47 protein-coding genes (2 of these 47 only partly in view) are annotated in these 56,854 nt (G+C 69.1%); 28 read left to right on the top strand and 19 right to left on the bottom strand.

All coding sequences use genetic code 11. The features are described 5' to 3' along the window. The 3 genes from LPA45_RS18340 to LPA45_RS18330 all read left to right on the top strand — a co-directional run. Window positions 1-1,553 carry the 3' portion of a GMC family oxidoreductase gene (locus tag LPA45_RS18340; protein WP_317921613.1) on the top strand. 124 nt of this gene lie to the left of the window's left edge, so the window shows 1,553 of its 1,677 coding nt (coding positions 125-1,677); the start codon falls outside the window, past its left edge; its stop codon occupies window positions 1,551-1,553. Window positions 1,554-1,623: 70 nt separating this feature from the next. Next, window positions 1,624-2,526, top strand: coding sequence for a TauD/TfdA family dioxygenase (locus LPA45_RS18335; protein WP_116321430.1), 903 nt, complete (start codon window positions 1,624-1,626; stop codon window positions 2,524-2,526). A gap of 35 nt (window positions 2,527-2,561) precedes the next feature. Continuing rightward, entirely contained in the window at window positions 2,562-3,983 is a 1,422-nt protein-coding gene (locus tag LPA45_RS18330) for an aldehyde dehydrogenase family protein (RefSeq protein ID WP_317921654.1), read from the top strand. An 89-nt stretch (window positions 3,984-4,072) separates the two neighbouring features. Here the strand turns inward: LPA45_RS18330 and LPA45_RS18325 are convergent, their stop codons facing one another. Further along, entirely contained in the window at window positions 4,073-4,861 is a 789-nt protein-coding gene (locus LPA45_RS18325) for a GntR family transcriptional regulator (RefSeq protein ID WP_317921614.1), read from the bottom strand. A 357-nt stretch (window positions 4,862-5,218) separates the two neighbouring features. Here LPA45_RS18325 and LPA45_RS18320 point away from each other — a divergent pair, with 357 nt between their 5' ends. The 4 genes from LPA45_RS18320 (at window position 5,219) to gabD (ending at window position 8,773) form a co-directional block, all read left to right on the top strand. Beyond that, the gene (locus LPA45_RS18320; protein ID WP_116321431.1) at window positions 5,219-6,478 is read left to right on the top strand and encodes an AI-2E family transporter; all 1,260 of its coding nucleotides are present in this window, start codon (window positions 5,219-5,221) and stop codon (window positions 6,476-6,478) included. Window positions 6,479-6,597: 119 nt separating this feature from the next. After that, the gene (locus LPA45_RS18315) at window positions 6,598-6,813 is read left to right on the top strand and encodes a hypothetical protein (RefSeq protein WP_116321432.1); all 216 of its coding nucleotides are present in this window, start codon (window positions 6,598-6,600) and stop codon (window positions 6,811-6,813) included. A gap of 128 nt (window positions 6,814-6,941) precedes the next feature. Next, the gene (locus LPA45_RS18310; RefSeq protein ID WP_116321433.1) at window positions 6,942-7,151 is read left to right on the top strand and encodes a DUF3079 domain-containing protein; all 210 of its coding nucleotides are present in this window, start codon (window positions 6,942-6,944) and stop codon (window positions 7,149-7,151) included. Between the two features lie 173 nt (window positions 7,152-7,324). Further along, window positions 7,325-8,773, top strand: a complete 1,449-nt coding sequence (gabD, locus tag LPA45_RS18305; protein WP_317921616.1) for an NADP-dependent succinate-semialdehyde dehydrogenase — start codon at window positions 7,325-7,327, stop codon at window positions 8,771-8,773. 113 nt (window positions 8,774-8,886) lie between these two features. On the opposite strand, the gene LPA45_RS18300 is transcribed toward gabD, so the two are convergent. The 3 genes from LPA45_RS18300 to LPA45_RS18290 all read right to left on the bottom strand — a co-directional run bounded on the left by LPA45_RS18300 (window position 8,887) and on the right by LPA45_RS18290 (window position 10,944). Further along, window positions 8,887-9,678: a hypothetical protein gene (locus LPA45_RS18300; protein ID WP_317921617.1), complete on the bottom strand. Its 792-nt coding sequence runs from the start codon at window positions 9,676-9,678 to the stop codon at window positions 8,887-8,889. 88 nt (window positions 9,679-9,766) lie between these two features. Continuing rightward, window positions 9,767-10,159 (bottom strand): flagellar transcriptional regulator FlhD, encoded by a 393-nt coding sequence (gene flhD / locus LPA45_RS18295; RefSeq protein WP_317921618.1) that lies wholly within the window; start codon window positions 10,157-10,159, stop codon window positions 9,767-9,769. Next, window positions 10,156-10,944: a helix-turn-helix domain-containing protein gene (locus LPA45_RS18290; protein WP_317921619.1), complete on the bottom strand. Its 789-nt coding sequence runs from the start codon at window positions 10,942-10,944 to the stop codon at window positions 10,156-10,158. The genes flhD and LPA45_RS18290 overlap by 4 nt, the downstream gene beginning before the upstream one ends. Window positions 10,945-11,184: 240 nt before the next feature. On the opposite strand from LPA45_RS18290, the gene LPA45_RS18285 reads away from it, so the two are divergent. Beyond that, window positions 11,185-13,152, top strand: coding sequence for a PAS domain-containing sensor histidine kinase (locus tag LPA45_RS18285; protein ID WP_317921620.1), 1,968 nt, complete (start codon window positions 11,185-11,187; stop codon window positions 13,150-13,152). Between the two features lie 134 nt (window positions 13,153-13,286). Then, on the top strand, window positions 13,287-14,267 hold the full coding sequence (locus tag LPA45_RS18280) for a tripartite tricarboxylate transporter substrate binding protein (RefSeq protein WP_116321437.1): 981 nt from the start codon (window positions 13,287-13,289) through the stop codon (window positions 14,265-14,267). A 9-nt stretch (window positions 14,268-14,276) separates the two neighbouring features. Here LPA45_RS18280 and LPA45_RS18275 read toward each other — a convergent pair whose 3' ends face one another. Both LPA45_RS18275 and LPA45_RS18270 read right to left on the bottom strand, forming a co-directional pair. Next, window positions 14,277-15,137, bottom strand: a complete 861-nt coding sequence (locus LPA45_RS18275; RefSeq protein WP_317921621.1) for an IclR family transcriptional regulator — start codon at window positions 15,135-15,137, stop codon at window positions 14,277-14,279. Then, entirely contained in the window at window positions 15,134-16,003 is an 870-nt protein-coding gene (locus tag LPA45_RS18270) for an IclR family transcriptional regulator (protein ID WP_317921622.1), read from the bottom strand. Before LPA45_RS18270 ends, LPA45_RS18275 begins: the two co-directional genes overlap by 4 nt. Before the next feature lie 331 nt (window positions 16,004-16,334). On the opposite strand from LPA45_RS18270, the gene LPA45_RS18265 reads away from it, so the two are divergent. The 4 genes from LPA45_RS18265 to LPA45_RS18250 all read left to right on the top strand — a co-directional run bounded on the left by LPA45_RS18265 (window position 16,335) and on the right by LPA45_RS18250 (window position 20,912). Beyond that, on the top strand, window positions 16,335-17,294 hold the full coding sequence (locus LPA45_RS18265; protein ID WP_317921624.1) for an MBL fold metallo-hydrolase: 960 nt from the start codon (window positions 16,335-16,337) through the stop codon (window positions 17,292-17,294). 56 nt (window positions 17,295-17,350) lie between these two features. Then, window positions 17,351-19,069 carry an FAD-dependent oxidoreductase gene (locus LPA45_RS18260; RefSeq protein WP_317921625.1) on the top strand — a complete coding sequence of 573 codons (1,719 nt, stop codon included), beginning with the start codon at window positions 17,351-17,353 and terminating at the stop codon, window positions 19,067-19,069. Between the two features lie 36 nt (window positions 19,070-19,105). Continuing rightward, window positions 19,106-19,336, top strand: a complete 231-nt coding sequence (locus tag LPA45_RS18255; RefSeq protein WP_116321442.1) for a DUF2783 domain-containing protein — start codon at window positions 19,106-19,108, stop codon at window positions 19,334-19,336. Between the two features lie 172 nt (window positions 19,337-19,508). Further along, on the top strand, window positions 19,509-20,912 hold the full coding sequence (locus tag LPA45_RS18250) for an MFS transporter (protein ID WP_317921626.1): 1,404 nt from the start codon (window positions 19,509-19,511) through the stop codon (window positions 20,910-20,912). A 65-nt stretch (window positions 20,913-20,977) separates the two neighbouring features. On the opposite strand, the gene LPA45_RS18245 is transcribed toward LPA45_RS18250, so the two are convergent. Beyond that, window positions 20,978-21,286 carry a hypothetical protein gene (locus LPA45_RS18245; protein WP_116321444.1) on the bottom strand — a complete coding sequence of 103 codons (309 nt, stop codon included), beginning with the start codon at window positions 21,284-21,286 and terminating at the stop codon, window positions 20,978-20,980. A 197-nt stretch (window positions 21,287-21,483) separates the two neighbouring features. Here LPA45_RS18245 and LPA45_RS18240 point away from each other — a divergent pair, with 197 nt between their 5' ends. Next, window positions 21,484-21,705, top strand: coding sequence for a DUF2188 domain-containing protein (locus LPA45_RS18240; protein ID WP_116321445.1), 222 nt, complete (start codon window positions 21,484-21,486; stop codon window positions 21,703-21,705). A gap of 63 nt (window positions 21,706-21,768) precedes the next feature. Here the strand turns inward: LPA45_RS18240 and LPA45_RS18235 are convergent, their stop codons facing one another. The 4 genes from LPA45_RS18235 to LPA45_RS18220 form a co-directional block, all read right to left on the bottom strand. Then, window positions 21,769-22,086: a hypothetical protein gene (locus LPA45_RS18235; protein ID WP_317921627.1), complete on the bottom strand. Its 318-nt coding sequence runs from the start codon at window positions 22,084-22,086 to the stop codon at window positions 21,769-21,771. Between the two features lie 95 nt (window positions 22,087-22,181). Further along, the gene (locus LPA45_RS18230; RefSeq protein ID WP_317921628.1) at window positions 22,182-22,460 is read right to left on the bottom strand and encodes a BON domain-containing protein; all 279 of its coding nucleotides are present in this window, start codon (window positions 22,458-22,460) and stop codon (window positions 22,182-22,184) included. A 16-nt stretch (window positions 22,461-22,476) separates the two neighbouring features. After that, window positions 22,477-23,040, bottom strand: coding sequence for a BON domain-containing protein (locus LPA45_RS18225; RefSeq protein WP_116321499.1), 564 nt, complete (start codon window positions 23,038-23,040; stop codon window positions 22,477-22,479). Between the two features lie 68 nt (window positions 23,041-23,108). Further along, window positions 23,109-24,251 (bottom strand): flavodoxin family protein, encoded by a 1,143-nt coding sequence (locus LPA45_RS18220; RefSeq protein WP_317921631.1) that lies wholly within the window; start codon window positions 24,249-24,251, stop codon window positions 23,109-23,111. A 250-nt stretch (window positions 24,252-24,501) separates the two neighbouring features. Here LPA45_RS18220 and LPA45_RS18215 point away from each other — a divergent pair, with 250 nt between their 5' ends. The 3 genes from LPA45_RS18215 to LPA45_RS18205 all read left to right on the top strand — a co-directional run bounded on the left by LPA45_RS18215 (window position 24,502) and on the right by LPA45_RS18205 (window position 26,105). Further along, entirely contained in the window at window positions 24,502-25,107 is a 606-nt protein-coding gene (locus LPA45_RS18215) for a DUF421 domain-containing protein (protein WP_116321449.1), read from the top strand. After that, window positions 25,104-25,682 carry a CinA family protein gene (locus LPA45_RS18210; protein ID WP_317921633.1) on the top strand — a complete coding sequence of 193 codons (579 nt, stop codon included), beginning with the start codon at window positions 25,104-25,106 and terminating at the stop codon, window positions 25,680-25,682. Before LPA45_RS18215 ends, LPA45_RS18210 begins: the two co-directional genes overlap by 4 nt. A gap of 81 nt (window positions 25,683-25,763) precedes the next feature. Further along, complete coding sequence (locus LPA45_RS18205; RefSeq protein ID WP_116321451.1) at window positions 25,764-26,105, top strand: hypothetical protein; 342 nt, start codon at window positions 25,764-25,766, stop codon at window positions 26,103-26,105. 52 nt (window positions 26,106-26,157) lie between these two features. Here LPA45_RS18205 and LPA45_RS18200 read toward each other — a convergent pair whose 3' ends face one another. From LPA45_RS18200 to LPA45_RS18190, 3 genes are read right to left on the bottom strand one after another with little or no spacing between them, the layout of a single operon-like run. After that, window positions 26,158-26,784: a diguanylate cyclase gene (locus LPA45_RS18200; protein WP_317921635.1), complete on the bottom strand. Its 627-nt coding sequence runs from the start codon at window positions 26,782-26,784 to the stop codon at window positions 26,158-26,160. Between the two features lie 30 nt (window positions 26,785-26,814). After that, on the bottom strand, window positions 26,815-27,261 hold the full coding sequence (locus LPA45_RS18195) for a PA2169 family four-helix-bundle protein (protein WP_317921636.1): 447 nt from the start codon (window positions 27,259-27,261) through the stop codon (window positions 26,815-26,817). 36 nt (window positions 27,262-27,297) lie between these two features. Further along, complete coding sequence (locus tag LPA45_RS18190; RefSeq protein ID WP_317921637.1) at window positions 27,298-27,681, bottom strand: hypothetical protein; 384 nt, start codon at window positions 27,679-27,681, stop codon at window positions 27,298-27,300. Window positions 27,682-28,024: 343 nt separating this feature from the next. Between LPA45_RS18190 and LPA45_RS18185 the strand changes: the two genes are divergently transcribed. The 8 genes from LPA45_RS18185 (at window position 28,025) to treY (ending at window position 49,156) form a co-directional block, all read left to right on the top strand. Beyond that, window positions 28,025-31,417 (top strand): maltotransferase domain-containing protein, encoded by a 3,393-nt coding sequence (locus LPA45_RS18185; RefSeq protein WP_317921638.1) that lies wholly within the window; start codon window positions 28,025-28,027, stop codon window positions 31,415-31,417. A 21-nt stretch (window positions 31,418-31,438) separates the two neighbouring features. Further along, window positions 31,439-34,801, top strand: coding sequence for a maltose alpha-D-glucosyltransferase (gene treS / locus LPA45_RS18180; RefSeq protein WP_317921639.1), 3,363 nt, complete (start codon window positions 31,439-31,441; stop codon window positions 34,799-34,801). 41 nt (window positions 34,802-34,842) lie between these two features. Next, the gene (gene glgB / locus LPA45_RS18175) at window positions 34,843-37,089 is read left to right on the top strand and encodes a 1,4-alpha-glucan branching protein GlgB (protein ID WP_116321457.1); all 2,247 of its coding nucleotides are present in this window, start codon (window positions 34,843-34,845) and stop codon (window positions 37,087-37,089) included. Further along, on the top strand, window positions 37,086-39,326 hold the full coding sequence (gene glgX / locus LPA45_RS18170) for a glycogen debranching protein GlgX (protein ID WP_317921641.1): 2,241 nt from the start codon (window positions 37,086-37,088) through the stop codon (window positions 39,324-39,326). Before glgB ends, glgX begins: the two co-directional genes overlap by 4 nt. Continuing rightward, window positions 39,323-41,593: a 4-alpha-glucanotransferase gene (gene malQ / locus LPA45_RS18165; protein ID WP_317921643.1), complete on the top strand. Its 2,271-nt coding sequence runs from the start codon at window positions 39,323-39,325 to the stop codon at window positions 41,591-41,593. The genes glgX and malQ overlap by 4 nt, the downstream gene beginning before the upstream one ends. 114 nt (window positions 41,594-41,707) lie before the next feature. After that, on the top strand, window positions 41,708-44,251 hold the full coding sequence (locus LPA45_RS18160) for a glycogen/starch/alpha-glucan phosphorylase (protein ID WP_317921644.1): 2,544 nt from the start codon (window positions 41,708-41,710) through the stop codon (window positions 44,249-44,251). Window positions 44,252-44,507: 256 nt separating this feature from the next. Next, entirely contained in the window at window positions 44,508-46,493 is a 1,986-nt protein-coding gene (gene treZ, locus LPA45_RS18155) for a malto-oligosyltrehalose trehalohydrolase (protein ID WP_317921645.1), read from the top strand. Beyond that, window positions 46,493-49,156, top strand: coding sequence for a malto-oligosyltrehalose synthase (treY, locus tag LPA45_RS18150; RefSeq protein ID WP_317921655.1), 2,664 nt, complete (start codon window positions 46,493-46,495; stop codon window positions 49,154-49,156). The genes treZ and treY overlap by 1 nt, the downstream gene beginning before the upstream one ends. A gap of 21 nt (window positions 49,157-49,177) precedes the next feature. Here the strand turns inward: treY and LPA45_RS18145 are convergent, their stop codons facing one another. Beyond that, the gene (locus LPA45_RS18145) at window positions 49,178-49,867 is read right to left on the bottom strand and encodes a malto-oligosyltrehalose synthase (protein ID WP_317921646.1); all 690 of its coding nucleotides are present in this window, start codon (window positions 49,865-49,867) and stop codon (window positions 49,178-49,180) included. Between the two features lie 507 nt (window positions 49,868-50,374). On the opposite strand from LPA45_RS18145, the gene LPA45_RS18140 reads away from it, so the two are divergent. Genes LPA45_RS18140 through LPA45_RS18130 form a run of 3 tightly spaced genes read left to right on the top strand, consistent with a single transcriptional unit; the run spans window position 50,375 to window position 51,456 of the window. Continuing rightward, window positions 50,375-50,746 carry a BON domain-containing protein gene (locus tag LPA45_RS18140; protein WP_317921647.1) on the top strand — a complete coding sequence of 124 codons (372 nt, stop codon included), beginning with the start codon at window positions 50,375-50,377 and terminating at the stop codon, window positions 50,744-50,746. Between the two features lie 42 nt (window positions 50,747-50,788). Beyond that, on the top strand, window positions 50,789-51,022 hold the full coding sequence (locus tag LPA45_RS18135) for a hypothetical protein (RefSeq protein WP_116321464.1): 234 nt from the start codon (window positions 50,789-50,791) through the stop codon (window positions 51,020-51,022). Between the two features lie 47 nt (window positions 51,023-51,069). Then, window positions 51,070-51,456 carry a hypothetical protein gene (locus tag LPA45_RS18130; protein WP_116321465.1) on the top strand — a complete coding sequence of 129 codons (387 nt, stop codon included), beginning with the start codon at window positions 51,070-51,072 and terminating at the stop codon, window positions 51,454-51,456. 75 nt (window positions 51,457-51,531) lie between these two features. Here LPA45_RS18130 and LPA45_RS18125 read toward each other — a convergent pair whose 3' ends face one another. The 4 genes from LPA45_RS18125 to uvrA all read right to left on the bottom strand — a co-directional run. Beyond that, window positions 51,532-52,299, bottom strand: coding sequence for a BON domain-containing protein (locus tag LPA45_RS18125; RefSeq protein ID WP_317921648.1), 768 nt, complete (start codon window positions 52,297-52,299; stop codon window positions 51,532-51,534). Between the two features lie 20 nt (window positions 52,300-52,319). After that, window positions 52,320-53,189, bottom strand: coding sequence for an endonuclease/exonuclease/phosphatase family protein (locus tag LPA45_RS18120; protein ID WP_367395085.1), 870 nt, complete (start codon window positions 53,187-53,189; stop codon window positions 52,320-52,322). Between the two features lie 105 nt (window positions 53,190-53,294). Then, the gene (locus LPA45_RS18115; protein WP_116321467.1) at window positions 53,295-53,651 is read right to left on the bottom strand and encodes an endonuclease; all 357 of its coding nucleotides are present in this window, start codon (window positions 53,649-53,651) and stop codon (window positions 53,295-53,297) included. A 107-nt stretch (window positions 53,652-53,758) separates the two neighbouring features. Then, window positions 53,759-56,854 carry the 3' portion of an excinuclease ABC subunit UvrA gene (gene uvrA / locus LPA45_RS18110; protein ID WP_367395084.1) on the bottom strand. Its footprint extends 2,793 nt past the window's final position, so 3,096 of the gene's 5,889 nt are visible here — the last part of the coding sequence; its start codon lies off the right edge, out of view; its stop codon occupies window positions 53,759-53,761.

Raw genomic sequence — 56,854 nt, 5'->3', positions numbered from 1 at the left:
TGGCGCTGCTCGAAGCGGGCCCGCACGACCACCACTTTTCGGTCTGGGCGCCCATCGGCTTTGCCAACACGGTGCCCAAGGCCGGGCCGCGCAACTACGCGTACTACACCGAGCCGCAGGCGGGCCTGAACGGCCGCCGTTCCTACCAGCCGCGGGGGCGCGGGCTGGGCGGCAGTTCGTCGATCAATGGCATGCTGTATGTGCGCGGCCATCGCGACGACTACGACCAATGGGCGGCACTGGGTTGCAAGGGCTGGGGCTTTGACGACGTACTGCCCTACTTCCGCCGCAGCGAGCACAACGCCAGGCTGGCCAACGATCCCCTGCACGGCAGCGACGGTCCGCTGCATGTCAGCGACCTGCGCTCGCCCAATCCGTTCTCGCAGCGCTTCGTCGAAGCGTCGCTGCAGGCAGGCATGGCGCCCAATGCCGATTTCAACGGGCAGACACAGGAAGGTGCCGGCCTGTACCAGGTGACGCAGCGCAATGGCGAACGCTGGAACACGGCGCGCGCCTACCTGCATCGCGGCGATGCCGCGGACAAGGCCTTCAACGGCGGCCGCAGCGGCCTGTCGGTGCTGACCGACGCGCAGGCGCTGCGCATACTGTTCGAAGGCAGGCGCGCGACCGGCGTGGAAATCGTGCGAAACGGCGAGAAACAGGTGTTGCGCGCGCGGCGCGAGATCGTGCTCAGCACGGGCGCCTTCAACTCGCCGCAGTTGCTGATGGCTTCCGGCGTCGGCCCGGCGGCGCAACTGCGCAGCCTTGGCATCGACGTGGTCCACGACCTGCCCGGCGTGGGCGAAAACCTGCAGGACCACCTCGACATCATCGTCAACAAGCAACTGCACTCGACCGACCTGTTCGGGCAGACCGCAGGCGGGCTGCTGCGCATGGCGGGCGAGGTCATGCGCTACCGGCGCCACCGCACGGGCATGGTCACCTCCAACTTCGCCGAGGCCGGCGCGTTTATCCGCAGCCGTCCAGAGCTGTCCATCCCTGACGTGCAACTGGTATTCGTGGTGGCGCTGGTTGGCAACCGCAACATGGAGAAGCGCAGCAAGCTCGGCCACGGCTATTCGTGCCATGCCTGCGTGCTGCGTCCCAGGAGCCGCGGCCACGTGCGCCTGCGTAGTGCCGACATGCGTGAGGCGCCGCTGATCGATCCGCGCTTCCTGTCGGCCGAAGAGGACATGGCCGGCATGGTAGCCGGCGTGCGCGCCATCCGCCGCATCTTCGCCCAGCCGGCGCTGGCGAAACACGGTGGCCGCGAACTGCTCACCGACGATTTCGGGCCGGACAACAGCAACGAAGACGCGATCCGCCATTTCATCCGCACGCATGCGGACACCGTCTACCACCCGGTCGGCACCTGCAAGATGGGCATCGACGACATGTCGGTGGTCGATGCCGAGCTGCGCGTGCATGGAATCGACGGGCTGCGCGTCGCCGACGCCTCGGTGATGCCGACACTGGTCGGCGGCAACACCAACGCGCCGGCGATCATGATCGGAGAGAAGGCCGCGGACCTGATCAGGGCCTCGGCCCGCTGAAAACCGTCGCCGCCCGGCTCGTCCGGGCGGCAAACTGCATCCGCAATAGCCACCACAGAGGAGACAACGCATGCAAGCCACCACCCTGAGCCCGGAGGCGTTCCGCGCGCAAGACCCGGCCTCCTGGCCGTTCACCGTGCGCCGTTGCACGCCCACCATCGGCGCCGAAGTCGAAGGCATCGATTTCCGCGAAGCCCTGGATGACGCCACCTACCTGGCGCTGCGCGCCGCGCTGCTCACGCACAAGGTGCTGTTCTTCCGCAAGCAGGCAATCACACCGGCCCAGCATGTGGCCGTGGCGCGCCGCTTCGGTGAGCTCGAAGTGCATCCCATGCTCGGCAACCATCCCGAACATCCGGAACTGGTTGTATTCGGCCGTGACGGCAACCAGCGCGGACGCGAGAATCTCTACCACTCCGACGTCAGCTGGCGCGAGGTGCCGTCGATGGGTTCGATGCTGCGCTGTGTGTCGTGCCCCGAGGTCGGCGGCGACACCATCTGGATCAACATGGCCGCCGCCTATGAAAAGCTGCCCGAGGACGTGAAGGCGCGCATTGCCAACCTGAAGGCGGTGCATGACGCGATGCCTACCTTCGGCGCCGCGATGTCCGAGGAAAGGTATGAGGAGATGCGCGCCAAGTACCCGCCGATGGTGCATCCGGTGGTGCGCACCCATCCGGAAACCGGCGAAAAGATCCTCTTCGTCAACGAGGGTTTCACCACGCATTTCGCCAACTTCGTCAAGGAGCAGCCTTACCGCATCGGCTCGGACTTTCGTCCGGCCGAGCTGGACCTGCTGCAATACCTGTACCGCCAGGCGGCGGCGCCTGAATACCAGGTGCGTCTGCGCTGGCAGCCGGACACCATCGCCCTGTGGGACAACCGCTCCACGCAGCACTACGCGGTGCAGGACTACTTCCCCGCCGTGCGCCACATGAACCGCGCCACCATCATCGGCGACCGCCCGGTATGAGCGGCCCTTTCCCAACGATCCGCGAGACCAACCCGATGAAACTCGTCGACAAGTTCTATATCAATGGCCAGTGGGTGCAACCCGCGCCAGGCGTGACCCAGGCCGACCTGATTGATCCGGCCACCGAGTCGCTGGCGGGCAAGGTTGCCATGGGCACCGCCGCCGACGTGGACCAGGCGGTCGCCGCTGCACGCGCCGCCTTCCCCGCGTGGTCCGCCTCCACCCGCGAGGAACGCATCGCCCTGCTCGAGCGCATCATGGCCGCCTACCAGGCGCGCCTGGGCGACCTGGCGCAGGCGGTGCGGCAGGAGATCGGCGCGCCCATCAGCGTCGCCACCAACCTGCAGGCCGCCATCGGCCTCGCCCAACTGCAGGCCACGGTGCAGGCGCTGCGCGAATTCGAGTTCGAAAGCGAGCGCGGCAAGAGCTACATCCTGCGCGAGGCCATCGGTGTGGCTGCGCTGATCACGCCCTGGAACTGGCCGCTGAACCAGATCGCCGCCAAGGTGGCGCCGGCGCTGGCGGCGGGTTGCACGGTGGTGCTCAAGCCGTCGGAAATCGCGCCACTCGACGCGCAGATCTTCGCCGAGATCATGGATGCCGCCGGCACCCCGCCGGGCGTGTTCAACATGGTCTTTGGCGAGGGCCGCGTGGTCGGCACGGCGCTGTCGGCGCACCGCGATGTCGACATGGTCTCGATCACCGGCTCGACCCGCGCCGGCGTCGAGGTGGCGGTCAGCGCCGCGCCCACGGTCAAGCGCGTGACGCAGGAACTCGGCGGCAAGTCGCCGCTGGTGATCCTGGACGACGCCGACCTGCAGGCCGCCGTGACCAGCGGCGTTGCGCACGTGATGCTGAATTCCGGGCAGACCTGCATCGCGCCGACGCGCATGCTGGTGCCGCGCGCACAGTATGAGCAGGCGGTGCAGATCGCCGCCGCGGTGGCCAACGCGGTCACGGTCGGCGATCCCGCCGATGCGCAGACCAGGATGGGGCCGATCTCGAACCGCGCGCAGTACGAGAAGGTGCAGCGGCTGATCGGCATCGGCATCGAGGAAGGGGCGCGCGTGGCCGCCGGCGGTCCGGGCCGTCCCGACGGGCTCGCGCAAGGCTTCTATGCCCGCCCGACCATCTTTGCCGACGTGCGCAACGACATGACCATCGCGCGCGAGGAGATCTTCGGACCGGTGCTGTGCATGCTCCCTTACGACACGGAAGAAGAAGCCGTGGCCATCGCCAACGATACGGAGTTCGGCCTGGCGGCGTACATCGCGTCGTCCAACCCCGAGCGTACCCGCAAGCTGGCCGCGCGCCTGCGCGCCGGCAGCGTGCGCATCAACGGCGCGACGATGGACATCTCGGTGCCGTTCGGCGGCTACAAGACCTCGGGCAACGGCCGCGAGTTCGGTCCGGAAGGCATTGCCGAGTATCTCGAAACCAAGACCGTCACCGCCTGACCACGCAAAGCGGGGCCCGATCGGTCATGGCCACGCCGCCAAACGAGAGACTGAGGCCTCGGCCGCCAGAAGCGTCACCATGGCGGGCTTCAGCGCACGGCGCAGGTGATGTCGCGCGGGATCCAGGTGCGCGCGTTGTCGGCGCCCGCGCGCGCGAGCACCATGCGGTGGTCGTAGTAGTGCGGCCGGTAGAGGCCGCGCAGCCACTGCACCGGCCGGCCGTCGTTGTCGCGCACCACGCGCAGCACCGATAGCAGCGCGGCGCCCATCGGCTCGTCGAGCAGCGGCGCCACGTGCGCATCGGCCAGGCAGCTGGAAATGCTCTGGTCGGCCTGGCTGATGCGCACGCCGCCGCGCTCCAGCAGCGCCAGCCCCGAGGTCTCCGTGATTGCCTGCGGGCTGAACAGAGGCGCCATCTCAGGCGGGATGTACATGGTCACGCACGACACCGGCCGACCCGCCAGGCTGCGCACGCGCACGATACGCAGCACCGCCTGCAACGGCGGTACGCCGAGCAGCTCGGCGACTTCCGGCGGGCACGGCAGCATGCCGTAGTCGATCAGCCGGATCATGGTTTCGCCGTGATCCTCCAGCAGCCCGTCGGCCAGCCGCCACGCGCGCGCCACCCCTGGCGAACGGCTGGCGTGGTCCTTGTTGACAAAGGTGCCATGCCCGGCGCGCCGGTACACCAGGCCTTCCTTCACCAGTTCGGACAGCGCCCGCCGCATGGTTACCCGCGCTACCTGGTATTGCTCGACCAGCCTTAATTCGGGGGGCAAGCCGGATTGGTCGAAAATGCCGCTGGCAATTTGCTGGCGCAGTATGAGGTAGATCTGGTGATAACGCGGCACAGGTGAATTGGATTTCGCCATGGTCATCGGGAGGTAGCCGGCAAGCCCTTGAAATATTGGGCTTGTCAGGGGGCAATGCGGCTCTTTCAGCCGGTTGCGAACGATATCAAAGGATTTATTGGCACCTCAATGGGACATTGGATGGAACATTTTCACGAGCTTCTGAAATACAACATGGAGACACCACAATTGCGGTTATTTCGGGCGCCCGGGCGATATTCATCAGGTGCTTCACGTGCAAATGTGGGGCCCATGCGGGCGGCCCCCCGGCGCCGCCCTGCCGTGCTTGTCTGACACCAGTAGCCGGCAGCGTCCGACAGCCGCGCGCCACCAGACAGCTATCTTTCAAGGACGGTGCCACGCCTTTTGCCGAAGCGCCCGGCTATGTCGACCATTCCCGACCCCGCTCCCTCCCCATTGCCGCATGCCGCGCCGCCCGCCCCTGCCTCGGGCGAAGGGAGCGTGCGCGTGCCGGACACCGCCGCGCCCGAGGACAGTGCCCCCACGGAAGCGGCCGGATCGGAGGCCCCGGCCGACGGACCGATGGTCACGGTCGCGTCTGCCACGGTGTCGGCGGCGCTGCAGCGTGCCAGCACGGCGCTGGTCGTACTGGCGGTGCTGTTCTCGCTCTACGCCGTGCATATCGCCCGCGATTTCCTCGTGCCGGTCGTGATCGCCATCGTGCTCGCCTACCTGCTCGACCCGCCGGTATGCGCGCTGCAGCGGCTGGGCATGCCCCGCGTGGCGGCCGGCACGCTGGTGCTGCTGGCAGTGCTGTGCGCGCTGCTCAGCGGCGCCTATCTGCTGCAAGGCCAGGTGGAGTCCATCGTCAACAGCCTGCCCGAGGTCGCCAGCAAGCTGTCCCGCTCGGTCGGCGCCCTGCTGAGTGGCGACGATTCGATGTGGCAGAAAGTCCGGCGCGCCGCCACCGTGCTCAGCGGCACCGGGCAGCCGCCGCCGGTGCGCGTGCCGCACGTGGTGGTGGAACACTCGCCCGACCAGATCAACAACATGCTGCTGGCCGGTTCCGTGAGCGTCTTCACCATGGCCGGCCAGGCAGTCGTGGTGGTGTTCCTGCTGTATTTCCTGCTGCTGGCGGGTGACACCTTCAAGCGCAAGTTCGTCAAGATGGTCGGAAATACCATCTCGGAAAAGAAAATCAGCGTGCACATGCTGGACGAGGTCAACCGCTCGATCCAGCGCTACATGGGCATGCTGCTGGTGACCAATGCGGCCCTGGGCGTCTGTACCTGGCTGCTGCTGAAATGGCTGGGGGTCAATAACGCGGGGAGCTGGTCGATTGCCGCGGCGGCGCTGCACCTGGTGCCCTACTTCGGCGCGATGGCGATCGCGGTGTGCCTGGGCATGGTGACGTTCATGCAGTTCGGCACGCTGGGCATGGCTGCGGCAGCCGCGGGCGGGTCGCTGCTGATCGCCACGCTGATCGGCTCGGTCATTACCACCTGGATGACCGGGCGCATGGCCAGGATGAATGCGGTCGCGGTATTCGTCGCGCTGCTGCTGTTCACCTGGCTGTGGGGCGTATGGGGCATGCTCCTCGCCATCCCGCTGATCACCATTGCCAAGGTGGTGGCCGACCATATCGAAGGGCTGGAAGTGGTGGCCGAGTTCCTTGGCGAATAGTCCGTTCGCTTCCCCACCATCCCGTGCCACACCGGCGCAAGTCCCCGCACCTATACTCAACCCACGGATGCTGCACCACAGCATTTTCCTGCTGTGGAATTCGTGCTGGAGGAACCAACATGCCTTTGTGCGAGCTTTGCCTGTCGCAACTGGACCGGCCGGGCCATTTCCCGCCTCACTCGAGCTTGCTGAAGTCGGCGCGTCTGCGCACCACCAGCGGCCAGAATGCCTTCGTGTACCGCTGCGGCGATTGCGGCGAAAGCCTGCTGCTGGCCTCCGCCGACGGCGAGGCGCCGGACCGGTGGACCCGGCTGGACGCCGAGGGCTGGCGCTGAAGCTGCGCCCGGCGCAATCGGCAAGCCAACGCTGTGCTTCGGCCCGCCTTGATCTTGGGCAAATCTGCATTGGATGGGCGGCCGGATAATTTGGCTCAGACGGGCCCTTTCCGCCCGCCCCTCACGCCATGGCCAAGAAATTTCCCCTCCACCCGAGCCATCCCGAGCGCGTCTGCTGGGGTTGCGACAAATATTGCCCCACGGACGCCATGGGATGCGGCAACGGCTCCAGCCGGACGCAGCATCCCATCGAGCTGCTCGGTGACGACTGGCTCGACTACGGCGACTGGGGCATTGACGTCCCTGACACCACTGCGCGCGGACCCGCACCGGTTTAACCGGCCGCGCAACTCCACAAACTGATGATGGCGTCGCGCGGATGCCCGATCACGGGATCGGGCAGTGTCGCACGCGGTGGCGGCAAGAACCACAACGCGGGCGGGATTACAATCGCCTTCAGGCTACCCAGCCCTTCCGCCCACAGCCCCTACCGCTTCCCACCGGAACCATCATGCTGAACCTCCAGGATTCTTCGCTGCTGCGGCAGCAGTGCTATATCGACGGCCGCTGGATCGATGGCGAGCGCCGTATCGACGTGACCAACCCCGCCACCGGCGAACGCGTCGGCCAGGTGCCGCAGCTGGGCGCCGATGAAACCCGCCAGGCCATCGAAGCCGCCAACCGCGCCCTGCCGGCCTGGCGCGCGCGCACGGCCAAGGAACGTTCGGCGCTGCTGCGCAAGTGGTTCGAGCTGATCCTGGCCAGCCAGGAAGACCTGGCGCGCATCATGACCGCCGAACAGGGCAAGCCGATCGCCGAGGCGCGCGGCGAAATCGCCTATGCAGCCTCGTTCATCGAATGGTTTGCCGAGGAAGGCAAGCGGGTCTATGGCGACACCATTCCGGCACCCGCCACCAACCAGCGCATCGTCGTCACCAAGGAGCCGGTGGGCGTATGCGCGGCGATCACCCCATGGAACTTCCCGGCAGCGATGATCACGCGCAAGGCCGGCCCGGCCCTGGCGGTCGGCTGCACCATGGTGCTCAAGCCCGCCTCACAGACGCCGCTGACCGCGCTGGCGCTGGTGGCGCTGGCCGAGCGTGCCGGCATTCCGGCCGGCGTGCTGTCAGTGGTGACTGGCTCGGCGAGTGCGATCGGCGGCGAGATGAGCAGCAACCCGCTGGTGCGCAAGCTGACCTTTACCGGCTCGACCGAAGTGGGCCGCGTGCTGATGGCGCAGACCGCGTCGACCATCAAGAAGGTTTCGATGGAACTGGGTGGCAACGCGCCCTTCATCGTGTTCGACGATGCCGACCTCGACGCCGCGGTGGAAGGCGCGATCGTGTCCAAGTACCGCAACGCAGGCCAGACCTGCGTCTGTGCCAACCGCATCTATGTGCAAGCGGGCGTGTACGAGGCCTTTGCGCAGAAGCTGGTGGCAGCCGTGGCGGCGCTCAAGGTCGGCAACGGCATGGAAGACGGCGTGCGCATCGGGCCGCTGATCGATGACAAGGCCGTGACAAAGGTGGAAGAGCATATCGCCGACGCCGTCGGCAAGGGTGCGCGCGTGCTGCACGGCGGCCAGCGCCACGCGCTCGGCCATTCGTTCTTCCAGCCGACCGTGCTGGCCGATGTCGCGCCCGGCATGCTGGTCGCGCGCGAGGAAACCTTCGGGCCGCTGGCGCCGCTGTTCCGCTTCGAGACCGAGGATGAAGTCGTGGCGATGGCCAACGACACCGAATTCGGCCTGGCCAGCTACTTCTATGCGCGCGACCTGGGCCGCGTCTGGCGCGTGTCGGAACGGCTGGAGTACGGCATGGTCGGCGTCAACACGGGGCTGATCTCGAACGAGGTGGCGCCGTTCGGCGGCGTCAAGCAGTCGGGCGTCGGCCGCGAGGGTTCGCACTACGGCATCGAGGATTACCTGGTCATCAAGTACACCTGCATGGCCGGGATCTGAAGCCGCGGCGGCGCGCCGCTCAGCGCGCGCCGCCGCGCTTGCGCCCGCCCTGCGCCCGCCCTGCACCCGCCCTGCCCCCTTGCCGCGCTGATCTCGCAGCGGGGCCCACGGGGCTATTCCGGCGAGCAGGCCGAGCGGAAGCGCTCGATCTGGTCGTGGAAGCGCTGCATCTGCTCGAACTGGTAGCGGGCATGGTCCGCGCTGTATGGCCTGCCTAACTCATGCAGCGCGCCGTCGGCGGCCCGCGACAGCCCTTCCAGCACCTGTGCCAGGGCCCTCCCTTCCACGCTGCGATGCCGGCGCAGGCGCCACGACAGCGCTTCCTGGCCCTGGCCGAACAGGCTCTGGTCGAGATGGCCGAGCCGCTCGGCGGCGGCCTGCGCTTCGTGCAGCGCCGCCAAATAGGCGCACACCGCCGACAGCCGCTGGTTCATCTCGCCGCCGCGGCACAGCAGTTCGCTGGCACACCTGCGCAAGCGCTCCGCCGCGCCGTGCTCGCCCGCCGGCGGGCCGTCGGGCACATACGTGCCGAGCGGCCGCACCGACAGCGCCAGCCCCGGTGGCAGCACACTGGTGCAATGACTGGCCAACTGGCGCTGCAGCGCGCCGTCGAGTTCGCAGCAGGCCGCCACGTCGGCCTCGACATAGAAGTCCAGTGATGCCTGCCGGCCGTGCTCGCTGGAAACCACCGTGCGCACCGGCTGGTGCCCCGCCTGTGCGAGGACGCGGAGCGCGGCTTCGATGGAGCGCTGCGCGTTGCCGTCCCCCGGCAGCGCGCCGACCAGGGCCGGCACGTGCGGCATGCCGGTGATTTCGGTGCGGGTCCGCAAGAAGGCGCCCGGCCGGCTCGCGGTGCCGGTCAGGCGCAGGCTGGTCTCGACGTAGTTCAGGGCCGTACCCGTCATCAATGCCTCCGTGGTTGGTTGCGGTGCCCGTGTCGGGCGGTGGCGCGGCGCGCGCCGGGGATGGGCGTGGACTGGCCGGGGATGGCCATCAGGGCGCCCCGTCGGCAGACTGCGAAGCCATCACGATCGCCGCATGCAGGGCCTGCAGCGGGTGCCGCGCCTCGGGCGCCGTCAGCGATGCCAGCAGCTTGCAGTCGTCCAGCCGGAAGCGGCACAGCAGCAGGCTCGAACGCGCCAGCGACATCATCTGTGCGGGGGTCAGCGCGGCGAGCGCGTGCCCCAGTTCCTGCCGCATGCCAAGCCGGAACAGCGCCTCGGCTTCGTGCTGGCGCAGCAGGCGCTGCGCCAGCAGCAGGTATGACAGGTTCAACTGCTGGATATCGCGCAGGATGTCGGTGCCGGCAACGCCGCGGCTCATCCCGTCTGGCGTCGTGCCTGCGATCGCGTCCGCGGCGTCCGGGTGCGCAGGCTTGCGCGTCATTGGACGGGTGCCGCGCTATCGGCAGCGGTGTCCGTGGCGGTGTACGCCGAGATCGTAGGGCGTTCGGCGATGGCGCGCAGCGCGGGCTTGTCCAGCAGCTCGACGCAACGGTGCCGTACGCGGATCAGCCCGATCTCGGCCAGCCGCGAAAACTGGCGGCTGACTGTCTCCAGTGTCAGGCCGACATAGCTGCCGATCTCTTCGCGGCTCATGCGCAGGATGAATGCCGATGACGAAAAGCCGCGCGCCGCAAAGCCGTCGGCCATCCACAGCAGGAATGTCACCAGCCGCTCCTCGGCGGTCATCAGCGCCAGCATGGTCTGCATGGCCCGCGCGCGCTGCGCCTGGCAGTCGAGCGCCAGGAACAGCAGGCCGGCCAGCGCGGGCGCGGCGGCTGTGGCGACGCCCCGCAGGTCGACCGCGATCATGCACAGCATGGTGTCTTCCAGCGCCGTGGCATACGACACGTAGCGCGTGCGCGCCAGGCTGTCGAGCCCGACCAGTTCGCCGGGAAAATGGAAGCCGACCACCTGCGTGCGTCCGTCTTCGGTACTGACATGCGTCTTGACCGTGCCGACGCGGACCGCATAGAGCGCGGTGACCGGATCGCCGATCAGGTACAGCGGCTGCCCCTTGCGCAGACGGACGCTGCGCTGCGGCCCGCCCGCGGGATGCGCGTGCTGCACCAGGCTGGCCGCATGGCAGCCCCGCGCCTGGGGGCAACTGTGGCAGCACGGCTGGGCGTCGGGCGGCGCGGACCGCTCGCTGGTAGGTGGCAATTGCATCGTCTCGTGACAAAGATTGACGGCGTAAAGAACTTGTGACCCATTCTATGAATCGCACATCGCGTAACAATCTGTATATTCCGAATCATCATCGCGAAGCTTCCGACCGCGCCGGCGCGGCGGTCGCCTGCTTCGGCGCGGAGCGCGGTATCCTTATGTGACGCGCAGCGCCGTGCCGCGAGCGCGCATATCCGGACCACGCCGGCGGCATGCCGGCATGCATGCGAACCTGAATTCGCCATGAAAAAAGCCCCCGCCGGCCCTGATGGCCCGGCCGCAGGCGCGTCGCCCGGCGAGCAGCGGGCCGAGGCGTCCCCCGACGCACCCTACCGGACCCTGGTCGAGGCCGTGCAGGACTACGCCATCTTCACGCTCGACGTGAACGGGTATGTGTCGAGTTGGAACAAGGGCGCGGCACGCATCAAGGGCTATACGCGCAAAGAGATTCTGGGCAAGCACTTCTCTACTTTCTACACGCCCGATGCGGTGGCACGACACTGGCCAGATGCCGAACTCAAGGCCGCCGCCGAGCTCGGACGCTTCGAGGACGAAGGCTGGCGCCTGCGCAAGGACGGCAGCCGCTTCTGGGCCAATGTGGTGATCACGGCGCTCAGGGACGCCGACGGCAAGCTGATCGGCTTCGGCAAGGTGACGCGCGACATGACCGCGCAGCGCCGCACCGCCGAAGCGCTGCGCCAGAGCGAGGAAACGCTGCGGCTGCTGGTGGAAGGCGTGAAGGACTACGCGGTGTTCATGCTCGATCCCGCCGGCAATATCGTCAGCTGGAATTCCGGCGCCTCATACATCAAGGGCTACCGCCGCGACGAGATCCTGGGCCGGCATTTCTCGGTGTTCTACCCGCCCGACGACGTTGCCGCCGGCAAGCCGGCGCGGTTGCTCGAACAGGCCCGGCGCGGCGGCCGCGTCGAGGACGAAGGCTGGCGCGTGCGCAAGGACGGCTCGCTGTTCTGGGCCAACGTCACGCTGACCGCCGTCTACGACGAATCGCGCGCGCTGCGAGGCTTTGCCAAGGTCACCCGCGACATGAGCGAGCGCCGCCGCCACGAGGAACTGGAGCGCTCCAGCCAGCGCATGAGCGAATTCCTGGCCACGCTGTCGCATGAGCTGCGCAATCCGCTGGCACCGGTACACAGCGCGCTGGCGGCGATGCGCCTGGCACCCGGCGACGCGGCGCTGGCAGACAGGGGCCTGAGCCTGATCGAGCGCCAGGTCACGCACCTGAGCCGGCTGGTCGACGACTTGCTCGACATCGGCCGCATCACCTCGGGGCGCATCGAGCTGCGCACCGGAACGCTGGAATTCAACGAAGTGATCGCGCTCGCCATCGAGGCGGCACGGCCGTCGCTCGATGCCAAGTCGCAGCGCGTCGCGGTGCAGACCCATGCCGCGTCGATCCGGATGCACGCCGACAAGACCAGGCTGGTGCAGGTGATGCAGAACCTGATCCTGAACGCGTCGAAGTTCTCGCTGGCGCAGACGACCATCAGCATCGTCACCGCCGTACAAAACCGTACCCTTCTGGTACAGGTGATCGACCAGGGCCGCGGCATCGCGCCGCAATCGATGGAAGACATCTTCAACATGTTCGTGCAGGAAAGCCGCCCCGGCACCGATACGCAGGGCGGGCTGGGCATCGGCCTGTCGCTGTGCCGCGCGCTGGTGGAGCTGCATGGCGGCACCATTGCCGCCGCCAGCGCCGGTCCTGGCATGGGCAGCACCTTCACGCTGCGCCTGCCGCTGCCGGTGGTGCATGAAGCCGCCACGCCGCAACCTCCGGGACGTGCCGCAGCCGGCAGCCCGGCCAGCGCCGCGCTGCAGACACAGCGCATCCTGCTGGTCGACGACAACCGCGATGCCGCCGACAGCCTTGCGATGCTGCTGGAAATGTGCGGCCACGACGTGACCATTGCCTACGATGGCGCCGAAGCGCTGCACGTGGCGCCGCGCTGCCGCCCGCATATCGCGCTGATCGACCTGGCCATGCCGGGCATGGACGGCTTCGAGGTGGTGCGCGCCATGCGCGGCGTGGCCGGCACCGAACACACCCGCTACGTCGCGCTGACCGGCTTCGGCCAGCCCGCCGACCGGCAGCAGAGCGAGCGCGCGGGGTTCGATGCGCACCTGGTCAAGCCGGTGGAGCTGGAAACGCTGTTCGGCACCATCGCCCGGCTGCAGCGGCCCGAATAAGCTGCACCGCGACCGCCCGCTGCACGCGTGCAGGCGGCGGAAGGCCACCTTCGCCAAAGCCAAACCCGCGCCTGCGCGCACTGCGACACACTGAGGCCCGTTCCATCGCCAATAAACAGATGAAGGAGACAGCGATGCAGGGTTGGATCAGGCGCGCAGCCAGCGGGCTGCTGTTCGCATTCGCCGCCACCGCGGCAGGCACGGTACTGGCGGATTACCCGGACAAGCCGGTCCGGCTGGTGGTGCCCTTTCCGCCCGGCGGCGCGACCGACCTGCTGGCGCGCGAAATCGGCAATGCCCTGTCGGCGCGGCTGCACCAGCCGGTGGTGATCGACAACCGGCCCGGCGCCGGCGGCAACCTGGCGGCTATCGCCGTGGCGCGCGCCCCGGCCGACGGCTACACGCTGCTGTTTGGCACCTTTGGCTCGCTCGCGGTCAACAAGAGCCTGTATGACAAGCCGGGCTACGACCCGCTCAAGGATTTTGCTCCGGTAGCCTCCGTGGCCTACCTGCCCAACGTGCTGGTGGTACACCCCTCGGTGCCGGCGCGCAACGTGCAGGAACTGCTGGCGCTGGCGCGCAAGGAGCCGGGCAAGCTGACCTACGGCTCGTTCGGCAACGGCTCGTCTTCGCACCTGGCAGGCGAGCTGTTTACCCACCTCGCCGGTGTCAATATCGCGCATATTCCGTACAAGGGCAGCGCCGCGTCGATGACCGACCTGATCGGCGGCCGCATCACCATGATGTTCGACAGCGTCTCCACCGCGCTGCCGTATATCCGCGACAACCGCGTGCGCGCGCTGGCGGTGACCACGCAGAAGCCCTCGGACCAGTTGCCGGGCGTGCCGACGCTGGCCGCCGCGGGCGTGCCCAACTATGAACTGACCGCGTGGTTCGGCGTGGCCGCGCCGGCCGGCACGCCCAAGCCCGTGATCGACCGGCTCAACGGCGAGATCGTTGCCGCGCTGAAGCAGCCGGAGCTGTCGGCAAAGCTGGCCAGCCAGGGCACGGTGCCGTTCCCGGCCACGCCCGCGCAGTTCGGCAGCTATATCCGCGCGCAGTACGAGAAGTGGGACGGCCTGATCAAATCCGCCAATATCCGGCTGGACCAGTAACCGGCTGAGTCAGCCTGCCGCGCCGCGCAGCGCGCCGAAGCGCCACGACAGCCGCCGTGCCGCCTGGCTTACCAGCGCGGCGGGCGCGCCTTCCGTGCCGCTGTCGAAGCTGCCGGTCGACCCCATCACCGCGATCACCAGTGCCAGGCTGCCGGTATGGTCGAACACCGGCGCGGCCAGCGTATCGATGCCCGGCACCGGGTGGCTCAGCGCGTTGTCGATCTGCGCCGCGCGCACCCGTGCCAGCCGGGCGGCGTAATCGGGCGCCAGCCTGCCGTCCTCGGCCAGCACCTGCTCGGCGGCAGCACCGGCCATGCGCAAATGGTCGGTCCGCAGCAGGCCGGCGAGCACGTTGTCGGGCAAGTGCGCCGCCACGGTGCGGCCGATCGCGGTATGGACCAGCGACAGCACCGTGCCGACGCGCAGGCTGACATGCTGCGGCCGCGCCGATTCCTCCAGCCTGACCACGGTCGGACCCATCGGGCCCAGCACGGCCATGGCCACGCTCAGGCCGGTGGTGCCCGCGAGTTCGATCACTTCGGGCTCGGCCTCGCGCGTCGGCGATAGCCGCTGCAGCGCGACCAGCCCGAGCTCCAGTCCCAGCGCGCCACACAGGTAATTGCCGGCGGCATCGCGCGCAAGCAGCCCGGTCTTCTGCAGGCTGACCAGGTGCGGGAATGCCTTGGCCGCGGGCATGCCGGCGGCCAGCGCGAGGTCGCGCAAGGCCAGCGGGCGCCCAGCGGCCACCAGCGCGCCGAGCAGTTGGCCGGTGCTGTCCAGGGACTGGATGCCCCGCTGCGTCTTGCCGCCTTCGGCGTCGGTATCCGGACTGGCGATGCCGGCCGGATCGGGTATGCGGCTCGGGCTCATGCAGGGCTTTCCTCTTCCTTTCCTTCCGCACCTTCGTCGCGCAAGGCCGCGGCGATATCCGCCGCCGCTGCCAGCAGCGCCCGTGCGGCGGTGCCGCCCCAGGCGACGTCGATGGCGCCGGTCGAACCGACCAGCGTCAGCACCAGCCGCAACGCCCCGGCAGCGTCCAGCACCGGCACGCTGAGGCTGCTGATCGCGGGACTGGGCGTGTCGATGCTGCGCTCGATACCGCGCTCGCGGATTGCCTGCAGTGCGGCGCTGAAGTCCGCCTGCTGTGCGTCGGTCGCGTCCGGCTGCTGCGCGCGCCACAGCGGCTGCCACTGCGCCGGCGGCCCGAACGCGCAGTAGACGCGGCCGGTGGCCGTGGCCGCCAGTGCCATCACCGTGCCAACGTGCAGGTTCACGTGCAGCGGCGCGCTGGCGGGTACGTAGCGCACGATGGTGGGCCCTTGCGGCCCGGCGATGCTGATGGCCACGCTGAAGCCCGACGACTGCGCCAGCGCGTCGACGCGCGGCAGCGCGGCGCGGTAGGCCGGATCCTGCTCCAGACGCAGCATGCCAAGCTGCAGCGACAACGGCCCGGGCTCGTAGCGGCCGGACACGTGGTCGCGCTTGAGCAGGCCCAGGCGCGTCAGGCTGACCAGGTAGGCGTGCGCCTGCGCTGGCGCCAGCTGCGCGGCCTCGGCCAGCGCTGCCAGCGGCATCGGAACGCGCGCCGCCGCCAGCGCAGCCAGCAGCCGGCCGCCGACCTCCACACTCTGGATGCCGCGCTGGGCCTTGTCTGCCTTATCTGCCGTGCCTGCTTGTTCCGGCTTGCCTTCCCTTTCAGCCTTGCCGGCCGCGCCGGTTGCCTTGCCCCTGGCCATCGCCACCCTGTGTGATCGGAAAACCCGGATATTAATCGAACGCCATCCGCGCGCCCTCGGATCAGGGTTAACCCGCGGCAAATTACAGCGAGAACCCGTTCCCTCGGCGGCCTTCTATAAATTTGTTATAGACGAACGAATTAGCTATTGATTAATCTGGCGGCGTTTCCTAAGATTGCACTACCCCGTCGCAACACGCAGGCACCACCGCGTGGAAGACCCATAGAAACGGGGGCGAGACAGCCCGTGCCGCCGTCCAGTCCTGCGGCACATGCAAGCGCAAATACGAGCGCACGTGCCGTCTTGCCTCCCCCACACCAAGGAAGACGCCATGTCCAAGGCATTCGCATCCCAGGCCGACCTCGAAGCCAAGCAAGTCACGTTTACCCAGCTGTCCGAGAACGCCTGGGCCTACACCGCGGAGGGCGACCCCAATTCCGGCGTCGTGATCGGCGACGACGGCGTGCTGATCGTCGACACCACCGCCACGCCGGCGATGGCGCAGGACCTGATCGCGCGCATCCGCACCATCACCGACAAGCCCATCAAGTACGTGGTGCTGTCGCACTATCACGCGGTGCGCGTGCTGGGCGCCTCCGCCTACTTCGCCGAGGGCGCGCAGCAGGTCATCGCCAGCCGCGGTACGTGGGAAATGATCGTGGAGCGTGGCGAGGCGGACATGAAGTCCGAAATCGAGCGCTTCCCGCGCCTGTTCGCCGGTGTCGAAACCGTGCCCGGCCTGACCTGGCCGACGCTGGTGTTCGAGAAGGAAATCACGCTGTTCCTCGGCAAGCTGGAAGTCCGCATCGCCCACCTGGGCTCGGGCCACACCAAGGGCGACACCGTGGTCTGGCTGCCGCAGCAGAAGGTGCTGTTCTCCGGCGACCTGGTCGAGTACGACGCCGCCTGCTACTGCGGCGACGCCCAGCTGGAAGAATGGCCCGCCACGCTCGACGCGCTTCAGGCGCTCAACCCCGAGAAGCTGGTCCCCGGCCGCGGCCCCGCGCTGACCACGCCGGAAGAGGTAAGGAAAGGCCTCGCCTACACCAAGGACTTTGTCACCACGCTGTTCCAGTCGGGCAAGGAAGCCGTAGCCGAGAAGCTCGACCTGAAGGCCGCGATGGCGCATGCGCGCTGCGCCATGGATCCCAAGTTCGGCCAGGTCTTTATCTACGAGCACTGCCTGCCGTTCGACGTCTCGCGCGCCTATGACGAAGCCAGCGGTATCCGCCACCCGCGCATCTGGACCGCGCAGCGCGACAAGGAAATGTGGGCCGCGCTGCAGGACTGAGCAACCGAAGACCCATAACAAGTCGGGCAACACAGAGTTGGATGGAGAGACAGGCAATGAGCAGCATCGACTACCAGCGGATGTCGTTTGAGTACCAGCCGTGCGCGGAACAAGGCGCCGGGCAGGCGGATAGCACGGTCCATCCTGTCGTGGTGGTGGGCGCTGGCCCGATCGGGCTGGCCACCGCCATCGACCTGGCGCAGCGCGGCGTGCGCGTGGTGCTGGTCGACGACGACTGCACGCTGTCCACCGGCTCGCGCGCCATCTGCTTCGCCAAGCGCACGCTGGATATCTTCGACCGGCTGGGCTGCGGCGAGCGCATGGTGGAAAAAGGCGTGAGCTGGAACGTCGGCAAGGTGTTCCTGCGCGACCAGCAGGTCTACAGCTTCGACCTGCTGCCGGAAAGCGGCCACCGCCGCCCGGCCTTTATCAACCTGCAGCAGTACTACGTCGAAGGCTACCTGCTGGAGCGCGCGCAGGCTCTGCCCAATATCGAGATCCGCTGGCACAACAAGGTGGTCGGGCTTGAGCAGCGCGCGGACGGCGCGGTGCTGACCATCGAGACGCCAGAAGGCTGCTACCCGTTGGGCGCGCGCTACGTGGTGGCGGCCGATGGCTCGCGCAGCCCGATGCGCAAGCTGCTGGGCCTGGACAGCAAGGGCCGCACCTTCCGCGACCGCTTCCTGATTGCCGACGTGAAGATGGAAGCGGATTTTCCCAGCGAGCGCTGGTTCTGGTTCGACCCGCCCTTCCACCCCAACCAGTCTGTGCTGTTGCACCGCCAGCCGGACAATGTCTGGCGCATCGACTTCCAGCTCGGCTGGGACGCCGACCCGGTGCTGGAGAAAACGCCCGAGCGCGTGATCCCGCGCGTGCAGGCGCTGCTCGGCAACGACGTGAAGTTCGAGCTGGAATGGGTCAGCGTGTACACGTTCTCGTGCCTGCGCATGGACAGCTTCCGCCACGGCAATATCCTGTTCGCCGGCGATTCCGCGCATGGCGTGTCGCCGTTCGGGGCGCGCGGCGCCAACAGCGGCGTGCAGGATGCGGAGAACCTGGCGTGGAAGCTGGCCTACGTGCTGCAGGGCCATGCAGCCGACAGCCTGCTCGATACGTACGCCAGCGAGCGCGAATACGCCGCTGACGAGAACCTCCTGAACTCGACCCGCGCCACCGACTTCATCACGCCAAAAAGCGCCGTCAGCCGCGTGTTCCGCGACGCGGTGCTGACACTGTCGAAGCGGCACGCCTTTGCCCGCGGCCTGGTCAACAGCGGTCGCCTGTCGGTGCCCGCGGTGCTGCACGGCTCGCCGCTGAACACCGGCGACGCCGATGACGGCTATGCCGGCAACATGGTGCCGGGCGCGGTCTGTGCCGATGCGCCGGTGTCCGGGCCGCAGGGTGCCGGCTGGCTGCTGTCGCACCTGGGGCAGGATTTCACCGTGCTGCTGTTCGGCAATCCCGATGCCATCGATGCCGCCACGCTGGCAGACCTGTCCGCGCTCAGGCAAGGCAACGTACCGCTGCGGCTGGTCTACGTCACGGATGCGGAGCAGCCGGCGATGACCTGTACCAACGCCATCGTGCTGCGCGACGACCAGGGCCTGGCCACGGCCCGCTACGGCGCCAGGCCCGGCACCTGCTACCTGGTGCGGCCCGACCAGCATGTGTGCGCACGCTGGCGCCGCGCGGACCCTGCCGCGATCCGCGCCGCGCTGGCGCGCGCCACCGGCGCCGGCCTGGCCGCACCGGCCCCGGACCGGATCGCCGCCTGAGGCACGCCGGACAGCACGAGAACAGGAGACGACAACATGCCCGCCACCCTCAATACGCAACCCAACCTGGCCCGGCCCGACGATTTCTATGAAGCGCTGATCGAGATGCACCGCGGCCTCGACGACGCCCAGAGCCAGGCCGCCAACGCGCAGCTGATCCTGCTGCTGGCCAACCATATCGGCGACCACGACGTGCTGCTGGCCGCGCTGCAGGCAGCGCGCGAAGGCGTGGCCGACATGCCGTCCGCGGTAGCGCCGGCAGCCTGACCCGGCACGGGCGCGGCCAGGCCGCGTCCCATTCCGCTCTTTCCCCGCGCTTTTCCCCCGGCTGACCCCGGGCCGCCAACGAGCGCGCAACAGACGCGCCCGGCGGCGCCATCCCTGGCTGCAACCATCCCGACGCAACGCCCGCAGCCACCACCGTACGGAGACAAACAGCATGAGCCATCCGGTCTCAGGGGACCTTGCGTCCCTGCATCTGACGCCCGCGACCCCCACCACCCTTCCCGGACTGCCAGCGCTGGCGGCGCGCGAGGAAGACGCGCTCTACCGCAAGGTGTGGCTGCGCATCATCCCGTTCCTGTTTATTTGCTACGTGGTCTCGTTCCTGGACCGCATCAACATCGGCTTCGCCCAGTTGCAGATGAAGCAGGACCTTGGCTTCAGCGATGCCATGTACGGCCTGGGCGCCGCGATCTTCTACGTCGGCTACGTGCTGTGCGAAGTACCGAGCAACATGCTGCTGGCGCGCTTCGGCGCGCGCCGCACCTTCACCCGCATCATGGTGCTGTGGGGCCTGGCCTCGGTGGGCATGATGGCCGTGTCGACGCCGGCGCAGTTCTACACGCTGCGCTTCCTGCTGGGTGTGTTCGAGGCGGGCTTCTTTCCCGGCATCGTGCTCTACCTGACCTACTGGTTCCCGGCACGGCGCCGCGCCGCGGTGATGGCGATCTTCTTTGCCGGCGTGGCGGTGGCGGGTGTGCTCGGCGGCCTGGTCTCCGGCTGGATCATGCGCGACATGGCCGGCGTGCTCGGCCTGCAGGGCTGGAAGTGGATGTTCGCGATCGAAGGCGCGCCCGCGGTCTTGCTGGGACTGATCGCCGCGCGCTGCCTGGTGGACGGCCCGGAACAGGCCCGCTGGCTCAGCGCCGACGAGCGCGCTTACCTGACACGCGCCGCGGCGGGCGAGGCGGGCAACGCGGCCGAAGCGAGAAAAGGCGGCCATTCGCTGCAGGCGCTACGCACGGTGCTGCGCAACCCGCGCGTGTACCTGTTCGCCTTTATCTACTTTTCGCTGACGTGCGGCTCGCTCGCGCTGAGCTTCTGGATGCCGCTGATCATCCGCGACTTCGGCATCAGCGACGTGATGTCGGTCAGCCTGTATTCCGTGGTGCCCAATGCCGTCGGCGCGGTGGGGCTGATCCTGATCGCGCGCCATTCGGACCGCAGCGGCGAGCGCCACCGCCATTTCCTGCTGTGCACCGCCGGCGGCGCGCTGGCGCTGGCCGCGCTCACGCTGCACCCGACCAGCCTGGCGGCAATGCTGGCGATCCTGTCGGTTGCCGCGGTGCTGATCTTTGCCGCGCTGCCGGTGTTCTGGTCGCTGCCGCCCAGCTACCTGCCGGGTGCGAGCGCAGCGGCCGGCATCGCCATGATCAGCAGCGTCGGCATTACCAGCGGCATCGTCAGTCCGTGGGTGATCGGGCAGATCAAGACCCGCACCGGCAGCCTCGACCATGCGCTGTTGCTGCTGGCGGCGCTGCTGCTCGCCAGCGGGCTTGCGATGTGGCTGGGCGTGCCACGCCAGCCCGCGCAAGGATCCCGCCAGGCCGACCAGGAGTAATCAGAAGGCAGGCCTGCCACGGGTTTCGTCAAACCGGAATGTCCGCACCCGAGCGGGTGCGGCGCTTAGTGGGACCGGCCGCAGGGGATGACCTGCGCGATCTCCTCGCGCACCACCTCGACCACATCGTCGATCTCCAGCCCTTCAGCCGTCACCAGCACATCCTGTCCGCGGCCGATCGCGTAGACCACGCCGCGCCAGCGGCCGGGCTCGACCGCTTCGTTCAGGCGGATATTGAATTCGGTGTCCTGGTCCTGGCTGTACACGGTCACCAGGTCGCCAACCTGGGGTGCCCGCACAGCTTCTCCGTCGAACGCCCGTGCCACCACGGTCACCGGCGACTGCGTCAGCCCCCTGGCAAATCTTGCACGCATGGCCCGCTCCTCTAATGCAATCCAAATCCAGCTTACAAGAGGGCCGCCAAATAACCAGAAATTTCAGTGCGGAAGTCTGGCTTGCTGCCCTCCGCGCATTGTCCAGGGCTACTTCTCCGGCCTGTCAGACGCCGCCGGATAGACAGCCGGCGTAGATCGCCGACAATAAAGGAATCGACAGCCGAGGAGACAGCAAAATGGGCACCAGCATACACGTTGTGCCGCATCAGGACGGCTGGGATGTGATCCGCGAAGGCGCCCGCTACGCCGAATCCCACCATGCCACCCAGGAAGAAGCCATCGCCGCCGCGACTACGCAGGCGCAGCGCGACCGTGTTGAATTGCTGATCCATGGCCGCGATGGCCAGATCCGCTCGCGCAACAGCTTCGGCCACGATCCGCGCACCATACCGGGCTAAGCCCCGATCCCGAGACCGCGCCGGGAGCGCCGGAAACCTGGCCATCCCGGCTATAAAACCTGGCTACAAAATCTGTTTGCGGGATTTCGGCGCCTTCGGCTCTGAAGCCGGATAGTCGTATCGCTGCGCCGACTGCGGTCCCTCGTTCACCGCGGGCGACCCCGGCGTGGCGGGCGTGGCCGGTGTCGCGCGGCCGCTGCTTGCAGAAGGGGAAGCTGGCGTGGCTGGCGTGGCGCGGCGCGTATCGCCTTGCCCCGGCTTGACGTCGGATGCGGCTGTGCCAGGGGCGCGCGTGTCGGCGCCTGGCCGCGTGGTCGTGGTCTGTGCCCAGGCCGGCACGCTCAGCAACGCGGCCAGTGCAAAGCTTGCAAGGTGCTTCATGGCGGTCTCCTTGATCGGTCGGCCAACACGCTTGTTCCCGGCCGTGAAGCCGGGGCCGATGCGAAAGTCGTGCCATAGCCCTCACGCGACGATGCCTACCCCCCGGTACGGTCCGGCGCCACGCGCACGTGGTTGACCACTTCGCGCACGCCGCCAGCCGCGCGAATGCAGGCTTCGATCGCTTCGCTGCCCGCATGCGTGCCGATCGCGCCCTCGATGGTGACGCGCCCATCGGCGACGTTGAGTGCGATTTCGCTGACATCCAGGCCGCTGTCCCACAGGCGAGCGCACAGCTTTGCCTGCAGTGCGGTGTCGGCGGCCGTGACAGCCGTGCCGCGTGGATTGGTGCGCGGCGGATTCGACGGATCCTGCATGCGTGGCCCTCCGGCGTCAGTACATGCGCATGCCGTGGCCGGGGTGCACCGCCGAAGTGTCGCCCCGCGCCACGCGCAGGTGGTTGACCACCTCCCTGACGCCATAGACCTCATCGGCGACATCCTCGATCCCGTACTTCTGCTGGCGCTGCGGCACGCTGCCCTCCAGCGTGACCACGCCCTGCTCGACCCGAACCTCGACATCTTCCACCTGCAACCGCGCACTGTGCGCGAGCTGCTCGCACAGGTCCTCCAGGATGCGCGCGTCGCTGCGCTGATAGTTGCGTGGGCCTACCGGCCGAGCCTGGCGCGGGCCACCGCGGTAAAGGTCCATGCGCTCGTTGTAGCCGGTGAACTGGCGGTAAGGATCGCGCCCGCGCGGCGCCTGCCGGGCGCGTGCCTCGGGCGGGCTGCCCGACTGCCCGCCCTGCGTGCCCTGCGTGCCGCCGAACTCGCCGGGGTCCACCGGCTCGTCATAGTCGTAGACGCCATAGGCGCCCACGTAGTGGCTGCGCATGTCGGTGTCTGGCCCGGCGCTTTCATGCCAGGGTTCTCCACGCCGGTTGTCTCTACGGTCCATTGTCGTCTCCGCTTGCAGCACCGCAATCTGCAGCACCGCGATTTGCAGCACCGCTAATTACAGCACCGCTATTTCTGCCGCGGCGGCAGCAGGCCGCGGTCGGGCTCGCTGAGCTTGCCGGCGCGCAGCTGCTGCACCGCGCACGCCAGCGCGCGTGCCACGTTATCCACCTCGACCTGCACGCCTTCATCCTCGTCCAGTTCAGCGTGGCTGGTGGCATAGGGCTTGTAGTAGCCGATAAACCGGTCCAGCCGCGCCTGCTGCCCGGCATCGACCAGGCCCATCCAGTCGAGCCAGTCGGACAGCGCGCGACGCACGCCTTCGATGCCGGCCACGTCCCCGTGGACCACCAGTCCGTAGGTACGGCCTGCGAGGTGCTTGGGGTAGTCCCACCCCGCCAGTTCGATCGACTTGGCACGCACCGCGTCCTTGCCCTGCGTGCTCGTCGGATCCGGGTTGCCACCGTCGGCGCAGACCAGCCGGTCCATCATCAGCTTCAGCGGACTGGTGGCCTGGTACCAGTAGACCGGCGTGACGATCAGCACGCCATGGCAGCCGGCCCAGCGCGGATAGATCTCGTTCATCCAGTCGTTGACCTGGCCGAGCGCGTGGTTGGGGTAGCAACTGCACGGCCAGTGGCACAGCGGCATCGACGTCGAGACGCAGCCCTTGCATGGATGGATGTGCAGGTCGGCATCAGAGCTCAGCAGGCTCAGGTCGAGCATATCGACTTCCATCGCCTGCGCTTCCAGCGTGGCGCGCGCACGTTGTGCCAGCCGCCAGGATTTCGACATCTCGCCGGGGCAGGTGTAGTCGTTGCGCGCGGCAGCACAGACCAGGAGCACGCGCGACGGCGTGGCGGGGTCGGCCTGGCGTTGCTGGGCCGCGCGGATCGCCTCGCTGGCGGCACGCCATTCGTCGGACAACTCATAGTCCGGATCGGCGAAGCCGGGGCCCGCCTTGCGCTTCAGCGGCGCCTTGCGGCCTTCGTGGTACGCCTCCCACGCAATGCGCTCAAGCCGCGCCAGCGCATCATCCTCCGCGCGGTATGCAGGGTCGGTGAAGCGCGCCATGAAGCGCAGCCGGAAGGTGTCGCGCGGAACCGGCCCGGTCACCTGTCCTATGCGCACGTCGGCGGGGTCGCCCGGATGGCGCGGCTTGCGGGGTGCATCCGGCGCCGGCGGGTCCGGCTTGTGCGTCGGGTCTGGCATAGGTGTCTCCGTGGTTCTCTCGTGCATGCCCTGCTACCGGACATGCAAGATAGACGCCATCGTCCGTCACCAAGTGCGCCGCGCGCTGCCACGCAGCTTTTACAAGGTCCCGGCTGACGCTGCATGTACATTTTTCCCCGCTTGGGCGCGCCAATGACGCGGGCACGACGCCCGGGCGGCGCCTGGCCGGTGACACCACGCTGGCACGGAACCTGCCGCCGCTGCCATAAATTCCACTCCGGGTGCCGACATGGACATCGTGGAAATTCTGGCCGATCTGATGCGAAACGCCGTGGGCGAAGGCGATGACCTGTTGTGGTGGCAAGGCGCGGTGCGCGCCGCGATAGTCTTCGTCGGCACCTGGGCGATGCTGCGGCTGGCGGGGCGCCGGGCCTTCGCGCAGAAGTCTTCGTTCGACCTGTGCATCGTGCTGCTGCTGGGCGCGGTGCTGGCGCGCGTGGTGGTAGGTGCGACGTCGTTCGCGGTGGCCTTCGCCGCCGCGTTCGTGCTGGTACTGCTGCACCGCGCGGTGGGCTGGCTGTCGGGCCGCTATCCCGCCTTCGACCGTCTCACCGGCGGGCATGCGCTCGACCTGCTGAGCCAGGGGGAGCTGGATAGCGGGCGGGTGCGCCGTGCCATGCTGACCGAGGAAGACCTGCAAGCCAACCTGCGCGCGACGCTGCAGACCGACAGCTTTGCCGACCTGACGCGCGTAGTGCTCGAGCGCGACGGCAAGGTGACGTTCGTGCGCCAGCCCAGGGACGACGAGCCCGCGAAGCAAAGCCCGGCTGCGGCCACGCCGACCGTGTCGCGCGGCAATGGGGTGCCGGTCCGGCCCCGGAGTGCGCGTCAATGAGCCGCCCCGAGGCTGCCACCGGTTCCGGCGATCACCGCAGCGTCGCCCGTTATCTGCGGCGCCAAGGGATCCACGTAGTCACCGCGGAATCGTGCACGGCGGGACTGATCGCCTCGCGCATCGCCGAGGTGCCGGGCTGCGGCGATGTCCTGTATTGCGCCATCGTGGCGTATTCGCCGTCGGCCAAGGAGCAGTTGCTGCGTGTGCCCACGGAAACCATCCGCCGGCACGGCCTGACCAGCGAAGAAGTATCAACGGCGATGGCGCTTGGCGCGATGCAACTCAGCGGCGCCGACCTGGCTCTGGCGAACACTGGTGTCGCCGATGACGGCGGCGATGGCGACACGCCGGCCGGCACGCAGTGCTTTGCGTGGGTATTCCGCCGGCCCGGCCATGCCGGCCATGATGTGCTGGCGGCGCCGGCGGGCGTGGCGGTGTTCACGGAAACCCGACGCTTCCCCGGCGAGCGCAACGCCGTGCGGGAAGCCGCGGCGGACTGGGCGCTGGCCCGGATCTGCCATTACCACCAACTGGCGCGCCGCGGCGAAGGCAACCGCACCGCGGCCCGCGACTGAATTGCCGGCCACGCCTCGCGGCGCAACGGCATAACCCAGGGCCCTGGGCCCGACCGACGTAGTCTTGCAATGGAGACCCATATGAAACGCATCCTCGCTACCACGGCACTGGTCGTCGGCGCCGCGCTCTGCCTGCCGGCCTTCGCCCAACAGGCTCCGGCCTCGCCTACCGCGCCGAATCCAAGCGCGCCACCGATCGAAGGCGCCGGCGCTTCGCGCAACCAGCCAGCCGCCACCGACATGACCACGGCACCGGCCGACACCACCAAGGACACCGCCAAGAAGTCCAAGGCGAAATCCGGCAAGGAGGCAAACACCGCCCGCAGCAAGAAGCCACGCGAACAGGGCACGCCGTCGGCACCGACCGCCGATGCGCCAAGCGGCCCGAAGGGCGATTCACCGGACCCGGCGCCCAAGCAGTAAGCGCGATCCCGGCGGAGCTGCAGCGGACGGGCTCACGCCGGATGGGCGCTGCCTAGGTATCCCCGCGCAGCGCCCGGGTCGCCTGCGCCAGCGCGGCTTCGCGCTCGCGCTTGCGCCAGCGGTGGCAGCGCCACAACTCTTCCAGGTAAGGCAGGCCGGCCAGCAAGGCTACCGCGACGAACAGTCCGGCCAGGTAGCCCGGCGGCAGCGGTGCGGGTTTCCATGCCAGCGCCAGCCGCGCCGGTTCGCTGCCCGCGCCGAACAGCGCCAGGAACTGGCCCCAGTACATCACCACCACATATGAGGCGGCAGCCATCGGCAGGACTTCGAGCAGGCTATGCATATGCTGCTCGACCGGCGCGATACGGCGGCGCTTGCTCGCGTACTGCACGTCCCACCACGCCGTGGCCTCGTGGAGCACGAGCGCCGCCAGCACCACGGCGATCACCAGCGCATTGACCTCCAGGAACAGCACCATCAGAAGGGGCAGGCCGACCTCGGCCAGCATCAGCATGTGCAGCCAGGATTCGCGCACGCCGGCGTTGCGCTCGATGTGCGTCAGGCGGTGGCACAGCCAGTCGCCCGCGCCGGCCAGCAGCCACAGCGGCACCAGACCGTACATCAGCACCAGGCGCGCGGCATGTTCGAACGCTTGCAGGTCTGCAGCAGCAGTGGGCATGGTGGATGAGACAGTGTCCCGATTGTTCCGTTACGGACGCGCCGGTTGCGACGGTTGCGAACGGTATTGTTGGCGCAGCACCCGGAACAGCTCATGGCTGACCTGCACGCCGCGGTACTGGCGCCGCACCACCGCGCGCAGGCGCGAGCCCAGCACGTGCGCGCGGAGCGCGCGTGCATAGCGCCGCTGCACCGCCTGTTCGCCCTTGCTGACCGCGTGCAGGATGGCGCGATCCGAACGGTGCTTGCCGGACCCGGCGCTGCACGCCGCGGCCGGCATGGCCTCCGGCAACTGCCCGAGCTGCAGCAGGCACGCCTGCAGTTCCTGCGCCGCCAGGGCAAAGGCATTGGCGCGGCTGGTCAGCACCGACTTGAGATGCGGATTGGCAGCGGCGAGCGCCGCGCGCCGGCAATCGTGTTCGCCCTCGCGCGAGACCGCGATGAGCGCGTTGAGCACCAGGATCTTTTTCTTTGCCATCGCACACCTGCCTGGTCCGCGGCCGGACCCGTAGAGTCATCGATCAGGGCCGGCCGAGCCCGGCGGTTGCCGGCGGTCGCCCCGCAGCTGGCGCATGTCGGCGCCGGACAAGGATAGTGGCCCCGCGCCCGCGTTGCCAGTGCTGTCGCGCGCCGCGTTGAAGGCCCGGTGCGATGCCGCTTGCCCGGCCTTGCGCGCTTCGCGCATGCCGCGCAGGTTCATCGCGATCAGCGCCAGCTGCAGCACGATCAGCGCGTAGGCATCGCCATGCCATCCCCAGGCGATCCACAGCACGTTGCTGGCCATGAACACCCAGAAACCTGCGCGGCGCCGCGCAATGGAGCGCGACCCGACCAGCCATGTGGCAAGCACCGTCACCACCATCGCCGGCCACTGCGTAGCCTCCAGCCACCAGTCCATGCACGTTTCCCCGGTTGGTCCATCGTGACACCGGGCAAGAAGCGTACCGGGCAACGCGCCTTCGGGCCGCCTGTGTGGCACCCGGGCGCTCACCCGGCCGCTTCTTGCCATCGGTCATGGCGAAGCCGGTACTTTTTACAAGCGGTAGCGTCAGGCGCACATTGCCTTTCGCCGGAAATCCTTTGGCGCGGACGGGCTCCGCCGCATATCTTCAATCGTGCAGGCGCGCTGGCACGCACTTCGCATGGGTGTGCCATCCCGCCGGCTGGCCGTCTGGCGCCGGGCGGGACATTGTTGCTCCGCCGGAGCGAACCACCGGGAGGATTTTGTGCGGATCTGCCAGATGGACCTGACCGGAACGCCGGACGCCGACGAACACGCCCTGCAACGCGTGGCGGCGCTGGGCTTCGACCACGTACTGATCGGCGGCTGGCCGCACCTGTCCGGGACTGACACGCTGGCGGCGTGCAGCCGGCATGGGCTGGCGCCGCTGCTCGACATTTCACTGGACCGCTCCAGCACCGACGGGGAAGGCGCCACCGATCCCGACTGGATCGATGCCGCGGCCCCCGCTTTCGCGCCTCACGAAACCGACAACCATCTGCCCGGCGCGCGCCTGCGCTGGCATGACCCGCGCGTGGCCGAAGCGCTGGTGCAATGGTGGGCCGCGCGGCTGCGGCTGGCATGGGCCTCGGGCGCTGCCGGCTTTTGCTGTCGCGCGCCGGCACGCGTGCCCGGCAGGCATTGGGCAGCGCTGGCCGACACCCTGCGCAACGACGCCACCCCGCCCGAAGCGCGCGGCACGCCGCTCCTGCTGGCGTGGACGCCCGGCCTGACGCCCGCGCAGCTCGACGACCTGGCTTCCGCCGGCTTCGATGGCGCCTTCTGCTCGCTGCCGTGGTGGGACTTCCGCAGCGCCTGGCTGACCGAGGAGATCGCGCGGCTGCGCCGCTTCGGTCGGGTGCTGGCCGCACCCGCGCTGACCCCTGCCAGCCAGGATGCGCTGAGCGCACGGCGCGCGCTGTGGACCGCCGCCGCCATCGGCGACGGCATCCTGGTGCCAGCCGGTTTCGAGACCGGTGGCGCACTTGCACGCGACCCCCTGGCTCCCGATGGCGCCGGCCAGGACGGGGCGCCATACGACATCACGCATGAGCTGCTGGAGGCCACCACCTGGCTCGCCTCGCGCGATCCCGCGCCGGCGCTGGCGGTGCGGCTGCTCAGCGGGCCCGAGGCGCCGCTCACGGTGCTGGCGCGGCTGCCCGCACCGAACGGCCTGTGCACGGATCCGGCCACGGGCAACGGCTTTGCCGAGCCAGATGGCGCCGCGGCGCTGATGGTGGTGGTCAATCCCGATCCCATGGCACCCGGCACGCTTGGCGCAGACCGCATGCTGAGCGCGCTGCCGCACGCCAGCGCCCACCTTGAAGCCACGCCAGGCGGACCCGGCGGCACGGTGAATGCCAGCAACCGGCTCGACGCCCTGGGGTCGATCACGCTTGCCCCCGCCGACATCCGCCTCTTTGAAGCGCCGCCGGTGCCGCTGACCCGGCCCGGCATGCCACGCGCCGATGCGCGCGCGCCGCACGGACACGAGACCCTGGCCGCAACCGGGCTGGGCAGCGTGGTCGCCGCCATGGAAGCGCCGCGCGTCGCCATCGAACGCGTCGAACCCGCCTGCGACGACGGCCGCTTCGCGGTTCGGCGCGTAGTGGGCGAACGCGTGGACGTCAGCGCCGATATCTGGATGGACGGGCACGACAAGCTCGCCGCCGTCGTACTGTGGCGTGCCCCGGGCGAGACCGACTGGCACGAAGAGCCGCTGCAGCCCGTGGTCAACGACCGCTGGCAAGGCAGTTTTCCGCTGGTGGCGCTGGGCCGCCATGAATTCACCGTCGAGGCCTGGCGCGATGCCTATGCCAGCTGGCTCGACGAGATCAGCAAGAAGCGCGCGGCCGGGCTCGACGTCAGCCTGGAAACCGAGGAAGGCGCACGACTGATCGCGGACGCGCTGCTGGGTCCCGGGGGCAAGAGCGGCAAGAACGGAAAGAAAGGCAATGGCAGGAAGAACGGCCAGAAGCCTGCGCCGGACAGCGAATTGTCCGCCATCGTCGAGGACCTGACCGCCGCGGCGGGCGATGACGAACGCCGTCTTCAGATCCTGCTGTCGCCCCGCACCGCGGCCGCCATGCAGGCTCACATGGCCACCCCGGCGGGCAGGCAGTTCGCCTCGCGCCACCCGGTGGCGCTGCCGGTAGAGGCCGACCGTCTCGCGGCGCGCTATGCCAGCTGGTACGAGCTGTTCCCGCGCTCGCAAAGCAACGACGAGCAGCGCCACGGCACCTTCGACGATGTCATCACACGGCTGCCCGCCATCCGCGCAATGGGCTTCGACGTGCTCTACTTCACGCCGATCCACCCCATTGGCCGTACCCACCGCAAGGGCCGCAACAACAGCCTGCGCGCCGAGCCCGACGACCCGGGCAGCCCGTATGCGATCGGCGGCGACGAGGGCGGGCACGATGCCTTGCATCCCGAGCTGGGCACGTTTGACGATTTCCGCCGCCTGTGCAATGCCGCCGCCGCGAACGGGCTGGAGATTGCGCTCGACTTCGCGATCCAGTGCTCGCCCGACCACCCGTGGCTGAAAGACCATCCAGAATGGTTCGCGCACCGCCCCGACGGCTCGCTGCGCTATGCCGAGAATCCGCCCAAGAAGTACGAGGACATCGTCAACGTCGACTTCTACGCCGCGCCACCCGCCGGCGCCGCGCTGTGGCAGGCGCTGCGCGACGTGGTGATGTTCTGGGCCGACCACGGCGTGCGCATCTTCCGCGTGGACAATCCGCATACCAAGCCGCTGCCGTTCTGGGAGTGGATGATCGCCGACGTGCGCGCCCGCCACCCCGACACCATCTTTCTGGCCGAGGCCTTCACGCGGCCTAAGATGATGGCGCGGCTGGCCAAGCTGGGCTTCAGCCAGTCGTACACCTACTTCACCTGGCGCAACACCAAGTGGGAACTGACCGAGTACCTGACCGAGCTGACGCAGGGCCCGCTGCGCGAATTCTTCCGCCCGCACTTCTTCGTCAATACGCCGGACATCAATCCCTATTTCCTGCACCACGGCGGCCGCCCTGCGTTCCTGATCCGCGCGGCGCTGGCCACCTTGCTGTCGGGGTTGTGGGGCATGTACAACGGCTTCGAGCTGTGCGAGAGCGCACCGTTCGTGCTCGACGGCAAGGTGCGCGAGGAATACCTCGACTCCGAGAAGTACCAGCTGCGCGCCCGCGACTGGCACCAGCGCGGCAACATCGTCGCCGAGATCTCGCGCCTGAACGAGATCCGCGCCGGCCACCCCGCGCTGCAGAGCCACCTGGGGCTGCGCTTCTACCATGCCGGCAGCGATGCGGTGCTGTGGTTCGCGCGCTTCGTTCCCGGCACCGACTACCTGTTCGGCGATGACGTGCTGCTGGCCGCGATCAACCTGGACCCGCGCAGCGCGCACGAGACCGATATCGAACTGCCGCTGTGGGAATGGGGCCTGCCCGACCATGCGCGCCTGGCCGTGCACGACCTGATGCGTGGCCAGCGCTTCGAGCTGCAGGGCAAGCACCAGCGCATCCGCCTCGACCCGGCGCAGTTGCCCTTCGCGGTATGGCAGGTACGCCCGCTGGACCGGCCGGCGCCACGCCCCGCCGCCGCCCCGATATCGACCGACCCGCACGGCGCCTGACCGGCATACGTGGAGACACGGATGAAACGCCTCACCGAAACCGCCAGCGCCGCATTGCTTAACGCCGACCCGCTCTGGTACAAGGACGCGGTCATCTACCAGCTGCACATCAAGTCTTTTTTCGATGCCAACGGCGACGGCGTGGGCGATTTCGCCGGCCTGCAGGCCAAGCTCGACTACCTGGTCAACCTGGGCGTTGACACGATCTGGCTGCTGCCGTTCTACCCCTCGCCGCGCCGCGACGACGGCTACGACATCGCCGACTACCGCAGCGTCCACCCCGACTACGGCACGCTGGCAGAGGCGCGCCGCTTTGTCACCGCGGCGCATGCGCGCGGGCTGCGCGTGATCACGGAGCTGGTCATCAACCACACCTCCGACCAGCACCCGTGGTTCCAGCGGGCACGCAAGGCCAAGCCCGGCTCGGCCGCGCGCAAGTACTACGTCTGGTCCGACCATGACCAGTCCTACGCCGGCACGCGCATCATCTTCTGCGACACCGAGAAGTCGAACTGGAGCTGGGACCCTGTCGCCGGCGCGTACTTCTGGCACCGCTTCTATTCACACCAGCCCGACCTGAACTTCGACAACCCGCAGGTGCTCAACGAAGTGCTGTCGGTGATGCGCTTCTGGCTCGACATGGGCATCGACGGGCTGCGGCTGGACGCGGTGCCGTACCTGGTCGAGCGCGAAGGCACCAGCAACGAGAACCTGCCCGAGACCCACGCCGTCATCCGCAGCATCCGCGCGCATCTGGACCAGCACTTTCGCGGCCGCATGCTGCTGGCGGAAGCCAACATGTGGCCGGAAGACGCGCAGCAGTACTTTGGGCTGACAGGCCCCGAACCGGAAGGCGACGAATGCCACATGTGCTTCCACTTCCCGCTGATGCCGCGCATGTACATGGCCATCGCGCGCGAAGACCGCTTCCCGATCACCGACATCATGCGGCAGACGCCGGAGGTGCCGCCCAACTGCCAGTGGGCGATCTTCCTGCGCAACCATGACGAACTGACGCTGGAAATGGTGACCAGCAGCGAGCGTGACTACCTGTGGGAGGTCTACGCCACCGACCGGCGCGCGCGCATCAACCTGGGCATCCGCCGCCGGCTGGCCCCGCTGATGGAGCGCGACCGCCGCCGCATCGAGCTGATGAACAGCCTGCTGTTCTCGATGCCGGGCACGCCGGTGATCTACTACGGCGACGAGATCGGCATGGGCGACAACATCCACCTGGGCGACCGCGACGGCGTGCGTACGCCGATGCAGTGGTCGCCCGACCGCAACGGCGGCTTTTCGCACGCCGACCCTGAGCGGCTGGTGCTGCCGCCGCTGCAGGGGCCGCTGTACGGCTACGAAGCCGTCAACGTGGAGGCGCAGGCGCGCGACCCGCATTCACTGCTCAACTGGATGCGGCGCATGCTGGCGCTGCGGCGCAAGCACCGCGCATTTGGCCGCGGCACGCTGCGCTTCCTGTTTCCCGGCAACCGCAAGATCCTGGCGTACCTGCGCGAGCACGAGGGCGAACACATACTGTGCGTGGCCAACCTGTCGCGCGCGCCGCAGGCGGTGGAGCTCGACCTGTCCGCCTTCAATGGCCGCGTGCCGGTCGAGATGATGGGCGCCACACCCTTCCCCGCCATCGGCACGCTGACCTACCTGCTGACGCTGCCGCCCTATGGCTTCTACTGGTTCGTACTGAGCGACGAGGCACAGCCGCCTTCGTGGCACGTGGAGGCGCCTGAGCAGATGCCAGACCAGATCACCCTTGTGATGCAGAACATCGGCCGCCCCGAACTGACCGATGCGTCGCGCCGTGCCCTGGCCACCGAGGTGCTGCCCCATTACATCAGCCGGCGCCGCTGGTTCGGCAGCAAGCACGAGCGCATCGAGCGCGTCGGCATGGCGTACCTGCTGCCCTTCACGCGCGGCAGCAATGGCGAGGATGTCTACCTTGGCGAAGTCGAGGTGGCGCTGTCAGGACGCACCGAACGCTACCAGCTGCCGGTCGGCATCCTGTGGGACCGCGAGAGCGCCGACGGCGTATCGCAGCTGGCGCACGGGCTGTCGATGGCGCGCGTGCGCCAGGGCAGCCGCGTAGGGCTGGCCACCGACGGCTTCGTGGTCGAACCGTTTGCGCGCGAGGTGGTGCAGGCGCTGCGCAAGGGCGTGGAGCTGCAGGCCGGCCCGGACCGGATCCGTTTCCGCGCCGAACCGGGCCTGGCCGCGCTGGAACTGGAACGCGACCCGATCGAGTGGATGTCGGCCGAGCAGTCGAACAGCTCTCTGTCATACAACAACACCGCGGTGCTCAAGCTGGTGCGGCGGCTCTCCGGCGGCATCCATCCCGAGGCCGAGATGACGCGCTACCTGACCGCGCAAGGCTATGCGCACTCGGCGCCGCTGCTGGGCGAGGTGGTGCGCACCGGCGCCGACGGCGTACCGCATACGCTGATGCTGCTGCAGGGCTACATCCTGAACCAGGGCAACGGCTGGGACTGGACCCTGGATTACCTGAGCCGCGTCATCGACGATGCGCTGCCGGCCAAGGAAAGCGAGGACGAGTTCGCCGAAGCCATGAATGGCTACGCCGCGCTGGCGGGCACGCTGGGGCGTCGCCTGGCCGAGCTGCATGCCGTGCTGGCGCGCCCGTCCGACGACGAGGCCTTTGCGCCGGTGCCCGCCACCGAGGCCGACGCGCGCGACTGGGCCGCGCAGGCCATGCAGGCGCTGGAACGCGCGCTGGCGCTCGTCGACAAGCGTGCCGACAGCGTCCAGGGCTCGGTGCGCCAGGCGTTCGACGCCGACGTACAGACGCTGAGGGACGCGCGCGACGCGCTGCCCGCGCTGGTCGCGCAACTGGCCGCGGCGGCGCCCGGCAGCCTGCAGACGCGCTTCCACGGCGACTTCCACCTGGGCCAGGTGCTGATCGCGCAGAGCGACACCTACCTGGTCGACTTCGAAGGCGAGCCTGGCATGCCGCTGGACTGGCGCCGGCGCAAGACCTCGCCGCTGCGCGACGTGGCCGGCCTGCTGCGCTCGCTCGACTATGCCGCCGCCACCGTCGGCACCGACCGCCAGGAACGCACCCATACCGAGCTGCCGCCGCAACTGGCGGAGCGCCGCGCGCTGCTGCTCGATCGTTTCCGCACCACCGCCAACGAGGCCTTCCTGAACTGCTACCGCCAGCATATGGAAGCGTCGCCAGCGCCCTGGGCCGACCCGGCGCAGCTGCAGCCGCTGCTGGACCTGTTCCTGCTCGAACGCGCCGCCTACGAGGTCGACTACGAAGCCGCCAACCGGGTGGCGTGGATCGACCTGCCGGTCAGCGGGCTGGCACGCCTGCTGCGCAAGCTGCTGGCGCAGCCGGGAGGCCAGCCGTGAGCCCCCCGACCACGGCAACGCGCGGGGCACCTCGCAGCGGCATGCTGCCGGGACACGAACTCGATGCGCTGCTGGGCGCGCGCCACCACGACCCGTTCGCCGTGCTGGGCCCCCACCGCGACGGGGATGGCGGCCTGCTGGTGCGCGCCTGCCTGCCCGGCGCGGTCGCGGTGCAGCTGGCTGCTGCCGACGGCACCACGCTGGCCGAGATGGAACGGCTGCACCCCGGCGGCATCTTCGCCGCGCGCCTGCCCGGGAACGAGCGCCGCGCCACGGCGTCGGACTACCGCATCCGCGTGACCTGGCCTGACGGCACCGAGCAGTGCAGCGCCGACCCCTACGCCTTTGACGTGCTGCTGGGCGAACTGGACCTGCACCTGATCGCCGAGGGCCGCCACTTCGAGCTGGGCGAATGCCTGGGGGCGCAATGGCAACGCGTCGACGGCATCGACGGCGTGCGCTTCGCGGTGTGGGCGCCGAATGCGCGGCGCGTGTCGGTGATCGGCGAATTCAACGGCTGGCACCAGGCGCGCCATCCGATGCGGCTGCGCCATCCCAGCGGCATCTGGGAGCTGTTCGTGCCGGCCGCGCTGGGCGCGGAGCCCGGCAGCCGCTACAAATACGACCTGCTCGACCCGCACGGCACCGAGCTGCCCGACAAGGCCGACCCGCTCGCGCTCGCCACCGAAGCGCCGCCAGAGACCGCCTCGGTCGTGACCGCACCGGGCAAGGGCGCGCCGCCGTTCGAATGGCACGACGCCGACTGGATGGCACGCCGCGACGCAGCCGATCCCTACACCCTGCCGATGTCGGTCTACGAAATCCATGTCGGCTCGTGGCTACGCGCCGCCAACGACAACCGGCACGGCTGGGACATCCTGGCCGAGCGGCTGGTGCCATACGTGCAGGAGCTCGGCTTCACGCATATCGAACTGCTGCCCATCACCGAGCACCCCTTCGGCGGCTCGTGGGGCTACCAACCGCTGTCGCTGTACGCGCCGACCGCGCGGCTGGGGCCGCCGCAGGCCTTCGCCGCCTTTGTCGACCGCTGCCACCAGGCTGGCATCGGCGTGATCCTGGACTGGGTGCCGGCGCACTTTCCGACCGACCCGCACGGGCTCGCGCGCTTCGACGGCACCGCGCTCTACGAGCACATGGATCCGCGCGAAGGCTTCCACCAGGACTGGAACACACTGATCTACAACCTCGGCCGCAACGAGGTGCGCGGCTTCCTGCTGGCCGGCGCGCTGCACTGGCTGGAGCACTTCCATGCCGACGGGCTGCGCGTGGACGCGGTCGCTTCCATGCTTTACCGCGACTACAGCCGCCAGCCGGGGCAATGGGTGCCGAACCGCTACGGCGGCCGCGAGAACCTGGAGGCGGTCGCGTTCCTGCGCGAACTCAACAGCGTGGTCCATGAACGCTGCCCCGGCGCGCTGACCATCGCCGAGGAATCCACCGCCTGGCCCGGCGTCACCGCCAGCGTGGCCAGCGGCGGGCTCGGCTTCGACTTCAAGTGGAACATGGGCTGGATGCACGACACGCTGCGCTACCTCGGCCACGAGCCGGTACACCGTGCCTGGCACCACCAGGACATGACCTTCGGGCTGGTCTATGCATGGTCCGAGGCCTTCGTGCTGCCGCTGTCGCATGACGAAGTCGTGCACGGCAAGGGCTCGATGCTTGGCAAGGCGCCTGGCGACGACTGGCAGCGCTTTGCGGGCCTGCGTGCCTACTACGGTTTCATGTGGGCCCATCCGGGCAAGAAGCTGCTGTTCATGGGTGGGGAGCTGGCGCAGTGGCAGGAGTGGAACCATGACGCCGAACTCGACTGGGCGCTGCTGGACCACCCCATGCACCGCGGCATGCACACGCTGGTGCGCGACCTGAACCGGCTCTACCGCGAACTGCCGGCGCTGCACGCGCTCGACCACAGCCCCGAGGGCTTCCAGTGGGTGGTCGGCGACGACAACCACAACAGCGTGTTCGCGTGGCTGCGCCGCGCCGCGCCGGGCAGCCGCGAGGTCGTGCTGGTGGTGGTCAACATGACGCCGGTGCCGCGCCAGGGCTACCGCATCGGCGTACCCTTTGCCGGCACCTGGCAGGAATGCCTGAACACCGACGCCGGGTGCTACGGCGGCAGCAATGTCGGCAACGGCGGCGCCGTGACGGCGGTGGACGTGCCCTCGCACGGCCAGCCGGCCTCGCTGGCGCTGACGCTGCCGCCGCTGGCCACGCTCGTGCTGCGGCTCGGCCATGCAGAGGGTGAACAAGGCGCAACGACATGACCCGACCCTTCGCGGACCGGCTTCTCCCCGGCAAGCCATATCCACTGGGCGCCCACTGGGACGGGCTGGGGGTCAACTTCGCGGTGTTCTCGGCGCATGCCTCGCGCATCGACCTGTGCCTGTTCTCCGAGAACGGCCGCAAGGAACTGGCACGCATGCCGCTGCCGGAATGCACCGACGAGATCTGGCACGGCTACCTCCCCAACGCGGCACTCGGCACGCTGTACGGCTACCGCGCGCATGGCCCCTACGATCCCGCGCACGGGCACCGCTTCAACCCGCACAAGCTGCTGCTGGACCCGTACGCGCGCCAGCTGAGCGGCCCGGTGCGCTGGGCCGATGTGCTGTTCGGCTACCGCCTGCAGAGCGCGCGCGGCGACCTGACGCCGGACCGCCGCGACAGCGCCCAGAGCATGCCCAAGGCGGTGGTGATCGACGAAAGCTTTCACTGGGGCGACGACCGCCCGCCCGCGGTGCCGTGGCCTGCCACCGTCATCTACGAGGCCCACCTGCGTGGCCTGTCGATGCTGCGCGACGACCTGCTGCCCAACCTGCGCGGCTCCTTCGCCTCGCTGTGCGACCCGCGCTTTATCGACCACCTGGTGCAGATGGGCATCACCACCGTGGAGCTGCTGCCGGTACACGCCATCCTGCAGGACCGCTTCCTGCTGGAGCGCGGGCTGCGCAACTACTGGGGCTACAACACCATCGCGTACTTCGCCCCGGAACCGGCGTACCTGGGCACAGGGCAGTTGCAGGAATTCAAGGTGGCGATGCGGCGCCTGCATGCGGCCGGCATCGAAGTGATCCTTGACGTGGTCTACAACCACACCTGCGAGGGCAACGAACTGGGGCCGACGGTATCGTGGCGCGGCCTGGACAACGCCAGCTACTACCGCCTGATGCCGGGCGACGAGCGCCACTACATCAACGACACCGGCTGCGGCAACACGCTCAACCTGTCGCAACCGCGCGTGCTGCAGATGGTGATGGACTCGCTGCGCTACTGGGTGGAGTGCTACCACATAGATGGCTTCCGTTTTGACCTGGGCAGCACGCTCGGGCGCGAGGGCAACGGCTTCGACCAGGGCTCGGGCTTCTTCGATGCGCTGATGCAGGACCCGGTGCTGAGCCGCGTCAAGCTGATCTCGGAACCATGGGACCTGGGCCCCGGTGGCTACCAGCTCGGCAACCACCCGCCCGGCTTTGCCGAATGGAACGACAAGTTCCGCGACGCGGTGCGCCGCTTCTGGCGCGGCGATGCCGGCAAGCGCGGCGAACTGGCTGCGCGGCTGGCGGCCTCGGCCGACCTGTTCGACCGGCGCCACCGGCGCCCGTGGGCCAGCGTCAACTTCATCACCGCGCACGACGGCTTTACGCTGGCGGACCTGGTCAGCTACAGCAGCAAGCACAACGAAGCCAACGGCGAGGACAACCGCGACGGCACCGACGACAACGCCAGCGCCAACTGGAGCCCGGACGGCAGCATCGAAGGCCCGACCGACGACCCGGAGATCCTGGAGCGCCGCAATCGGGTGGCGCAGGCGCTGATGGCCACGCTGCTGCTCGCGCAAGGCACGCCGATGCTGACCGCCGGTGACGAATGGGGGCGCACCCAGCACGGCAACAACAACGCCTATTGCCAGGACAACGAGATCTCGTGGCTGCACTGGAAGCAGGCCCAGACGCCCGGTGCGCAGCCGCTGCAGCACATGGTGCGACGCCTGCTCGCACTGCGCCGGCGGCTGCACGCGCTCACCGGCGACCGCTTTGCCCACGGGCGCCAGGAACCGGCGCGCGGCATCGCCGACATTGCCTGGTTCGATACCGACGGCAAACCGCCCACCCCCGAGGAATGGGCAGACCCGGAAGTCCGCACGCTGGCACTGCGCCGCGCTGCCCCGCCGCCGCAACCTGAGCGTCCGCAACTGGGTTCGATGCCGGAAGAGGAGGAGGACGAAGACGATGCGCGCACCGTGCAGGTGACGCTGCTGCTGCTCAACGCCGGCGAGGCCGATGCGTCGTTCCTGCTGCCCGAGCCCAGGCTGGCCTGGACCCGGCTCTTCGACAGCAGCCGTCCCGAAGCCACCGAGTCCGAGCTTGCCGGCGATGCGGTGGGCGAAAGCCAGGTGGTGCCGGGCCATTCGCTGGTGCTGCTGGCCGCCCCGGCCCGCAGCCGTGAGAGCCCGCACCAGGAAAGCCCTCCGCTGGGCGCGCCGCAGGAGACACAGGAATGACCGGACGTACGCACGCGCCACCCCCCACGCCACTGCAGAAGCTGGCGCTGCGCGCGGACCTGCAGCCGCATTGGACGGATGCATGGAGCCAGCCGCAAACCGTGTCCGACGACGCGCTGCGGCGCGTGCTGGACGGCCTTGGCCTGCCCTGCTCGACGCCTGGCCAGTGCGAAGCCTCGCGCGCCTGGCTCGCGGCCGATGACGCCGCCCATACGCTGCCGCCGCTGGTCACCGCCGAACGCGGCCAGCCGGTGGCGGTGCCATGGCCGCACACGCTGCCGGAGCGCGCTTACCGGCTGACGCTGGAAGACGGCGCCATCGTGACCGGCACCGCAGTGCGCGCGCACGCGGACGGTAATCCGGCCGGCACCATGCTGCTGCCGCCCATCGATGTTTGCGGCTACCACCGGCTCGAACTGGGCGATGCGCAAACGGTGCTGGCGGTGGCTCCCGCACGCTGCTATGGCGTAGCGGACGCGCTACGTCACGCCGGCCGCGCCGCTGCCGGCGCCGGCGCACGCCCATGGGGCCTGGCAGTACAGCTCTACAGCCTGCGCCGCGGCGCCAACTGCGGCATGGGCGACCTGACCGCACTGGCCGGGTGTTGCACCAGCGCCGCTGCCCTGCACGCCGACGCGGTCGCGATCAATCCGCTGCATGCCGGCTTTGCCGCGCTGCCGCATCGCTACAGCCCGTATGCGCCTTCCAGCCGGCTGTTCCTGAATCCGCTGTACGCCGATCCCGCCGCGATGTTCGGCCAGGCAGCGCTGGACGCGGCCATCGCCTCGCTTGGCATCGGCGAGCAGCTGGCCGCCCTCGAAGCGCTCTCGGAAATCGACTGGATCGCGCTGGCGCCGCTGCGCTACGCCGTGCTGCACTGGCTCTGGCAGCGGCGCGAAAGCCTGCTGCCGCGTGCGGCGCTGGACGACTGCGCCGCCTTCCGGGCGCGGGGGGGCACTGCGCTGCATGCGCACGCCTGCTACGAGGCGATCCAGGCGCAGCGGCTGGCCGGCTCCACCAACGGCATGAACCACGCGTCGGCGCCCGACTGGCGCTGCTGGCCGGTCACGCTGCGCTCGCCCACCGACGCCGCGGTGGCGGCCTTTGCCCGCGACCATGCCGACGATGTGGCCTGCCACGCCTTCCTGCAATGGCTCGCCGCCGATGGCATGGCGCGTGCGCAGCGCGCCGCGCGCGACGCCGGCATGGCGGTCGGCGTGGTCTGCGACCTGGCCGTTGGCGCCGACCCGGGCGGCAGCCAGGCATGGACCCGCCAGCAGGAAATCCTGGCCGGCTTCCATGCCGGCGCGCCGCCGGACCTGTACAACCCGCTCGGCCAGGACTGGGGCGTCGCGGTGTTCTCGCCGCGCGGCCTGCGCCAGCACGGTTACGCCGCCTTCCTGGAAATGCTGCGCGCGAACCTCTCCCACTGCGGCGGGCTGCGCATCGACCATGTGCTGGGCCTGGCGCGGATGTGGCTGGTGCCCGCCGGCGCATCCGCCAGCGACGGCGCCTACCTGCGCTACCCGCTGAACGACCTGCTGCGGCTGGTGGCGCTGGAATCCTGGCGGCACCGCGCCATCATCATCGGCGAGAACCTCGGCACGGTCCCGCCCGAGCTGAACGCGGCGCTGGCCGCGCGCGGCGTGCTCGGCATCGACGTGCTGTGGTTCCAGCGCGAGGCAGTGACGGCGGCCAAAGCCGATGCCGAAGCCGATGCCGAAGCCGATGCCGATCCAGCCGTCGAAGCCGATCCCGTCGCGCCGTTCCAGCCACCCGCGCAGTGGCCGCCCGAGGCCATCGCCACCACCTCCACGCACGACCTGCCCACCGTCGCCGGCTGGTGGGCCGGGCGCGACCTCGACTGGCGCGACCGGATGAAGCTGCTCGCGCCCGGCGAAACCCTGGCGCAGGCGCATGCTGGCCGAGCCCGAGAGCGCAGCGCGCTGTGGCAGGCGCTGAACCAGGCCGGGCTATGCCAGGGCCAGGAGCCCGATCCCGCGCACGCACCGCTGGACGCCGTGCTTGCCTGGCTGGGCACAGCCCGCACCGCCATGCGCGTGGTTCCGCTGGAAGACCTGCTGGGCGAGGCCGAGCAGCCCAACTTGCCCGGCACCACCAGCGTCCATCCCAACTGGCAGCGCCGGCTTGATGCCGACGTGCGCGCGCTGGCCGACGCGCCGGAACTGCGCGCCCGCGCGCAATCGATTCGGCAAGCCGTTCGCAGTGGCCGTCACCGCACCCTGGATCCGCCACCGCGCGGCTAGCCGCAAGGATCGGCGCGCGAAGGTGGCGCCCACCCCACCCGCGCCGCGATCCGGGCGCGCACTGCTCTCCCATCCGCTAAGCTTGACCCACCAGCATGCGCAGGAGGTCCCGCCATGAAGGAAGTGATCCGGCCCGAGCACGCCGACGACACCCGTACCGCCCTGTCCGGCGCCAGCCTGCGGCGCGCGTTCCTGGACCACGTGTTCCATACCCAGGGCAAGCTGCCCGGGCACGCCAGCCAGAACGACCTCTACCAGGCGGCGGCGCACACCGTGCGCGACCGGTTGGTGCAGCGCTGGATCAGCACCGCCGAAGCCTACCTGGGCCAGCCTTCGCGCACCGTCGCCTACCTGTCGGCCGAATTCCTGATGGGCCCGCACCTGGGCAACAACCTGATCAACCTCGGCATCTTCGATGAAGTGCGCGAGGCCATGGCGGCGGCCGGGCTGGATCTCGACCGCATCCTGGAGCAGGAAGTCGAGCCGGGGCTAGGCAACGGCGGCCTGGGCCGGCTGGCGGCGTGCTTCATGGATTCGCTGGCGACGCTGGAGATCCCGGCGCTGGGCTACGGCATCCGTTACGAATACGGCATCTTCCAGCAGACCATCATGGACGGCATGCAGGTGGAGAAGACCGATACCTGGCTGCGCAACGGCAACCCGTGGGAGATCCAGCGCTCCGAATGGGCGGTACAGGTGCGCCTCGGCGGCCACACCGAGCACTACACCGACGACCGTGGCCACTACCGCGTGCGCTGGGTGCCGGCCAAGACCGTGGCCGGCGTGCCCTTCGACTCGCCGATCCTGGGCTACCGCGTCAATACCGTGAACACGCTGCGGCTGTGGCGCGCCGATGCCACCGAGGCCTTCGACTTCCATACCTTCAACCGCGGCGACTACCTCGGCGCGGTGAGCAAGAAGGTGACGTCGGAGAACCTGACCAAGGTGCTCTACCCCAACGACGAGACCGCGCAGGGCAAGGAGCTGCGGCTGGAGCAGCAGTACTTCTTCGTCGCCTGTTCGCTGCAGGACATGTTGCGGCTGCTGGCCGTCGATGGCATCCCGGTGACGCGCTTCCACGAGAAGTTCGCGGTGCAGCTGAACGACACGCACCCGGCGGTAGGTATCGCCGAACTGATGCGGCTGCTGGTCGACGAGAACGACCTGTCATGGAACGAGGCCTGGGACATCACCCAGCGCGCCTTCGCCTACACCAATCACACGCTGCTGCCCGAGGCGCTGGAGCGCTGGCCGCTGCAGTTGTTCCGCCGTGTGCTGCCACGGCACCTGGAAATCATCCTGGAGATCAACGCGCGCTTCCTGGACGAGGTTCGCATCCGTTTCTTCGGCGACGAATCGCGGCTGTCGCGGCTGTCGCTGATCGACGAGCAGGGCGAGCGCCATGTGCGCATGGCCAACCTGGCGTGCGTGGGCAGCCACGCCATCAATGGCGTGGCCGAGCTGCACTCGCGGCTGATGCGCGAGGACGTGCTCAAGGACTTCTACGCGATGTGGCCGGAGAAATTCACCAGCATCACCAACGGCGTCACGCCGCGACGCTGGCTGGCGCTGTCCAACCCGAGGCTGACGCGGCTGGTGACCGATGCGATCGGCGATGGCTGGATCTCCGACCTGGAGCGCATCCGCGTGCTCGAGCCCTATGCAGACGATGCCGGCTTCCGCAAGGGATGGCAGGCGATGCGGCGCGCCAACAAGGAAGACCTGGCGCAGCTGATCCGCGACACCACCGGCGTGGTGGTGGATCCGTCGTCGATGTTCGACGTGATGGTCAAGCGCATCCACGAATACAAGCGCCAGCACCTCGCGGTGCTGCACGTGATCGCGCTGTACCACCGCATCAAGTCCGACGCGAACGCGGAGATCCCCCCGCGCACCTTCCTGTTCGGCGGCAAGGCCGCGCCGGGTTACGAATACGCCAAGCTGATGATCCGCTTCATCACCTCGGTCGCCGAAGTGATCAACCGCGACCCGCAGGTGCGCGACCGGCTCAAGGTGGTGTTCCTGCCCAACTTCAACGTCACCTACGGCCAGCGCATCTACCCGGCGGCCGACCTGTCCGAGCAGATCTCGCTGGCGGGCAAGGAGGCCTCCGGCACCGGCAACATGAAGTTCGCGATGAACGGCGCGCTCAACATCGGCACCATGGACGGCGCCAATATCGAGCTGCGCGAGGCCGTCGGCAACGACAACTTCTTCCCGTTCGGCCTGACCGCGTCCGAGGTCTATGCCCTGCGCGCGAGCGGCTACGACCCGGCGGCCTACTACCACAGCAATCCGCAGTTGCGCGCTGTGATCGACCTGGTCCAGCAGGGCTTCTTCTCGCGCGGCGATCCGGCGCTGTTCCGGCCGCTGTGCAACCCGCAGGCGGGGCACGACCCCTACCTGCTGCTGGCGGACTTCGCTTCCTATATCGAATGCCAGCAGATCGTCTCCGACGCCTATGCCGACCAGGATCGCTGGCAACGCATGTCGATCCTGTCGTGCGCGCGTTCCGGCCGCTTTTCGTCCGACCGCGCCATCCGTGAATACTGCGAGCGCATCTGGAACGTCGAGCCGGTGCCGGTGCGGCTGCTGCACCGTGCCAGCGGCGCCCCGTGGCAGGTAGATCCCGGCGCCCGGGGGCCGCGCGCGGCATAGATGCCTTCATGCGCGCACGCGCGAAGTGTGCGGTATCGCATGCGCGGGACGCTGAATGAACCCCGGTACTTTCTACAATCGCCCATGTAACAAAACTGTCGGCACGGCCCGCTCCTGCCCGCGCGCCGCGCCGCAATGCGCTGTTCTGCTGGCATGGAGTTCGCATTGCGCAAGAGCCGCCGCAATGCCTACCTCAAGGTCCCCAGATCCAGATCCAGACCCAGACCCAGACGCCAACCGTTGGCAGGAGCCGAATTTGAATGCGAACCCGATTCTAGTCGCCCCGGGTGCCAGGTCCACCCTGCCAAACCTGGCCCCGCTCGACTGCTTTGCCGCGCCCTCTTCACGGGCCTTTTCCTCCAACGACGAACACGCGCAGGACTACCTGTTCGGGCCGGCCTGGCTGCCTGACGGGCGCGTGCGCTTCCGCCTGTGGGCGCCTGACGCGGCCGAGCAAGGCCACGCCGTGCGGCTGGAAATCGCGGGCCTGGGACCCGTCCATATGGCGGCGGGGCCCAACGGCTGGTTCGAGGCGATCGTGCCGTGCTGCGAAGGCGCGCGCTACTGGTTCCGGCTCGACGACGGCACCACCGTGCCCGACCCGGCCTCGCGCTGGCAGGCCGACGACGTGCACGGGCCGAGCATCGTGCCGGCGCGCGACGCTAGTGCCTCGTACGCGTGGACATGCCCCGACTGGCGCGGCCGGCCCTGGCATGAGGCCATCGTCTATGAAATGCATGTCGGCCTGTGCGGCGGCTTTGCGGGCGCCGCGCAGCAACTGCCGCGGCTGGCCGCGCTGGGCTTCACCGCCATCGAGCTGATGCCGGTGGCCGAGTTTCCCGGCGCACGCAACTGGGGCTACGACGGCGTGCTGCCGTTCGCGCCGGAGTCCAGCTACGGCACCCCTGACGAGTTGCGCGCGCTGGTCGACCGTGCGCACGCGCTCGGCCTGATGGTGCTGCTGGACGTGGTCTACAACCACTTCGGGCCCGAGGGCAACTACCTGCACCGCTACGCCAGCGCCTTCTTCCGCACCGACCGGCAGACCCCATGGGGCCCGGCCATCGATTTCCGGCGCCCGCAGGTCCGGCGCTTCTTCACCGAGAACGCGCGCTACTGGCTGGAACAGTTCCGCTTCGACGGGCTGCGGCTCGACGCAGTCCACGCCATCGAGGACGAAGGCTGGCTTGCGGCGCTGCCCGGCGAACTGCGTACGGCGCTGGCCGATAGCGCTCGCGGCACTGGCGGTGATCGCCACGTGCACCTGGTGCTGGAGAACGACAACAACGACGCCGCGCTGCTGGCGCAGGGCTTCGATGCGCAATGGAACGATGACGCCCACCACGCGCTGCATGTGCTGCTGACGGGCGAGGACGACGGCTACTATCGCGACTATGCCGGCCCCGCCGGCGTTGCTCCCGCTGCCGCCGAGCGTGGCCAGCCTGCGCTGCGCCACCTCGCGCGCGTGCTGGCCGAAGGCTTTGCCTACCAGGGCGAGCCCTCGCGGCACCGTTCCGCCGGCGCGGCCGCCGCCGTGTGCCGCGGCCAGCCCAGCGCGCACCTGCCGCCCACGGCCTTTGTCAGCTTCCTGCAGAACCACGACCAGGCCGGCAACCGCGCGCTCGGCGAACGGCTGGCCAGCCTGGCCGACCCGCGCGCGCTGCGTGCCGCCGTGGCGCTGCAGCTGCTGTGCCCGCAGGTGCCGTTGGTGTTCATGGGCGAAGAGACCGGCTCGCGGCAGCCGTTCCTCTACTTCACCAGCCATCCGCCGGAACTGGCCGAGGCCGTGCGCGAAGGCCGCCGCCGCGAATTCGCCGCCAGCGCGGCCTTCGGCGACGATGCGCGCGCCGCCGCCATCCCCGATCCCAACGACCTGGCTACGTTCGACGCGTCGCGGCCTGCGCTGGAGGACGACGCTGACTGGGCCCCGTACTACCGCGAGCTGCTGTCGATCCGGCGACGCGAGCTGTTGCACCGGCTGCCGGGCTGCCAGTCTGCCGGTGTCGACATCCTGGGCCGCGCGGCGCTTTGCGCGCGCTGGCACCTGATGGACGGCATGGAGCTGAGCCTGTGGCTGAACCTCGGCGACGAAGCGGTGCCCGCCATGCAACCCTGTCACGACCAGCGCGCGGCGCTGCATGAGAGCGCACCGGGCGCTGCCGCGGAACTGTCCGCCGGCATGCTGCCGCCGCTGGCCTGCGTCGCCACGTTGTGCGAGCCCGCCGCGGCGCGCGCCAGGTAATGCCGGCCACGGCAGGCACCGCGCCGGCAGCCGCGCGCGGCTTGCCGCGCGCCACCGCCCGGTTGCAGCTGCACCCTGGCTTCACCTTCGCCGATGCCGCCGGCGTGGTCGACTACTACGCCGCGCTGGGGGTCAGCCACCTGTACCTGTCACCGGTCTGCGAGGCACGGCCGGGCTCCTCGCACGGCTACGACGTCACCGACTTCACCCGCGTGCGCGAGGAACTGGGCGGCGAGGCCGGCCTGAAGGCGCTCGCCGCGCGCGCGCGCAGCGCCGGCCTCGGGCTGATCCTCGATATCGTCCCCAACCACATGGCGGCGGACTGCACCCACAACGGCTGGTGGCGCGATGTGCTGGCGCACGGGCGCGCCAGCCCCCATGCCGGCTGCTTCGACATCGACTGGACGCCGCGCGACCCGGCGCTGCATGGCAAGGTCCTGCTGCCAATCCTGGGGCAGTCGTACTGGGACGCGGTAGTCGCGGGCGAGCTGCAGTGGGTGCCCGCCAGCGGCGGACAGCCGGCCCATTTGCGCTACTTCGACCACGTGCTGCCGCTGGCGCCCGGCAGCGCCGATGCCGAGGCCACCACCGACCCCGGCTGGTACGACACCACGCAGGCCTCCGGTCGCAGCCGCCTGCACGCGCTGGCGGAACGCCAGCACTACCGGCTGGCCTGGTGGCGCACCGCTGCCGCCGCGCTGAACTGGCGCCGCTTCTTCGAGATCAGCGACCTGGTCGGCGTGTGCGAAGAAGACCCGCAGGTCTTTGACGCGGTCCATGCGCTGGTCTTCAGGCTGCTGAGCGAGGGCTGGATCGACGGCGTGCGCGTGGACCATGTCGACGGGCTGGCCGATCCTGCCGGCTACTGCCGCCGCCTGCGCGACGGACTCGACCGGCATGCCGCCGCGCGCCCGCCGCTGCTGCGGCTGCAGCGCCCGTGGCTGGTGGTCGAGAAAATCCTCGGCGGCGGCGAACGGCTGCCGCCGGACTGGCAGGTCGACGGCACCACCGGCTACGACTTCATGGATGAAGTGGCCGCGGTGCTGCACGACGAGGCCGGCGAAGCGGCGCTCACTGCGCTGTGGGCCATGACCAGCGGCGACGCGCGCCCGTACACCGATTATGTGCGCGAGGCCCGCTGCCTGGTGCTGCAGCGGCACCTCGTCACCGAATGCGAAGGCGTGACGGCCCGCCTGCACGCCTGCGCGCAACAGGAGCCCGGCACCCGCGACCTCACGCCGGCGGCGCTGCGGCAAGCACTGATGGCGCTGATGGCCGCAGTGCCGGTCTACCGCAGCTACTACGACGCGCAGCCGACGGCGCGCGACGCCGGCGCCGCGCATGCCGATGACGCCATGGTCGACCAGGCCCTGCTGTCCGCGCGCGGCGGCCTGGCACCGGACGAGGCCGTGGCGCTGGCATTCATCGCCGGCTGCCTGCGCACGCAGGCCGCGCCGGACAGCGATACTGGCGTGCTGCGCCGCCGCCTGCAGCAGCTAATGCCGGCGCTGGCGGCCAAGGCCGGCGAGGACACCGCCTTCTACCGCTACGGCCGGCTGCTGTCGCGCAACGAGGTGGGCAGCGACCCGGCGCAGCTGGCCACGCCGCCGGCGCAATTCCACGCCCGCATGGCGGCGCGCCGGCTGGCCGGCCCGCATGCGATGCTGGCCACTGCCACGCATGACCACAAGCGGGGCGAGGACGCACGCATGCGGCTGGCCGTGCTGAGCGAGCTGCCGGGCACTTTCGCCGACGCGGTCGCCGCGTGGGAGCGCGACTGCGCGTCACTGCTCGCCACGCTGCCGCGCGCGCCCGACCCGGCCAGCCGGCTGATGCTGTACCAGGCGCTGATCGGGGCATGGCCGATGGAGCATGCCGGCGAAGCGGCGCCGGTACCTGAAGCCCTGCTGGCGCGGATTTCAGCGTGGCAGGTCAAGGCCATCCGCGAAGCCAAGCGCCATGGCAACTGGACCTGCCCCGATGCCGAGTACGAAGGGGCATGCGAGGCCTTCCTGCGCGGGATCGCGGCGGCGTGGCCGCAGGGCGTGCTGGCCCATATCGGCAGCTTTGCGCAGCGGATTGCCACTGCCGGCGCGGTGAATAGCCTGGCGCAGGTGCTGGTGCAACTGACCGCGCCCGGCATCCCGGACCGTTACCAGGGCACCGAAGGCTGGGACCTCAGCCTGGTGGATCCGGACAACCGGTGCGCGCCGGACTTCAACCGGCTGCAGTCACGGCTGGCGTGCGGCGCGGGCTGGGCACACTGGCTGGCGCACTGGCGCGACGGCCGGCTCAAGCAGCAACTGGTGCGCCATGTGCTTGCGGCGCGCGACGCCGACCCCGGGCTGTTTGCCGACGGCCAGTACAGCATGCTGGCTGCCCAGGGCGCGCTGGCGCCGCAGGTACTCGCGTTTGCGCGCAGCACTGCGTCGCGCCAGGCCGTCACCGTGGTCACGCGGCTGTCGGCGTCCCGGGTCGACCCGGCCGTGCCGCGCATTCCGCCGGCGTACTGGGGCGACACCACGCTGAACCTTGGCGCGCCACAGCCGGGCCGCTGGATCGACGCGCTGACGGGACATCCGCTCGATGCGCCCGCTGGCCGCCTGCGCCTGCGCGATGTGCTGGGCGGGCTGCCGGTGGCACTGCTGCTGCGCGAGCCCTGAAAAGCGCGTCACAGGTGTATGTCACAAGGGCGGCATGTGCGGGATCGGGGCTTGCGATGCGATCGGGGTCAGCGGCGGGCGCGGGACCCTGGGCGCATAGGGCCCATGCGGTCCATGCGGACCATGCAACCCGTGCGGGTCGTGCGGCGGCACCGCCTGGCCGTGATGGAATGGCTGTGCCTCGGCGGGCGGCTCGCGCTGCGCCTGGCTGGGCGAGGCGCTGCGGTCCTGCGGCAGGTAGGGCCGGATCACGACGGCGACGTAGTCGTCTTCCTTCGGCGTCACCACGATATAGGCAAGGCCGGACATCACCAGCCCCACTTCGCCCAGTTCGGTGGCAATGCGCGCCACGATAAAGCGCTGCAGCAGCAGCGGGTTGACGCTGTCGTCGATGGCAAGCGCCGCCGTGCAGATGGTCAGAAAGCAGCGCTCGACTTCGCGGCAGACCACCACCACTTCATCGAGCGCATAGCCGGAACGGCTGGCACGCACCAGCACCGAGACGCCGGAACTGGGCGCGGCGCGGTGCCAGCCGGGCTTGATCTTGAAACTGGGCAGCGTCAACCCGGAGCCTGTGTCCTGCGCGACCGTATTAAAGCGCTGGGCAAAATCCAGCGGAGTGATCGCGAGCAACTGGCGTTCGACCGGCGCTGAGGAAACCGACACCGAAGAGGCCAGGATGACGGTGGACAGGATGCTGGCGAAATTCATTTCTACCCTCGCAACAGGATGTGCCGCTCCCCCCGGCCGGCTGCGCTGATAGCCCCGTCAGCGCGCGGCACACGGAGCCGCCGCGGCGTGGGGCCGGCGTGGCGGGTTGTGCTCGGCGGCACAATGCCGAACGCCAGTTGTGGCCAGCATTGCTTCACTATAGACAGGACGGCACGCAAGCACACGACGGTACGCAAGCGGCGCGCCACGGGGCGCGGTGCGTCCCGGTGCGGGCGGCGTCCACGGCACGATCTGGCCTGGCTGCATGGCGCATGCACTTTCTGCAGCTACTGTAAAAACTACGGCGCGCCTCATTGCGGAAGCACCACCCTGGCGGGCGCTACGCTGCGGCGCAAGCCGCACAACCTCCTTTCGCCCCCCGGGAACGGAGCTTGCAGGTTGGTAGCAGGTGCGGGCAGGGTTGCATCAGCCCGCCGCTTGCGTAGTAGCCGCCGTCGCGTCCTTGACCCCGTCATTGACGCCGGCGCACCGTACAGGAGGACCGCCATGACAACTCGTTTCCGCTCCCGCATTCGCCATCTGGCGCTGCCGCTGGCGGTATTCGCCATGGCAGTCGCCCCGGCGGTGCCGGCGGCACCCACCGATGCGCCAGCCGCGCCATCCTCAACCGGGCGCACCGCCGCGCCGCGCGACACCGAAATTACCAGCGACCGCACCATCACGTCCGAAGTCCAGGCACGGCTGGCTAACGCCCGCACGCTCGCCCCGGCGAAGATCCGCGTGTCGACCACCGACGGCGTGGTCAAGCTCGAAGGCTCGGTACGCGACGACAAGCAGCGCGCCATGGCCATGGAACTGGCCCGTTCGGTACGCGGCGTGACCGCGGTATCCGATGAACTGCGCGCCGGTACCGATTGAAAACCCGGATTGAAGACCGCTCGAATCTAGCCTGGAGACACCATGAGCACCCATCGCCAGCCCGACCATGACACCACGCGGCGCCACAGCGAGCCGCGGCCCGACCCGCACAAGGGCGGGCCCGACATCGAACACGAGCGCGGCAAGCCGGGACGCGACCGCCGCCACGACGTCGAGCGCGAGCACGATATTCCCGACGAGAACGGCGAGCCGCCTTCGGTGAAGCGCCGCGGCGGCAACCCGGAGGAAAGCGAGCCGCCGGTGGAAAACACCTGACCGCTGCATCGCGCCACCATGCCACACCGCACCGCACAGGAGAGACCATGAGCAAGACCGTACGTACCGGCGCCCGCCACGGGGACCGTGTCGGCAGCACCAGCGGCACGCGACGGGACAGCGCGCAAGCTTCGGCCGGAGGCGGCCGCCCGCGTGACAAGACCGCAACGGGCGCCGCGCGGGCCCAGGCCGGCAATATCCCCAGCACCCTGGATCCGGATCTGGACCAGGAGACCAACGATATCGAGAGCGAACTCGAGCAGCGCGACGAAGAATCGCACATGCCGCCGGAAGACGAAATTCCGGAAGAAGAGATCGCCGATGAAGTGGTGCGCGCCGCCGAGGGGCTGCCGGCCGAGGTGCCGGTCGACAAGGCCGACCGTACCGACGACCGCGACGAGCACCCGCCCAACCTGCCCCGCCGCGAGCCCTGACATCTGACAAGCCGGCAGGGAAAAAGGGCGGCGGCGCAGGTTCGCTGCGCCGCCGCCCTTCTCGTTCCCTCACCCTCACTCCGAAGCAAGCAACCCGTAGCGCTGCACGCGGATGTGGTTGATCACGTCCTGCACGCCGAACACGCGCTCTGCAATGTCCTCGATGTCGTACTTGGTGTGACGGTCGTTGACCTTGCCTTCCAGCGTCACCACGCCCTCCTGCACGCGGACTTCGACATCGCTGACATCGAGTTCGTCATCCCGCGCCAGCCGGTTGCAGACCTCATCGTGGATGCGGTCGTCCTCACGACGGTAATTGCGCGGACCGGCGGGACGCCGCTGCGCGGGCGCGTCCCACTCGTCGTCACTGCCGCCATAGCCGCCGTAGCCGCCATCGCCACCATAGCCGCGGGCCTCGCGCTCAAGGCGCTCGTCTTGCCAGCGCCCGTAGCCGTAGCGCTCAGGCTCGCCGTAGCCGCCATGGCCGCGATAGCCGCCATAGCCGCCACCACGTTCATCGCGACCGCGGCTCGCACCCGCCGCACTGCTCCGCGACCACTCGTCTTCATAACGCGGATCGCCACGGCCGCCGGCGCTATGGCGCGGGTCGGCCGGACGGCGCCATTCCTCGACGTGACGCCCATACCAGCCTTCGTCGCCGCGTGCCACGTCCTCGGCCTGGTCGCGTGGCAGACGCTCGGCGGTATTGCCGTAGCGGCCGCCGCTCAGTTCTCGCTGGCGCCGGTTGCGCGACTGGGCGGGGATGCCGCTGTAGCCCTGGTCATTGCTGCCGTACTGCTGGTCGGGGCGCCTGCGCAGGTAGTTGTCGTCGCTATGTCTCATCGTCGTGCTCCTATGTGTCCCTATGCCTCAGTACGGATCTCCGCGCCCGCGGCGGCCGGCGGCGCTTCCGCCATCGGCACCTCGAAGCAGGCCAGCAGCGGCAGGTGGTCGGAGGCGACCCGCGCCAGCGGCGAGCGATGGCTGGCCACCGAGACCAGATGCGCGCGCGGCGATACCCAGATCCGGTCCAGCGCAAAAACCGGCATGCGCGAGGGGAACGTGGCGGTGTGGGGAGTGTGTTCGAAATACGCGTGCAGCCAGCGCAGCGGACGTCCCCACAAGAACCACTCGTTGACATCGCCCAGCAGGATGGTGGGCAACGGCGGCGCCGCGGCGATGTAATTGAGCAGTTGCTGCACCTGGTGACGCCGCTCGCCGGGGCGCAGCCCCAGGTGCGTGGCGATAACGCGCAACGCGCTGATGTGCCCCGACGCGGTACAGGCCAGCGTGACGTCGATCGCGCCACGTGCCTCGCAACCTTTCACCGTGAGGTCGATCTGGTTGACCGCCTGCGGCGCGAAGCGCGTCAGCAGGGCATTGCCGAAGTCCGCGTTGCCGCGCACGCGGGTAAAACCCGACACCACATGCATGCCGGTGTGCCCCGCCAGGTATTCAAGCGTGTGGTCATTGCTGCTGCCCGACTCGACTTCCTGCAGCGCGACGATATCCGCGCTGAGTTCTTCGAGCACCGCGGCGATCCGGTCGGGACGGTAGCGGCGGTCGGTACCGACTGCGCGATGGATGTTGTAGCTGGCCACCGTCATGCGCGCGAGCCCCGCGGTGCGCACGGGGCCGCAATGGAGTGCCTGGCTGGCATCCGGCACGCTGCACTGGCCGTCGGCCGCTTGCGCAGGATTTACAAGAGGCGGTAAGTCCGGTTGCATTCGCATTTTGCCGCGCCCTGCCGGGTGGAAAGGCCGTGGCCAGCGCGGCGGCAGGACGCCGCGCGCGGGCCAGGCGGCCATTGCGAGAATTGCCCTGTCAGGCGCTCGGGATCAGGCACCGTCCAGGAACTGGCTGCGCGGGCCAAGACGTCGGCCGAGGTCCGGGCTGACCCAGCGGGTGCCGCTGTCCATATACGGGTCAGGCGTGCGCTGAATGGGCGGGGTGGTCATGCCGGGCTGCGCCGGCACGGTAGAAGGCTGGGCTTCGGGCGCCGGCGCGAGGTCCTGCCGTGTAGCAGTGTTGGCGCCCTGCGTGTACGGGTCGAACTTGTCGGTGCTGCGTGCGCCCTGCGAATATGGGTCATAGGTGCCGCGCGGCGTGCCAGGCGTCATCTGCGCCATGGCGGGAATCGCAGCGGCGGCGAGGGCGACGGCGGCGAGGAGTCGGCTGGGTCGGATATGCTTCATGGTTACCTCCGTTCAGGACGCGATGTGCGCGCCAGTAACCATGAGCAAGCGAAAGGCGTGCCTGTACCTTATGGTCCAGGCTGCGCCCCGCGCTCGCGACGTGAGGCTCAGGCCATGCTGACCCTGTCCCGCGCGCCTGCCTGCGGCGTGCCGGCCTTGCCGCGCGCCAGCACCGGCACCAGCGCCGCGCCGGTATGGCTGGCCTGGATCCGCGCCAGCGACTCCGGATCGGCCGCGCCGACGATGGTGCCACCGCCCGCACCGCCTTCCGGCCCCAGGTCGATGATCCAGTCGGCCTCGGCGATCACGTCGAGGTCATGCTCGATCACCACCACGCTGTGGCCGCCGTCGGTGAGGCGGTGCAGCACGCGGATCAGCCGCGCCACGTCGGCCATGTGCAGGCCAACGGTAGGCTCGTCCAGCACATACAGCGTATGCGGCGCCTTCTGGCCGCGGCGCGTGACGTCGTCGCGCACCTTGCTCAGTTCGGTGACCAGCTTGATGCGCTGCGCCTCGCCGCCTGACAGCGTCGGCGACGGCTGGCCCAGCGTCAGGTACCCCAGCCCCACGTCCTTCATCAGCTGCAGCGGGTGCGCAATATTGGACATCGATGCAAAAAATTCCACTGCTTCGTCGATCTCCATGGTCAGCACGTCGCCGATGTTCTTGCCGCGCCAGGTGACCGCGAGCGTCTCGGGATTGAAGCGCTGGCCGTGGCAGACATCGCATGGCACCTTCACGTCCGGCAGGAAGCTCATGCCGATGGTGCGCACGCCCTGCCCTTCGCACGCGGGACAGCGGCCATCGCCGGTGTTGAACGAAAAGCGCGACGCGGCATAGCCGCGCGCACGCGCCTCGAGCGTATCGGCGAAGAGCCGTCGGATCGTGTCCCACACGCCGATATATGTGGCCGGGCATGAGCGCGGCGTCTTGCCGATCGGCGTCTGGTCGACTTCAAGCACGCGGTCGATCGATTCCCAGCCCGTGATGGCATCGCAGCCATACCAGTCGTGATCGACCTTGAGGGGCTTCTTCGCCGTCGACTTGCTCACCTTCGCCTCTTCCTTGGCCGCATTGCGCGCGCGGCGCGTGGCCGGCGACGACAACACCGAGCGGCCCACCGCATCGAGCAGGTTCGTCATCAGCACGTCGCGCGCCAGTGTCGACTTGCCCGAGCCCGACACGCCGGTGATTGCCACCAGCCGTGACAGCGGAATGCGCGCGGTCACGTGGCGCAGGTTGTGCAACGAGGCGCCGTGCACGGTCAGCCATTCGGACGGATCGGCCGGCTTTCCTGCTGCGCCCGGCTTCACGGGACGGCGCGCCTGCAGCGGATGGATGATCGGCTGCGCCAGGAACTGGCCGGTGGTGGAAGTCGGCGCCGCGGCAAGGTCGGCCACGCCGCCCTGCGCCACCAGCGTGCCGCCGCGCTTGCCCGCGCCGGGGCCGATGTCGATGATGTGGTCGGCGCGGCGGATGGTGTCCTCGTCATGCTCGACCACCACCAGCGTATTGCCCTTGTCGCCCAGCTTGCGCAGCGCATCGAGCAGGATCTGGTTGTCGCGCGGATGCAGGCCGATGGTGGGTTCGTCCAGCACGTAGCACACACCCTGCAGGTTGCTGCCAAGCTGCGCCGCCAGGCGGATGCGCTGGGCCTCGCCGCCGGACAGGCTCGGCGCGGCGCGGTCCAGGCTCAGGTAGCCCAGGCCCACTTCTTCCAGGAACTGCAGCCGGCTGCCGATTTCGCTGACCACGTCGCGTGCAATCTCGGCATCGCGGCCGGTCAGGCGCAGGCCGTCGACCCAGCGGCGGGTGTCGGACACGGTCCATTGCGCCACGTCGACGATGGCCTGCGTATCGAACGTGACCGCGCGCGCCACCGGGTTCAGGCGCGTGCCATGGCAGTCTGGGCACGGCGCTTCGCCCACGCCTTCGGGTTCCAGCTCTTCCGATGGCAGGCTCTGCTCGCGGCCGCGGTTGTCGTCGGCGAGCACGGTATCGTCGTACGCCGCGCGCTGCTCGCGCGTCAGCGCCAGGCCGGTGCCGACGCAGCTGCCGCACCAGCCGTGCTTGCTGTTGTAGGAGAACATGCGCGGGTCCAGCTCGGGATAGCTGGTGCCGCATTCGGGGCAGGCGCGCTTGGTCGAGAACACCTTGACCTCGCCCACGTGCGCGGTGCCGCCGTTGGTCATGGCATGGTCCAGCCCGTCGAGCGGCGCCAGCAGGTGCATCACGCCCTTGCCCGCTTCCAGGGCCTGCGCCAGCAGTGCACGCAGTTGCGGCTCGTTTTCAGGCGTGATGACCAGGTCGCCGACCGGCAGCTCGATGGTGTGCTCGCGGAAACGGTCCAGGCGCGGCCACGGATCGACCGGCAGGAACTCGCCATCGACGCGCAGATGCGTATTGCCGCGCGCCTTGGCCCATTTGGCCAGGTCGGTATAGACGCCCTTGCGGTTGACCACCAGCGGCGCCAGGAAGCCGACGTGCTGGCCGCGATGGTCGCGCAGCAACTGCGCGGCGATCGATTCCGGGCTCTGCGACGTCACCGGCGCGCCGTCATGCACGCAGTGCTGGATGCCCAGCTTGACGTAGAGCAGGCGCAGGAAGTGCCACACCTCGGAAGTGGTCGCCACCGTGCTCTTGCGGCCGCCGCGCGACAGGCGCTGCTCGATGGCGACGGTCGGCGGGATGCCGTAGACCGCATCCACCTCGGGCCGCCCCGCCGGCTGCACGATCGAGCGCGCATACGCGTTGAGCGATTCCAGGTAGCGGCGCTGGCCTTCGTGGAACAGGATGTCGAACGCCAGCGTCGACTTGCCCGAGCCGGACACGCCGGTGACCACGTTGAATTTGCCGTGCGGGATATCGACGTTGAGCGACTTCAGGTTGTGCTCGTGCGCGTTGACGATGCGCACCACGTCCTCGCCCTCGATCTCGCGGCGCGCGCGGCGGGCCTGCAATACCGCCTGCAGCGGCACGCCTTCGGCTTCGGCGCCGGCGGCACGTTCAGCGGCAAGCGTGCCGGCTTCGCCGAGCGCGGCGTCATAGTGGATCAGCGCCTGGCCGGTATGCGACGCGGCACAGCCCTTCACGTCTTCGGGCGTGCCGGTGCAAACCACGCGGCCGCCGGCATCGCCGCCTTCGGGTCCCAGGTCGATCAGCCAGTCCGCGGCGCGGATCACGTCGAGGTTGTGCTCGATCAC

Source organism: Cupriavidus sp. Agwp_2, assembly GCF_040784895.1.
GTDB lineage: Bacteria > Pseudomonadota > Gammaproteobacteria > Burkholderiales > Burkholderiaceae > Cupriavidus.
The sequence above is the reverse complement of the archived record's forward strand: the minus strand, read 5'-3'. Positions and strand labels throughout refer to the sequence as shown.

What these genes read in the sequence shown, in the direction of transcription:
- LPA45_RS18335 (WP_116321430.1), top strand. Translation starts at nt 1,624, where the DNA reads ATGCAAGCCACCACCCTGAGCCCGGAGGCGTTCCGCGCGCAAGACCCG.
- LPA45_RS18330 (WP_317921654.1), top strand. Translation starts at nt 2,562, where the DNA reads ATGAAACTCGTCGACAAGTTCTATATCAATGGCCAGTGGGTGCAACCC.
- LPA45_RS18325 (WP_317921614.1), bottom strand. Translation starts at nt 4,861, where the DNA reads ATGACCATGGCGAAATCCAATTCACCTGTGCCGCGTTATCACCAGATC.
- LPA45_RS18320 (WP_116321431.1), top strand. Translation starts at nt 5,219, where the DNA reads ATGTCGACCATTCCCGACCCCGCTCCCTCCCCATTGCCGCATGCCGCG.
- LPA45_RS18315 (WP_116321432.1), top strand. Translation starts at nt 6,598, where the DNA reads ATGCCTTTGTGCGAGCTTTGCCTGTCGCAACTGGACCGGCCGGGCCAT.
- LPA45_RS18310 (WP_116321433.1), top strand. Translation starts at nt 6,942, where the DNA reads ATGGCCAAGAAATTTCCCCTCCACCCGAGCCATCCCGAGCGCGTCTGC.
- gabD (WP_317921616.1), top strand. Translation starts at nt 7,325, where the DNA reads ATGCTGAACCTCCAGGATTCTTCGCTGCTGCGGCAGCAGTGCTATATC.
- LPA45_RS18300 (WP_317921617.1), bottom strand. Translation starts at nt 9,678, where the DNA reads ATGACGGGTACGGCCCTGAACTACGTCGAGACCAGCCTGCGCCTGACC.
- flhD (WP_317921618.1), bottom strand. Translation starts at nt 10,159, where the DNA reads ATGACGCGCAAGCCTGCGCACCCGGACGCCGCGGACGCGATCGCAGGC.
- LPA45_RS18290 (WP_317921619.1), bottom strand. Translation starts at nt 10,944, where the DNA reads ATGCAATTGCCACCTACCAGCGAGCGGTCCGCGCCGCCCGACGCCCAG.
- LPA45_RS18285 (WP_317921620.1), top strand. Translation starts at nt 11,185, where the DNA reads ATGAAAAAAGCCCCCGCCGGCCCTGATGGCCCGGCCGCAGGCGCGTCG.
- LPA45_RS18280 (WP_116321437.1), top strand. Translation starts at nt 13,287, where the DNA reads ATGCAGGGTTGGATCAGGCGCGCAGCCAGCGGGCTGCTGTTCGCATTC.
- LPA45_RS18275 (WP_317921621.1), bottom strand. Translation starts at nt 15,137, where the DNA reads ATGAGCCCGAGCCGCATACCCGATCCGGCCGGCATCGCCAGTCCGGAT.
- LPA45_RS18270 (WP_317921622.1), bottom strand. Translation starts at nt 16,003, where the DNA reads ATGGCCAGGGGCAAGGCAACCGGCGCGGCCGGCAAGGCTGAAAGGGAA.
- LPA45_RS18265 (WP_317921624.1), top strand. Translation starts at nt 16,335, where the DNA reads ATGTCCAAGGCATTCGCATCCCAGGCCGACCTCGAAGCCAAGCAAGTC.
- LPA45_RS18260 (WP_317921625.1), top strand. Translation starts at nt 17,351, where the DNA reads ATGAGCAGCATCGACTACCAGCGGATGTCGTTTGAGTACCAGCCGTGC.
- LPA45_RS18255 (WP_116321442.1), top strand. Translation starts at nt 19,106, where the DNA reads ATGCCCGCCACCCTCAATACGCAACCCAACCTGGCCCGGCCCGACGAT.
- LPA45_RS18250 (WP_317921626.1), top strand. Translation starts at nt 19,509, where the DNA reads ATGAGCCATCCGGTCTCAGGGGACCTTGCGTCCCTGCATCTGACGCCC.
- LPA45_RS18245 (WP_116321444.1), bottom strand. Translation starts at nt 21,286, where the DNA reads ATGCGTGCAAGATTTGCCAGGGGGCTGACGCAGTCGCCGGTGACCGTG.
- LPA45_RS18240 (WP_116321445.1), top strand. Translation starts at nt 21,484, where the DNA reads ATGGGCACCAGCATACACGTTGTGCCGCATCAGGACGGCTGGGATGTG.
- LPA45_RS18235 (WP_317921627.1), bottom strand. Translation starts at nt 22,086, where the DNA reads ATGAAGCACCTTGCAAGCTTTGCACTGGCCGCGTTGCTGAGCGTGCCG.
- LPA45_RS18230 (WP_317921628.1), bottom strand. Translation starts at nt 22,460, where the DNA reads ATGCAGGATCCGTCGAATCCGCCGCGCACCAATCCACGCGGCACGGCT.
- LPA45_RS18225 (WP_116321499.1), bottom strand. Translation starts at nt 23,040, where the DNA reads ATGGACCGTAGAGACAACCGGCGTGGAGAACCCTGGCATGAAAGCGCC.
- LPA45_RS18220 (WP_317921631.1), bottom strand. Translation starts at nt 24,251, where the DNA reads ATGCCAGACCCGACGCACAAGCCGGACCCGCCGGCGCCGGATGCACCC.
- LPA45_RS18215 (WP_116321449.1), top strand. Translation starts at nt 24,502, where the DNA reads ATGGACATCGTGGAAATTCTGGCCGATCTGATGCGAAACGCCGTGGGC.
- LPA45_RS18210 (WP_317921633.1), top strand. Translation starts at nt 25,104, where the DNA reads ATGAGCCGCCCCGAGGCTGCCACCGGTTCCGGCGATCACCGCAGCGTC.
- LPA45_RS18205 (WP_116321451.1), top strand. Translation starts at nt 25,764, where the DNA reads ATGAAACGCATCCTCGCTACCACGGCACTGGTCGTCGGCGCCGCGCTC.
- LPA45_RS18200 (WP_317921635.1), bottom strand. Translation starts at nt 26,784, where the DNA reads ATGCCCACTGCTGCTGCAGACCTGCAAGCGTTCGAACATGCCGCGCGC.
- LPA45_RS18195 (WP_317921636.1), bottom strand. Translation starts at nt 27,261, where the DNA reads ATGGCAAAGAAAAAGATCCTGGTGCTCAACGCGCTCATCGCGGTCTCG.
- LPA45_RS18190 (WP_317921637.1), bottom strand. Translation starts at nt 27,681, where the DNA reads ATGGACTGGTGGCTGGAGGCTACGCAGTGGCCGGCGATGGTGGTGACG.
- LPA45_RS18185 (WP_317921638.1), top strand. Translation starts at nt 28,025, where the DNA reads ATGGACCTGACCGGAACGCCGGACGCCGACGAACACGCCCTGCAACGC.
- treS (WP_317921639.1), top strand. Translation starts at nt 31,439, where the DNA reads ATGAAACGCCTCACCGAAACCGCCAGCGCCGCATTGCTTAACGCCGAC.
- glgB (WP_116321457.1), top strand. Translation starts at nt 34,843, where the DNA reads ATGCTGCCGGGACACGAACTCGATGCGCTGCTGGGCGCGCGCCACCAC.
- glgX (WP_317921641.1), top strand. Translation starts at nt 37,086, where the DNA reads ATGACCCGACCCTTCGCGGACCGGCTTCTCCCCGGCAAGCCATATCCA.
- malQ (WP_317921643.1), top strand. Translation starts at nt 39,323, where the DNA reads ATGACCGGACGTACGCACGCGCCACCCCCCACGCCACTGCAGAAGCTG.
- LPA45_RS18160 (WP_317921644.1), top strand. Translation starts at nt 41,708, where the DNA reads ATGAAGGAAGTGATCCGGCCCGAGCACGCCGACGACACCCGTACCGCC.
- treY (WP_317921655.1), top strand. Translation starts at nt 46,493, where the DNA reads ATGCCGGCCACGGCAGGCACCGCGCCGGCAGCCGCGCGCGGCTTGCCG.
- LPA45_RS18145 (WP_317921646.1), bottom strand. Translation starts at nt 49,867, where the DNA reads ATGAATTTCGCCAGCATCCTGTCCACCGTCATCCTGGCCTCTTCGGTG.
- LPA45_RS18140 (WP_317921647.1), top strand. Translation starts at nt 50,375, where the DNA reads ATGACAACTCGTTTCCGCTCCCGCATTCGCCATCTGGCGCTGCCGCTG.
- LPA45_RS18135 (WP_116321464.1), top strand. Translation starts at nt 50,789, where the DNA reads ATGAGCACCCATCGCCAGCCCGACCATGACACCACGCGGCGCCACAGC.
- LPA45_RS18130 (WP_116321465.1), top strand. Translation starts at nt 51,070, where the DNA reads ATGAGCAAGACCGTACGTACCGGCGCCCGCCACGGGGACCGTGTCGGC.
- LPA45_RS18125 (WP_317921648.1), bottom strand. Translation starts at nt 52,299, where the DNA reads ATGAGACATAGCGACGACAACTACCTGCGCAGGCGCCCCGACCAGCAG.
- LPA45_RS18120 (WP_367395085.1), bottom strand. Translation starts at nt 53,189, where the DNA reads ATGCGAATGCAACCGGACTTACCGCCTCTTGTAAATCCTGCGCAAGCG.
- LPA45_RS18115 (WP_116321467.1), bottom strand. Translation starts at nt 53,651, where the DNA reads ATGAAGCATATCCGACCCAGCCGACTCCTCGCCGCCGTCGCCCTCGCC.